The organism is Pseudomonas extremorientalis, from assembly GCF_001870465.1.
GTDB classification, from domain to species: Bacteria; Pseudomonadota; Gammaproteobacteria; order Pseudomonadales; family Pseudomonadaceae; genus Aquipseudomonas; species Aquipseudomonas extremorientalis.
On record NZ_MDGK01000056.1, the window covers coordinates 114,550 to 172,220 of the forward strand.

The following is a 57,671-nucleotide window of genomic DNA, read 5'->3' on the forward strand; positions in this document are numbered from 1 at the left end:
GTTGCCATCACCGCGCCGGCGGGAGCTGCAGATACCCTGCACGCGGTGCCCCGCCGGCAACACGATGGGTCGGCCCTGTCGATCCACCGGGCAGACGTGACTCAGGTCGAAACGCCCGGCTGGGTTTGCCTGGGGGGCGGTGGCGACGAAACGTTGGTCGTCACGCTGCAGGATCAGGCCGGTGTAACCGCTGTCGCGGCGACTGCCGATCTGCTCGTGGGCGTAGCGCGCCGCATCGTCTGCAAGCACGAAGGCCGGACCGAGGTTCAGCGTATGCCGCGCATAGGGCGCCCAGTCCGTGCCGACGCGTCCTGGCACATCCCACAGCGCACTGGTGCGCAACACCGTCAACTCACCGGCCGCGGCGACTTTGCGCACAAACTGCAGGGGCGTCAACGTGCCCGCTATCAGCGCAGCCTCAACGTTATGGTCGATTTTGTGCGCCGAGGTTGGCTTGGGGTTATAGAACTCTAATGACGCCTGAACGCTGGGGAACACCAGTCGCAACTGCGCACCGTCGAAGGTGCTGAAATAGAGTACAAAGGCGACGCCGTCGAGTTGCGCTCTGGATTCGCCGATGGCATGGGCCAGCGCTTGCGGTTTGATAAAGCGCTCGTACAGCCAGGGTTGCTTGACCTGTGGCGGCGCAGGCGAATCGGTGCACAACGTGAAGGCACCGAATAAGGCCCACGAGCGTGGCACGCTGAACGTGTCAGCACGCTCCGACGCAAATACAACGGCGGGCTTGAAGTCCATCCGGGCCACCGTCACCGGTTCGGTTGCCATGAACACTTGCCGCTTTTCATGCTTGAGCACAAAGCCCAACTGCTGCTCGGCAGGGCGACGTAGCAGTTGTTCATGAACACCCGCCATCACCTCAGTCGCATCCCCTTGGATTGGCCCCAGGTAGGGTTCGGGCGTGCGGGGAGCCGGGTTCACCAAGTAAGGGCGCCAGCCAGGCAAGAGGTCCCCGCGCCAACCGGCCCAGACCGGCGAGGTGACGATAACCGACACTCGACCGGCCGCCATCAGCTCCTGGATATATTCCCCGACTGGCTCATCGGCCAACGGTAACGCCGGCGTCGCCTGCCCTTGCATCCTGGCTTGCATGCGCTCGACAAAGCTTTTCTGCATGGCGCGAGTATCCGGCGCGAAACGCACCAGAGAACCTTGCGGTCCCACGCTGAAAAACGCGTTGAAGTGGTAGTAGGTTGCAAACACCGCCTCAGCGCATGGGACGCTCTGCGTCAAGGCAATACGCTGGGCGGACCAGCCGGGGCGCTGACGTTTGATTTCGGCGTGACGGTCGATATCACAGAAGTAATAGGCCTCGTAGAGATAGCCGTGGGGCAGTAACCGGTCGGCAGCCGACTCCATGCTCACCTCGTCGGGGAACAGAAAGTCGTGCAAAGCACCTTCCTGGGGGTAGCTGGCGTGGTAGTCGCCCTCGGCATCGGTAAAAATGTAGCCCCCATAGGACCGCCCCGTGGCCCTGTTGATCTGCGTTGCCGCGTAGCGTGCGGCAGCGTTCAACGTAGCGAACGGCGGGCTCTGCCGATGCAGCAACGCCTCGACAGTCAACGCCTGGGCAGAATTCGTCATGTGCTGATCACTCCTTTGAGAAGGGTGGACGGCCACCCTCACGGTTACACCATCCTGAAGAAGGCACATGCCCTGAGGCGTTAGATAATTAAGACATGCGCACCACAACAGCGCATGGATTGACGCCCCCATACCGAGACAGCACCAAGACAGCGCACAGCAGCGCATAGACTGACCGTTAGACGGTGCTCCTCCCCGGCACGTCCTTTGCTACACCAGAGGAAAAGCTGTCTAAAAACGACGTCAAGCACTCACCATGAACCTGCCCGCCTCCACCGCCCTGTTCACCCCCAGCTGGCATGCCGAGCTGGAACTCGGCTACGCCCGTGTCGGCGACACCACCCGCCCGGTGATGCGTCGCCACCATGGCCCGCTGCGGGTGCAAAAACACCTGTACGCCGAAGGCCCCGAAGTGTGCCAGCACATCATCGTGCACCCGCCCGGCGGGATTGCCGGCGGTGACCGCCTGGACATCCGCGCGCATGTCGCCGAAGGCGCCTGGGCGCAATTGACCAGCCCCGGCGCGGCCAAGTGGTATCGCGCCAGCGGCCCTGCCTATCAGCAACTGGAACTCACCGTGCAAGCCGGCGCCACCCTGGAGTGGCTGCCCCAGGAAACCATTGTGTTCAGCGCGGCCCAGGCCGAGCTCACCACGCGCATCGACCTGCAGGGCGATGCTCGTCTGTTTTACTGGGACGTGGTCGCCCTGGGTCGCCCGGCCAGTGGCGAGCGCTTCGATCTGGGGCATTTCCAGTCTCATCTGGATATCCGCCGCGACGGCCGGTTGCTCTGGCATGAACGCCAGCGCATTGTGGGCGCCGACGGCTTGCTGGAGTCGCCCATCGGGCTGGACGGCCAGCCGGTGTTGGCGACGCTGCTGCTTACCGGTGAAATCGACACAGACTTACTGGAACACTGCCGCACCCTGCCCCATGCAGTACGCGGCGACCTGACTCAATTGCCCGGCTTGCTGGTCGCCCGTTGCCTGGCCAGTGAAGCACTGCTGGCGCGGGCATGGCTGATCGATTTATGGCGCTTGTTGCGCCCGGCGGTGCTCGGCCGGGAAGCCGTTTCACCACGAATCTGGAGTACCTGAACCATGGACCTGACCCCACGGGAAAAAGACAAACTGCTGATCTTCACCGCAGGCCTGGTGGCCGAGCGCCGGCTGGCGCGCGGAGTGAAGCTCAACTACCCGGAAACCATCGCCTACATCTCCGCCGCGCTGATGGAAGGCGCCCGCGACGGCCGCACCGTGGCCGACCTGATGCACTACGGCACCACCTTGCTCAGCCGCGAACAGGTGATGGAAGGCATCCCGGAAATGATTCCGGACATCCAGGTGGAAGCCACCTTTCCCGACGGCACCAAACTGGTCACCGTCCACCAACCCATCGCGTGAGGCCTGGTCATGATTCGTGATGCGACCCAAGACGACTTGCCGGCGATCCGCGATATCTACAACGATGCGGTACTCAACACCACAGCGATCTGGAACGAACAGCCGGTGGACCTGGGTAATCGCCAGGCCTGGTTCAGTGCGCGGCATGCCCAGGGATATCCGATCCTGGTCTCGGTGGAAAACGGTGAGGTCACCGGTTATGCCTCGTTCGGCGACTGGCGCCCTTTCGAAGGCTTCCGCTACAGCGTCGAGCACTCGGTGTATGTGCGTCACGACCAGCGCGGCAAAGGCCTCGGCCCACGCCTGATGCAAGCGCTTATCGAACGTGCGCGGGAAGGCGGCAAATACGTGATGGTCGCCGCCATCGAAAGCGGCAACCTGGCTTCCGTGCGCCTGCATGAACGATTGGGCTTCGTGTCCACCGGGAAAATGCCGCAGGTGGGCATCAAGTTCGGCCGCTGGCTGGACCTGACCTTCATGCAACTGGCCTTGAACCCGGGCGCCGAACCGCCCCAGGAGTGAAAACGATGAACGCCACGCACCTGCGTCGAGTCAATGCAGAAAGTTTTGCCCATTACCGCCCGGGCTTGATCGAGCTATTGCTGGATGCCGTCAGACACGGCGCATCGGTCGGCTTCATGGCGGACTTCGATGAGGCCCAGGCGCGTGCTTACCTGAGCACTGTGCAGGCGAGTATTGAAGACGCCAGCCTGTTGCTCTGGGTCGTGGTACGCGACGAACAGGTGATCGCCAGTGTGCAATTGGCCTTGTGCCAAAAAGCCAACGGCCTCAACCGCGCCGAAGTGCAAAAGTTGCTGGTACACAGCAGCGCGCGGCGTCATGGCCTGGGCCAGCAACTGATGCACACCCTGGAGCTCGCCGCACGCCAGCACCAGCGCGGCCTGCTGTACCTGGACACCGAAGCCGGTTCACCGGCCGAAGCTTTCTACCAGTCGCTGCGCTACACCAGGCTCGGTGAACTGCCCGACTACTGCCAAAGCCCGGACGGGCGCTACAGCCCGACCGCCATTTACTTCAAGAAACTGGGGCAACCTGCATGATTCCTGGCGAATACCGGATCCAGCCTGGCGACATCGAACTCAACGTGGGCCGGCGTACCGTCACCCTAAGCGTGGCCAACAGTGGCGACCGGCCGATTCAGGTGGGCTCGCACTACCATTTCTTCGAGACCAATGACGCACTGACGTTTGACCGGGCGGCGAGTCGTGGCATGCGCCTGAATATTCCGGCAGGCACGGCGGTGCGGTTCGAGCCGGGACAGAGTCGCGAGGTCGAGTTGGTGGATTTGAGTGGTGGCAGGCGGGTATTCGGCTTTGCAGGTCGGATCATGGGTGATCTTTAGGGCCTTATCGGGGGCAAGCCCCCTCCCACATTTTGACCGTGTTCACACATCAAGGTGGGAGGGGGCTTGCCCCCGATAGCGATCTCACATTCAACACATATCTTCAGGGCAACCACATGAAAATCAGCCGCCAAGCCTACGCCGACATGTACGGCCCCACCGTCGGTGACAAGGTCCGCCTGGCCGACACCGAGCTGTTCGTCGAGGTCGAACAGGACTTCACCGTCTACGGCGAAGAAGTGAAATTCGGTGGCGGTAAAGTGATCCGCGATGGCCAGGGCCAAAGCCAGTTGCTCGCCCATGAAGTGGTCGACACCCTGATCACCAATGCGTTGATCATCGATCACTGGGGCATCGTCAAGGCTGACGTCGGCTTGAAAAATGGCCGCATCCACGCCATCGGCAAGGCCGGCAACCCGGATATCCAGCCCGGCGTGACCATGGCCATCGGCGCCAGTACCGAAGTGATCGCCGGTGAAGGCATGATCCTCACCGCCGGCGGCATCGACAGCCATGTGCATTTCATCTGCCCGCAGCAGATCGAAGAGGCCCTGAACAGCGGCGTCACCACCCTGATCGGCGGCGGCACAGGCCCCGCCACCGGTACCAATGCCACTACCTGCACCTCTGGCCCGTGGCACCTGGCGCGCATGCTCCAGGCCAGCGACTCATTCCCGATGAATATCGGCTTCACCGGCAAAGGCAACGCCAGCCTGCCCGAGCCATTGATCGAGCAGGTCAAGGCCGGCGCTATCGGCTTGAAGCTGCACGAAGACTGGGGCACCACCCCCGCCAGCATCGACAACTGCCTGAGCGTGGCCGACGAGTACGACGTACAAGTGGCGATCCACAGCGACACCCTCAACGAGTCCGGCTTTGTCGAAACCACCCTCGCCGCGCTCAAGGGCCGCACCATCCACACCTACCACACCGAAGGCGCCGGCGGCGGCCACGCGCCGGACATCATCAAGGCCTGTGGCTTTGCGAATGTGCTGCCCAGCTCCACCAACCCGACGCGGCCCTTCACCCGCAACACCATCGACGAACACCTGGACATGCTGATGGTCTGCCATCACCTCGACCCGAGCATCGCGGAAGACGTCGCCTTCGCCGAAAGCCGTATCCGCCGCGAGACCATCGCCGCCGAAGATATCCTGCATGACCTTGGCGCATTTTCCATGATCAGCTCCGACAGCCAGGCCATGGGCCGCGTCGGCGAAGTCATCACACGCACCTGGCAGACCGCCGACAAAATGAAAAGACAGCGCGGCCCGCTGCCGGGCGACGGTGCAGGCAACGACAACTTCCGGATCAAGCGCTACATCGCCAAGTACACCATCAACCCGGCGATTACCCACGGCGTCAGCCATATCGTCGGCTCCATCGAAGTGGGCAAGTGGGCCGACCTGGTGCTGTGGCGCCCGGCGTTCTTCGGGGTCAAGCCGACGCTGATCCTCAAGGGCGGCGCGATTGCCGCCAGCCTCATGGGCGACGCCAACGCCTCGATCCCCACGCCGCAACCGGTGCACTACCGGCCGATGTTCGCCAGCTTTGGCAGCGCCCTGCACGCCACCAGCCTGACCTTCATCAGCCAGGCGGCCCGGGACGCCGGGCTGCCCGAGGCCCTGGGCCTGAAAAAGCAGATCGCCGTGGTCAAGGGTTGTCGCGACGTGCAGAAAACCGACTTGATCCACAACGATTACCTGCCCGACATCGACGTCGATCCCCAGACCTACCAGGTCAAGGCCGACGGCGTGTTGTTATGGTGCGAACCGGCGGATGTGCTGCCGATGGCCCAGCGTTACTTCCTGTTCTGAGGTGTACGGCCTGCGTCCGGTTACAAGTCCTGGTACAAGTCTTCGATGCTGTCCAGCTTGGCGCGCTGTAACGCTTCGTCGGTGAGCTTTTCCACCTGGGCCCGGTCTTGCGCCGCCAGTTTCTCCATTTCGGCGTCGAGCTGCGCCTGGGTCATCACTGCCCCCGGCGGCACCTCGGCGGCCGGCTTGCCCAGGTGTTCCGCCAGCCGCAGTACCTCGCTGCGCCAACGGTCCTTTTGCACCGGATCAGCGGCGTCGAGCCAGGCTTGCTGGGCATCGCGCAGATCCAGCCAGGCCTCTGCCTTGCCTTGCAGCGTCTTGAAGGGCTCTGTGTGTGCCTGCCGGAGATAATCCAGCCAGAACGGCTGCTCACTGATCGATTGCCGCAACAGGTTGCCTTCCTCAAGGGCGAGCACTCGCTTGCGGGCCTGTTCGATCATGTCCGCGGTCACGTCCGGTTCCGAGAACATCATCCGAGCGGATTGCCAGGGCAAGTGCAATTTGTCCGGGGGCGCCAATTCGGTCGCGTAGATCAGGTAGACCTCTACCTCGTCGATGTCGCGCATCGCATTGCCCTGCGCATCGCGATGGGTGATGCGTTCGCCATCGGCGTCGCGCTCGGGGTATTTGCGCCCTTCGGCCACCAGCGCATCGACCCGGGCACGCGCAATCCGACCCAGTTCATCCAGGCGTGACTTGCCGCGCGCCACAGCCAGCAAGTCGCGCTCCACCGTGTCCGGGAGAAGCGAGTCGTACGCCCGCGCCACCAGCACTTCAACGCCCATGGCATTGAACAGTTGGGCACCGGCATCCACGCAGGTGGTGGGCGCCGCGGCCATGGCAAACAGTTTTTCACGCAAGGCTGTGTTGGCCGCCGCCGACTCGACCATTTTCCACACTTTGCGTGTGAGATCGATCTTGGCCGCACTCTCTTGTTCGAGTGCATCTGCAGATTCGGACAGTTTGCGCAACTCATTGAAAAACGGTTCGGAGCCGTGCTCATTTTCCAGGGCGTCCCAGGTGTCCTGTTTGGCCCGCCACTGCTCATCGCTCAGGCCACTGCGCCAATGGATGCTGTCCATCACCCCTCGCAGCGGATAGGTACGGTCCGGCTCCAGCCCGACGGACAGCCGGTAGCCCCTGACGATCTCCAGATTCTGCGCGGAAATGAACGCCGGTTCCACGCTGATACGGGTGCGTGCCACGGTGTTTGCGTGGCTTGACCCAGGTTCGACCTGGGGAACGCTGTCCAACCGATTGGCGCTCAGGTCCAGCACGAACGAACGCGCCCGTGGTTGCTCAAACAAGCCGGTAGGCCACGTGGTCTGCCCGCTGTCGCCGAGCAGCAGCATGCTCAATTCCGGCATGCGGCCGATGTCGGGCGCGCGGCCAAGCGGATTGCTTTCCAGCCCCAGGTAGTTCAGCTTCGTAAGCCCACTCAGGTGGTTGAAGGCGTTCGTGTCCAGGACAATCTGATTATCGGACAGCTCCAGCTCGGTCAATCGCTGCATTTGACCTATCGGCTCGGGCAGCACGCTCAGTTCGTTGTTACTCAGGTCCAACCGCCGCAGCCGCTTGAAATAGCGCAGGAAGGGGCTGGGGTCTGTCGAGATTCCCGCATCCGATAGGTCAAGGGCCGAAACATGGTCGAAGTTGGCGGTCAACGGCGGCAGTTGCTCAAGCTGGTCATGCAGGTCCTCGTCGGACAGGTCGAGGACTTGCCCATGGGAGTACCCGCTGACATCCGCATCCTCGGGCCCAGCGCGGCGCCAGGCGTCGCGCAAGGCCTTGACGATTCGCAGGCGGGCAAACCGTTGTTGCTGGAATGCCCCTGAGCGGCGCTGCTCCTCGGTGACCTGGTTATAGTGTTCGCGTTGCCAGTTCTGCAACGTGTTGTCGAATGTCTTGTATTCCATCTCCAGGGCCTTGAGCCGGGATTGATACTCCAACCCCATGTCGTCGATGAACGTGTTCACTTGCTCGAAGGTAAACCCAGGGAAAAGGGTGCGCACGCGCTCCTCGATGATATGCCCCCAGGCCGTATGCTGACCGTGGTTGCTGGCCAGGTACCCCAACTTCCCGCTCGCCAGGCGCGGTGACGGTCGGTGTGAAAAGAGGTACCGGCGCTGCTGGAGTTTAAGCACCGTGCGCAACTGGTCACGGGGCAGCGCCGCGGCAATGATCCTGGCCTTCAGTTCCTGCCCTTGCTTGATGTTCGGCAAGCCGATGGCCTGGCGGTGCTCGTCGGGCAAGGCGTGCTGGATAGCTGAGTAGAGGTCGTCGGGCTCATGCAGGGTTTCATCGCGGACATTGCGTGCCTGGTAAAGGCCCTCTCCAACCCGCACCAACACCTTGCGTTCAGTCGCCTGCTGCGGGCCGAAACTGGCCCGTAGCTCACCGTCCAGCTCTGCCTCACGCACTTCCAGGCGCAGGTTGTCCTTCCATCCCGCCAACCTCGGCACTGAATTGACGACCAGGGCTTCGGTGTCCTTATCCGCCAGCGCCTCCAGGTACAGGCCCTCGTAGGCGTGGGTCAGGCGCATGTTCTGCTGCAGGTCGCGCGCCTGCTCGGCCAATCGCAGCGGCACACGCTGCCGGGTGTTGAGCGTTTTTCTCTCCTCGGCAGTAGCGCTCCCCAGCAACTCCTGGACCATGAGCGTCGGGACCCGAGCAAACTGGCGCTTGATCAATTGGGTGGCGGCGTCCGTGGGCGGCTGCTGTCCGGCGTAGAGGCTGCGCATCAAGCGCGCGCGCTGGGTGACCGCGAAGGTTTGCAGACGTGCCTTCAGGGCAGCGACGCGCAGTTCCGGCGTTCTGGGGGTGTAGCCAGGCAACAGGGCATGGATCTGGGCTTCGTCGAGAAAACCGATCACCCGCGCGGGCAACTGGCCCTTCATCAATTCTGTAAGGCTGATCCGCAGGGTGTCGCGGGTGGAGGCGCCGGGGTCGCCGTACTTCACTGACCGGCCGCTTGGCTCGATGTCCCAAAACGCTTCGATCGCCAACTGTTGCGGCCAACCCTTGAGGTACACAACCAGGGACGCTGGATAGCCGCACAAATTGATGGAATGCTTGCCCGCGCCGATCTCCTCGGCCACCGTCCCGGCGTCGCGATAGGCACGGAACCTGCGCACGGTATCCAGCAGGATCGCCGGCACCGGTTCACCTTCGACATGCACCCGACGCAATCGGTCTTGCGTCACGCCACTGGTGTGGCGGATCTGCTCCAGCTCGGTGTCACTGAAACCGTCCATCACCGGCCCCAGGCGGCGCATCAGGGTTGCGCCTTGCCACTTCAAGGGTTGCTCAAGTTCATGGTTCCAGGCGCCCTCGCCATTGGCGGTCAGGCGCGGCAAATAGGCATCGTCCCGTGACGGGTGCTCGATATGAAAACGCTCGGTCTGCGGGTCTTGCCGTACCGCATAGCGCTTGCCCTCCAATTCCAGCAGCTGTTTGCCGTCGACCTGATGCAGTCCCTGTGCGTCGGCGACGGAATCGGCGGGCAACGGCGAAGGATGCTCGTAGATGGACAGATCGGGCTTCCACAGCCGGGTCTTGCCGCTGGGCAACTGCACCGCCTTGAGCTGCTCGATGAAGGGCGACAGGGTCAAGTGAGCCACGCCCGCACCGGCCGCCAGCAGGGCCAGGTTTTCCAGCACATCGGTGATATGCGCCCAACCGGCTTCGCGGTCCCCCTGTGCCCACTCGATAACACCGTCCAGCACTTCGTATAGCAACTGCCCCGCCGTGACCAGGGACATCGCCACCCCCAGCGGCGGAACCACCATGCCCAACAGGTTCACGGCAAACAGGCCGGTATTCAGATAATGCTCAAGACGCCGCGAACGTTCAGCATCGTCCGCGTCGGCAGTGCTCACGGCCTGGGCCCGCGCATCGGCATACAGGCGCTTGCGCAAGCTTTCGTAGCGATGGGGCCACAGGTCCACTTCCTCCCACAGCCCCTTGATCGCATTCGCGCCGATATTGAATTCCGGCGCGCTGATCGGCACCCGTGTCTGCGGCCGAGGCTCACCGAAAATCGATGGAATACTCTGCAGGTACGACGGCGTCACCAGTGACGTGAGGTACTGGCCCCATTCGGACTGCAACCAATCCTCGATGAACGATCCTGGCGGTGCATCCACCACCAGCTCGGTGAGCCGGCGAAAGTAGTAGGGGCGATGCCGGTAATCAATGAACCGGCTGTAGAACCGCTGGTATTCGGTAACCGGTAACTCTACGGAGCGGTCGCCATGGGCCTGCGTGCCGGCAGTAAGACGGGCTGTCACGGCGTTGCTGAAGTCGGCGAATGACGCGTACCGCTTGATCGGATGCTCGGGGTCGTCCGGGACGTAGATGATCACCCATTGGGAATAGCGATATTTGACGCAGGGGTCGATGACCAGGCAATCGCGCAGGCGCAGGTTCATCATGCACGGCACGCGGTACCACACCTGCTTGTCGCCCAGCATGATCGGTTGTTCACCGGCCAGCACGCGCATCAGCAAGGCATGATCGCTCGCGTCGATATCACCCTTGACCAGGGCCAGGTAGGCCGCCGCCTTGAACGCGGCTTTCTGGTGGGTCAGGTAGCGCTCGCGCAGCAAGCCCTCGGCGACCGCATCCTGGGGTTCCAGGAAGGTCTTGAGGTAGGCCTGGTACTGCGCGCCCAGGTCCAGGTCACGGCACAACTGCACAAAGGTTTCGATCTGCAACGAGGTGGCATGGCGTTCGAACTGGCCGCGCGCATCGGGTGGGGTGATAAAGCCTGAGGATTGGTTGAAAAATCCCTTCTCGGCCTCCCGCGCTTCGAAGTTGTTCAACGCCGCCTGCAACAACGAAAAGGACTTGCTCTTGAACCCGCCCGTTGGCCGGCCGAAGGCATCTTCCACCGGTGAATAAAGCCGCAGCCAGGTTTGATGGACGTCCAGTTCGAAGCCCGCCTTTTTCAAGGCAGCCTCCAGTAACGGCTGGGCGAATGCGGTCACTGACTGCAATTTTCCCATGGACTTTTCCAACTGGTTGAGCGCGTCGCAGCGTGCATCCATCAGGGTTTTGAGCTGATCTTTCTGGTGCTGGGCGGCGGCGGCGTACCAGTCGGGAATCTGTGGAGCAGTCTCTTTGAGGGCCTGGCGACGCTCGGGCGAGGCCCGGACAAGGCATGGCGCGATGGCCTGTTTGATCAGCGTGTAATGCTGGCCTTGATCGATGGGTACGGGCAATGCTGAGTGTTCGACTGCAACGGACTTGGACATGGGATGGCTACTGTGTGATCTGAAGACCACGGGATCCTAGGTCCCCCGCAGAAGGGTGCGGGCCTAACTATTTATCCGACGTTCGCTGTGATCAGGTAAACGTCAATCGAGCCCACGCTTGGGCTGTTCGGACACCGCGAACCGCCCGTTCCTGCGTACGCTTGCAAGGTAGCCTAAGCGTACTTATCTACCGCGTCACTTCCCTGCGCGAGTGATGTGCTGTCACCTCCTAAACCCAAGGAGTGACTCATGTCAGTTCTACGCCCAACAGACGAGACTCGACCGACCGTTTCAGAGAGCGTGCACAGCACTTTCCTCGAAAGCGCCATCCCCGACTGGTTGATTCAAGCCACACCACAACAACGCAAAACCCTCAAGGCCGCCGGCACGGTGCTGCCGGACTGGTACGTGCAGGCCTCGGCGACGCAACGCAACGCGCTGCAAGCCAGCATCGCCACCCATTTCGCCGCACAGACCCGGTTGGACAACACCATGTCCAGTCTGGAAGACATCGACACCTTCGCCCGCCCCCTGCTGGTCAACGCCTTGAAAGAGCGGTTCAACGTCACGCTGGATGTCGACAAGACCTTCATCCGGCTGAGAAAAACCGTGTCCCTCACCGAGTTCTATATTCCTGTCGGTTGGTTCGAAGCGCTCAAGTTGCCGCTGCTGCAAGCGGCACTGCACAACTTCGAGGCCTCGGAATGCGAAGCCGGCGCGTTTCATTCCTCCTCGGGGTTCGTGGTCCAGTCGGCGAACGCAGACGGCTCCACCGCCGTCACCACCCCCTTGACGGTGGAGCAGTTCACCAGCCTGTGCCGTTCGCTGGATATCGGCGCGAAATACCAGGCTTACCTCAAGGATTTCCTGGAGCCCAATAACGCGGTGGCGCAGGCCGTCCTGCAGGAGCGATTCACCGTCGCGCATAAATCAGCGTTGCGCTCGGCGGCTGAACAGGCCTTGTTGAAAAATGACATCACCGACGCCGATTACCGCATGGTGTTGTCGGTAATCGACGGCGAAAAAAAGCCGGTGCTGAACGGCAAGCGCATCTGGTTGCGCGACCTGAGCCTGACGCAACACCGACTCACCGGTGTGGTGGTGTTCGTGGTCAGCGGCGAACTTCACAACGGGAGCGAGTTGCTGCTGTACATTCCCGACGATCCCCAGGCACCGCTCAAGCGCTACACCCTGGGTCAGCTCAAGCCGCTGTTCAAGCAACGACTCACTGCCGCTGATGCCACGCCGGCTCCGCAGGAAGGTCCCACGACCTACCAGCGGTTCTTCAGCCAGTTCATCCATTATGGAGAGCGGGCGGAGTATTTCAGCCAGTTCACCCAAGACACCTCGGACACCTCCCTCGCCCAGAAGCTCTTGCCCTATAAACCGCTGATTGATCAAATACGACAGGGGATCGACCCGTTCTATTTCTTCAGCACCACCCACCCCTCGCCACCACCTGCTCCACCCAAACAAGTGCCCAATCCTGATCCGCGCCTGGAGCCGGTCATCACGCCGCCGGCCCACGGGGGATGGTTCTGGGGCGAGGACCTCGACCTGTGGACCTATCTCTACGCACAGCATCGCGCCAAACTCTACGCCGACGCACGCGCTCATGCGGTGCCCACGGCAGATGTGGATGCCAGCGTACGCTCACGCAAACTGGCGCAGTTGCTCAACATCGGCATGCTGGTGTTCACGGGTATCTCGATGTTCATACCGGCGTTGGGTGAGGCCATGATGGCGGTGATGGGCACCCAACTTCTGCTGGAAACCTTTGACGGCGTGAAGGAGTGGTCGGAGGGCGATCGCAAGGCGGCCAAGGCCCACCTGATCGACGTCGCGCAAAACCTGGTGCAGTTGGCGGCGATGGCCGCCGTGGGGAGAGGTTTTGCCAAACTGACAGCGGTGCCGGCTGAACCGGTCGTCGAGGCGACTCAGCCAATAACGTCGAGCGATGGCAAGAGCCGCCTGTGGAAACCCGACCTGAGCCCCTATCGTACCTCGATCCAGCTGGCGCCCGATGCCCAGCCTGATGCGCAAGGGCTGTACAGCCATGAGGGGCAGACGATCTTGCCGCTTGAAGGCTACACCTACCGCGTCACGCAAGATCCGAACACCGCCGAATACCGCATTCAGCATCCTACCCGTCCCGAGGCCTACTCACCGAAACTGGCCCAAAACAACCAAGGGGCCTGGCGCCACGAAGGCGAAACCCCACTGGACTGGGACGACACCACTGCACTCAGGCGCCTGGGCCATACCACCGAGCCGCTGGACACTGACCAGTTGCTCAAGGCCCAGGAGGCCAGCGGTGTCACAGCCGACGCCCTGCGCGAAGCGCATGTGAATGGCGAAGTCACACCGCTGTTGCTGGCCGATTCGCTGCAACGCTTCAAACTCCACCAGCAGGTCAACGAATTCATCCAGCGGCTCAAGAGCTCCGACCCTTTCGTCTTTCCCAAGGCCGACCTGGGCACGCAACTGGACCTGATGAAGCGCCGTGGACTGTTGTCCAGCTCCCCGCCATTGCGGGTGATGGACAGCCAGAGGCGCGTACTCTGGGATGACGTACCCTCCCTGTCACCCCAGCCCAGGCGCACGGTAGTACTCAACGAACAGCATCTGGCTCGAGGCGAGGGACTGCATCAGGTGCTGTACACCCTGCAAGGCGCCGACCCTGACCTGGTCGACATTCCCGGTTCGCCCCTGGACACGCTGCCCATGCGGGCCGCCAAACTGCGTCGGCAACTGGGCGAGTTTGTCGAGTCGATCAAGCCTTCGTATGTCGAGGAACGTTATCAGCAACTGACCGCCAGCAACGACCCCGATGTACAACGTGTACAGGACGCGTACCCTAAACTGCCGACACGCATCGCCGAGCCGTTGCTTAAAGAACTCAGCGCTGCAGAATTGGCAGCCTTTCGCCGCAGCGGGCGCCTGCCGGACGCGCTCGCCGAACGGGCGCAATGGGCCGAGCAGGAAACCCGGGTGTCGCGCGCCTATGAAAACCTGCACTTGAACACACCGTCCGACCTCGACAGCCAGCGCCTGGCCCTGCGTACCCTGGAGACCTTGCCCGGCTGGCCTAGGGGAACGCGCGTGGAATTGCGCCAGCGTATGCCCAACGATGCTCAGGACGTCTTACTCGATGCCATCGGCGAGGCGGGCGGAACACCGAGTAAAATCCTTGTACAGCTCGACGATGGGCGGTTCGAAGGCAACCACACCACGGATTTGTACGATGCCATTCTGAATACGTTGTCACCGGGTGAACGTATCGACATGCGGGTGACCGACACCGACCACCTGCGGGCTGCCATCCAGTCCACTCCCTTGCCCCGCGAACAACTGCGTGCTGTGTTGCTCGAAAACCCAGTGCGAAAACCTGCCTACGACGCCACGATGCGGTTGCTCGGTGGCGGGCGTGGCTACGAGAAACTCAAAGCGCAGCTCAGCACTGCGCAACAACGGGTGCGCAAGCTTTACCCCTCATTCAGCGATGAGCAAGTCAGGGACTTTATCGAATCGCTTGGCAGCGAAGTGCGTTCATCCTTGACACGACGGGAAGCCGAGTACCGAAAGCTTGAGGACGATTTGAACGTGTGGGTCGAGGCCAACAACCCGCGAGTCGGCGCGTACGCCAGTACGGTCGCTAATGACATCAAGCGCTGCTGGCGTCGTGAATCGGGCAGTACGCTCAAACTCATCAGCTATGTACCGCTGGACCTGCCCGCGCTCACGGCAGACTTCAGCCATGTCACCGAATTGGAACTGCGTACCCGCCTGTGGGGTGGCAACACGCAGACGTTCCTGGATAATTTCAACCAGCTTAAAAAGCTGAGCCTGGCCAACTGCGAACTCACCGCCGTCCCTGAAGGGCTCGACAGAATGCCTCAGCTGACTCAGTTGAGGCTGAACCAGAACAAGATCGTGCTCACCCCACAAAGCGCCGCACGGCTCAGCGCACTGCACAAGCTGGAAACCCTGGAGCTTTCGGGCAATCGCTTGGGCCTCACCCCGGACTTCAGCGCCATGCGGGAGTTGAAGAGGCTGGACCTGTCGGGTTCCGGAATCGAACACTGGCCCACCGGCCTGCTGGACAAAACCAACCTGGAGTTTCTGAACCTGCGCGATAACCGCCTGAGTGAGGTTCCCGAGGCAAATCTCGACCCGCAGCCCGAACAGCTGGAAACCATCGCCAGGATCAACGATGTCACGTTCCTGAAAGGCAACCCGTTTCCTGAAGCCTATCGGCAACGCTTCGACACTTACTGGCAACGCTTGGCCGCGGAACGTCCGGACCTGATCAAAACCCATGACGCGTTCGACATGAACAACCCGCACCTTGAACGCGCACGCGCGCTGTACCCCAATCGCAACACGCTGGAGATCCGGCAATTCATCTGGGATTTGGGGGAGGGTCTGGAAGCGGAGTTGTCGCGCCTGGAACAAGAATTCCAAGTGCTCAATACACAGCTCAACACGTGGGCCTCTGCCGGTGGCAACATCAACAGCCGGACCGGGACCGGCTACGTGCGCACCCGCCAGCGCATGCTCAATTTCGCGGGGCGGGATGATCGCTACCTGGCAAGGGACCGGATAATCAGTTGCTGGCGCAAGGAAGGGCCTCAACAAAAGGCTTTCGACCTTACCCCCATAGGTTGGGAATTGGACCTCAGCAATCTCACCCTGCCAAGCCTGCCGGAGCTGGACGCAGATTTCAGCCACGTCGGCTCGCTCAAACTCAATAACATGAGTCTGAGCACCAGCCCCGAGCAATTCCTGCTACGCCATCGCGGTGTCCGTTGGCTGGATATGTCGAACAACCAGTTACGCGAGTTGCCCCAGGCCCTCAATCAAATGAACGGGCTGACCCGCTTGCTTTTGCATGGCAACCAGATCCAGCTCACTCCCGTAACCGCGCAAGTGCTGGCCCAGCGTACAACGCTCAGGGCGTTGAGCATGGCGATCAACCCCTTGCGCATCGCTCCGGATTTCAGCGCTATTACCGACTTACGTACGCTGAGCCTGCAGAACTGCGAGCTTGAAACCTACCCGACCGGAATCGGCGCGCAACCGCTTCTGGAGTACGTTGCCTTGCTGAACAACCGCATCACCGAGCTTCCCGACTCACTCATCAATCCGCCTGCCGAGCAACTGGCGCAGTCGGCCCGCATCACTAACACCATCAGGCTCCAAGGCAACCCGCTGACCGAGGCGACGCGACAACAGCTGCGCCAATACCAGGCGCGCCTCGAGCAGGTAGGCCTGAGTTCGGCCGACCACCCTAACCAACTGGTTTCCTCGGCACTGCAGGTTACGTCGACGCCAAGAGTACACGCCATTGGTCAACAGCAGACCCGCTGGATGCGAGGCGTGCCCGACGCGCAAATCGCGCCCCGTACGGCCCAATGGCAGCAATTGCGAACACAACCGGGCAGTGACGGGTTCTTCGCCATGCTCGAAGGCATGAGAGAGGCGCCCGCCGGCCATGCAGACCTGCAGAACCGGGTCTGGACAGTGATCGACGCTATTACCCAGAACACTGCGGAATCCGCGGCACTGCGCGAACAAATATTCGAGTGGGCCGGCCGCGCAACCTGCTGTGACCGCGCCGGATTGTCGTTCAGCAACGTGGAGATCATGGTCATGGCGCACAACGCCAAGGCACTGGCCAGCGATGTGAACCAGGGCGCTACGCTGATCAAGCTGGCCAGGGGGTTGTTCCGCCTCGACGAGGTGGAAAAAGCCGCGTTGAACGATATCGCCCGGCGTACCCAGGCGATCAATGACAATCCCAGGTACTCGCCTACGGAAAAACTCCAGCAGATCGCACTGTTGGATGAGGTCGAGATCAGGCTGGCCTATCGCTTCGGACTCAAGGGCCCGGACCAACTGGACTTGCCTGGACAACCGCAGACGGCGGCCTACACCGCAGGCAGGGTGAGCGAAGACGTGCTGAAAAAAACCCGCCAGGAGATCCTCAAGCTGAACGATTCACCGGCCGAATTGCAGGCGCTGGTCGCCAGGGAGTTCTGGCAGGAATACCTGGCCCAGAAGTACAAGGGGCAATTCGAGGAGCAGGGCCAGCCCTTCCATGAACAACTGGCGGCCTTGCATGACGAACACGCCGAGGGTCGGTTGTCCGACAAGCTTTATGATCAGCAGGCCAAGAACTTGCAAGCCGGGCTTGCCATCCAGGAAGCCACGCTGATGGAGGCACTGACCCGCACAGAGCTGAAGACCCATCCGCTCAGCTGACCCCACGGCGCCAGGGGCGTCGCTCCCTGGCGCTGTTTTATCTACCCCGGCCTGCGCCTACTTACGTGATTTGCTGTCTGCTCCCAATACCCAAGGAAAGACCGCATGACTATTTCAACTTCGCCAAAAAGCGAAGCGACTCCCTCCGCGTCAAATAGCCTGCACGACGCGTTCTTCAAAAGCACCCTACCTGAGTGGCTGACAAAAGCCACGCCACAGCAACGCGAGGCGCTCAAGGCCGCTCCCGTAACATTGCCCGACGGCTACCTACGGGCCTCGGCGGCGCAACGCAAGCCCGTGCATGACAGCATTACGGCCAGCGCGACCGCTCAAGCCCGCCTGGCTGAGGCAATATCCACCTTCAAGGAAATCGATGCATTCGCCAAACCCTTGCTGGTCACGGCGCTCAAGGACCAGTTCAACGTAGAGCTTGAGGTCGACAGCACTTACATCCGTCTGCTTCAACCGCTGGAAATCGGCATCTTCGGTATCGATGTGAGTAGCTTCGAGGTGCTGAAGCTGCCGCTGCTCGACGCCGCCCTGCACAACTTCGAAGCGTCGGAATGCGAGGTCGGCGCCTTTCATGCCGCATCCGGCTTCATGGTCGAGCATGCAGGTGAACTCGTACCGCTTGCGACATCGCTGACCGTACCGCAATTTACCGGGCTGTGTCGCTCTTTGGATATCGGCGCGCAGTACCAGACGTACCTCAAAAACTTTTTCAAGCCCGCCGATGCCGTCGCCCTGGCGGCATTGCGCGAGCCCTTTATCGACGCACACAAAACGGCCCTGCGCGCCGCCGCCGAAATGGCCTTGCTGAACAAGGACATCCTGCCCCAGGATCATCGGATGATTCTCTCGGTCATCAATGGCGAGCTGACACCCTCTGTGGATGGCCGGCCTGTGTGGTTCCGCGACCTGACGCTAATGGGCCACCGCATGATCGGCTGCATAGTGTTCGTGATCAGCGACAAGTACCGCTACACCGATGACTCCATCATCTATATCCCCAACGACCCATACCATCCGCTCAAACGCTACACGGACGCCGAACGCATCGCATTGTTCAAGAAGCGCCTGGTCACACCCGATCCGACACCGTCCGCAGGCGACCTGCCCACCCAGGACCAACGCTTTTTCAGCCAGTTCGTGACCTACACCGAACGCCCGAATTACTTTGGGCGGTTCACAAAAGACGCGCCATCGGGCAGCTTCAGTGAGGCGCTCAAACCCTACGGGTCGATAATCAACGACCTGGTGCGCGGTGCATTCACCTTCGCAGGGTTCAAAAAATTGCCGCCCGCGGCACCCCGCCCCCAGGTGCCGTTGCGTGATATCGACCCCGCCCCAGGCGGCGTGGCGCGCAAAGGCCATGGAATGTGGGCGGCCAACGTCGACCTGTGGGCCTACCTGTTCGACCAGCACCGCGACAAGCTCCTCGACGATGCCCGCGCCCATGCCGTGCCCACCGCGCAGGTGGATGCCCAGGTACGCTCACGCAAATTCTCGGCATTGCTCAATATCGGCCTACTGCTGCTGACCGGCGTCTCGATGCTGGTGCCGGGGCTGGGCGAGGCCATGCTCGTATTGATGGGCGCCCAACTGTTATACACGGCGTTCGAAGGGGCCATAGAGTGGAGCGAGGGCGACCGCAAGGCGGCCAAGGCCCATCTGGTGGACGTGGCCGAAAACCTGGTGCTGATCGGCGTGATGGCCGGTGCCGGCAAAGGCTTCGGCAAACTGCTGGCCGTGCCGGCTGAACCGGTGGTCGAGTGCTTGCACCCGGTCGTGCTGCCCAACGGAGAAACCCGCCTGTGGAAACCCGACCTCAAAGGCTATGAAAGCGATGTCAGCCTGGCCGCCGATGCCCGCCCTGATCCTCTGGGGCGCTATGAAGTCGACGGCAAGACCTATATCCGTCAGGACGGCAAGGTTTATCAAATAAGCCAGGATACCGCGAGCAACGCCTGGCGCATCCAACACCCCAGCAATCCCGAGGCCTATCAACCGCTGCTGCGGCATAACGGACAAGGCGCATGGCGCCATACCCTGGAACGTCCCCTGACGTGGGACCGCCTGACCCTGCTGCGACGCCTGGGGCATGCCACCGAGCCGTATTCCGACGAGCAACTGCTCAAGATCGCGGATATCAGCGGTATCAGCGACAACACCCTGCGCAAAGTTCACTTGGATAACCAACCGCTCCCCGCCGACCTGGCGAATGCCATTCGCCTGTTCGATGCCGACCAGGGTGTCGACGCAGTAATCGTCCAGGTACAGAGCGGCCAAGCCATCGACTCGCGATACCTTTACTGCCTGCCGTTGATCACCGAGCTGCCACGCTGGCCAAGGGGTCGGGTGCTGGACGTGTTCGACGCACCGGACCTGACGGGAACCCCTGTACGCTACGGCGCCGAGCGGCTGGCGGCAGGCGATCCTGTCAAGGAGCCCATCCGCGTGAACCGCGAGGAGGTTCTGGCCGATGGCTTGCCGGCACGTATCCTTGATGCGCTGGATGAGGCCGAGGTTAACCGCCTGCTTGGCGGTGAAGGCGCTCGCGTCCGAGAGGCCCGGCCCGATGAATTCAGGAAACAGCTCAGCGACTTCGCCCAGACCCGCCGGTCGGCTATTTTTGAACGTCTCTATGAAGGCGCCCAAGCCCAGGACCCGCGTGTCGCGCAATTGCGCAAGGCCTCGCCGGGGCTGAGCCAGGCTGCGGCCAATGAGATCCTGGCCCATACGCCTGAGGAAACCCTCGCCCGCCTTGAAAGCACGGGCACCGTGCCCTTGGCCATGCGCGAAGAAGCCCACTGGTATGCGCGGCAGGAACGCCAGACCCGTGCCTTTGCCGGGCTGTACAGTGAACACGTTGCAACCACCGACACCAAGCGCCTGGCCTTGCACGCGTTGCAGCAATTACCCGGTTGGTCGGACACTGTGCGCCTGGAAATACGCAGGGACAGTATCGACGGGGCACTGATCGATGCCATCGGCGATGAAAGCAGCACTGTGCGTAAATACCTGGTCAAGGACGGCCCGACCTACCAGGCGTTCAATGAACGCGGTGAGCCCCTCAACAGTCGACCTCGGTATGGCGACAACTTCTATGCCTCAGTGCTTCACGCCTTGCCTGACGAATCCCGGCAGGCCCTGGGGATCCCTCACGTAGGCCAGCAGGCTCAATTGCGCGAGGCGATCATCCGCAGCGCCAAAGAACATGCGCGCCTGGCCCCCCAGTGGATCGAGCAGGCCCCACTGCGCCCCATGCCGCCTTCGCGCGCGAGAACCCACCAGATAGGGTACGCCTTCAGTGGGCGCGGGCGAGGCCTGGCGCCGTCCCTGGAATCCAGGGCGCGGGATGTGTACCACAGGCTGACCCCGAAAAAGGCCAAGGCGTTTATCCGGCGCTTGAAAGCCGCCGGAAAAACCGACAACCAGATTTACGACCTGTTGCAGCAACGCCGACGCGAGTGGGAAGACCTGGAAGCCACACTGGAGCGCTGGGTCAATGAAGGGTCAGTCGGCAGAAGAGCAACCGCCGATGCATTGAAGCGCTGCTGGCAAAACGGCCCCCTGGCCGAGAATAACAAGGCCTTTACCTACTTCTACCTCCCGGCCGACGGACCTCTGCCCTCCATCGCGATAGATTTCCCCCACGTGCGTAAGCTGAGTGCCTGGCATCTTACGGTCGAACAACTGTCCAACCTCTTCCCCAACCTGGAAAACCTCAAGATCTCGGTACGAGAGGAGCATGCCGGAGACCTGCTGCTGAAACTCAAACAAACGCCGAAGATCAACCACTTGGAGCTCAGCGTAAAACTCACGCCCCAGGTGTTGAACGGCTTGGGTGAGCTCACTCACTTGGTTGAGTTGAAAGTGAACGATGATGGGTACGGCTCACAAATGCAGCCAACCCTGGACGTCAGCCCCCTGAGCCAACTGCGCCGCCTGGAAATAAACTCGCCGCGGATGCTCTTCTGGCCGACAGGGGTATTCCAACTTCCGCGCCTGACCCGTCTGAACCTATACCGAACCGGCATCAGAACGGCGCCTTCGGAGTTGCTGACCAGCAGCAACCGGTTCGTGAAGGCACTGTCGCTGGACTGGAGGAAGTACCCGCTCGACCAATTCAGGCTGGCCTACAACAACTTCATAAGCCGACCGCACATCGTCGACCTGGAAAGCATGGTCCAGGACTTCTGCACCGGGGAATTGGATCGAATGTCCCACGAGACGGGTTATCACAACAGTAACGAAATCAGCAGAAACTTCGCCACGCAATGGTCAACGCATCAGGCACGCTTCCAAGCGATTGAGGCCCTCAGCGAACAGTACAACACACTCAGCACGTATCTGGAGGCGTGGTCCCAGGCCGACGCTGGCACCCCCGTCAGCATGAAGACACAAACAATGAACTCCCTGAAGGGCTTATGGGGCGCAGGGGCGCTTGAACGCTACTCACAAAATCAACTGCAGAGTACGCCCCGCGTGCGCCATTTGACGTTGAGAGACCTGCCGGCCACGGCGCTACCAGACTTGCCGGCCAACAACTTCAATCATGTGACCGATGTGCGCTTGAGTGGCCTGAATAACCTGCGCGCGCCCATAGAACAAGTCCGCGGTTTTATCGCCGCGTTCCCGCAGTTGAATATCTTGCAGCTGGACAATTGCAACCTTGCCGAAATGCCGTTTTCTGCCCAGCAGCAACGCGGGCTTCAGCATCTTTCGCTGAAAAACAATCCGCTGACAACCGCAGACGTTACAGGCCTGTCGGACCTGCGCAGCCTGAACCTGGGAGGCACCCATTTGGAACAGGTACCTACCGGCGTCGAGACACTGGAGCAGCTCCACTCATTGGACCTGCGCAACACCCGGATCACCACGTTGCCGCAAGCCTTGCTGGACCGCGAGGCATTACTCTTTGATATCAAGGTTGAAGGTGCACCATTGAGCTCGACCAGCGAAGCCGCTCTGGACGCTGCCAGGGCGCAGGTTGAACAGAACCGGAGTTTGCCTGCCAACAGTCTCAAGCGCCTGGCCGATGGCGTGCAAGACCACTTTCCTCCCTCCGAAAGCATCGCTTCAGTGGTCGGCCGGTCGCTATTGAAGCTGCCAATCCCCGAGACGGCCCCGGGCTCTGCGCCCCTGACTCAACGCCTGCAACGCCTGCTGCCGCCGCTGGAGACACCGTCAGTGGATCAGTGGCTGGAGCGAATGCGCGGCGAAGGCCTCAGTGATCTGCAGATCCATGCCCGCATCGATGGCTGGAACCTCACGCAGGAAACGCTGATCCATCAGCTCAATGCTTGGTTCATGGCACGCCTCCCCTCGGCAGATATCGATCTTCTCCCCGCAGCCTTCAATCACAGTCGCGTCATTGAGAATATTCTGCAGTGCTGGCGCCGCGGATTGATGGCGGACAGCGCAGGCCAGACCCTCACCTTAACTGGCCTGCGCGTAGGAGACCTGCCGACCCTGACCGGGGATTTCTCGCATGTGCGCAACCTCGACCTGTCCGGAGTTATGATCACCGCGTCAGGAGCCAACGGGTTCCTGGACAGTTTCAGTGGACTGCATTCGCTGTTGCTGGTCGACAATGGGCTTCAACGCTTGCCCATGGCACTGGAACGCATGCGCGACCTGCGCGACCTGGACTTGGCGTACAACCTGTTCCACGACGAGCAGACACTGCACAGCACCCTCAGCGAGCTCCGGCATCTACAACAGTTGAACCTGAACAATAACGCCCTGACCAGCTACGGCATCGACAGTACCTCGCCACTTCGGATTTTGAACCTACGCAGCAATCGCCTGACCGATTGGCCCCAGGGCACTCTGGAGTCGAGCCGCCTGCGCCAACTCGACATCGGCTCGAACCTCATCACATCGATCCCGCTCGAGGCGCTGGACGGTAGCCACGATAACCTGATGGCGGGGACCGATATCTCAAACACCCCCACTCTGTCCGAACAAAGCTTGAGCGCACTGCTCGCTTACGGCGACCGCACGGGAAGCGCCCGCGCCCTTGGCATGACCCGTCACGAAATCGCCGTGGCGCTGCGCCTTGAATTGCCGCACATCGCAGGCGTCGATCAAGTCGCACCAGTGCCCTCGACGGACAGTCGCCTACTTGCCCCCTGGATCAGTGAGCTGGGAGCGCTCCAACAGGATCGCTTCCGGGAGATGTGGGCTCAATTATTGGCTGAACCCGACAACGCAGAATTCTTCGACTTGCTCAAGAGCCTGCAAAACACCGATGAGTTCAGGTACGCACGCGTCGATCTGGCGCAGCAAGTACGCACGGTGCTGGAAGCCGCCGCCGGTAACACGGAATTGCGTCAGACCCTGTTCGGCCTGTCTGCCAGCCATGGCACCTGTGGGGATGGAAGGTTGCTCACGTTCAGCGGGCTGAGGGTCAAGGTCTACGAGCAACAGACACTGATGAGCATCGACCCCACCCGCCTGGATTTGAAAGGCGACGCCCTGTTGAAGCTATCCCGCCAGTTGTACCGCCTGGATAAAACCGAAGAGCTGGCGATGGCGTTCATCAAGCAAGCCAGTGGCATGGTGGACCAGGCCGAAGTCCGGTTGCGCTACCGCATCGGCCTGCGCGCTGGCTGGAAAGACAAACTGCTGCTACCTGGGCAACCCACACGCATGATGTACGACCGTCCGATCAGTGGCGAGACACTGGTCAAGGCGCGCCAGTGGATTCTGGAACAGGAACATAGCGATGTCTTTTATGAAAACCTGATCACCCGGGATTACTGGCTGGACTACCTAGGGCAAAAATACCCCGTAGAACTCGAAACCCTGGAGAGTGAGGCCGACCGCAAACACCAGGCCCTGGAAGACGCCCATGAAACAATGGACGAGGACTACCAAAAGGCCGTGAATATGCTGGAGATTGATCGCCAGACGGAACGCAACCTCAAACTGCTGGAACTGTCACGTCGGGAGGTCGCCGAGTTGACGCCGCCTGGCGACGACAGCCCGCAACCCGGCCCCTCCAGAAACATGACAGGCGACCGTGCGCCATAACGGTCGCCCTGGCGTTCAACCCCTTAGAAGTTCTCGCGGGGGTTGAACGCCGCTTTTTGCGCCAGCTCCTGCCACAAAGCCTTGACCGCCTCATCGTCCGACTTGGGCATCACGGCCTTGAGCTGCACGAACAGATAGCCACGTTGCCCGGCCTTGTTCAGCAGGCCGTGGCCCTTGGCACGCATGCGCTGGCCGTTCTGGCTGTTGGCGGGGACCTTGAGGTTGATCTTGCCGGTCAGCGTCGGCACCGCCACTTCCGTGCCCAGCGCCAATTCCCACGGCGCCAGCGGCAGGTTGATGATCAGGTTTTCGCCATCCACTTCAAACCTGGGGTGTGGCGCGAACTTGATGATCAGGTACAGGTCGCCATTGGCCCCGCCGCCAATGCCCGGCGCGCCCTGGCCCTTGAGCCGGATGCGCTCGCCGTCGGTCACGCCGGCGGGAATCTTCACGTTCAGGCTCTTGGTGGTGTTGCTGACATGCCGGCCCGAGGCGTCGTACTGCGGCACCTGGAAGCTGATCTGCTTGGATTCGGTGGACAGCGTCTCCTCGAGGAACACCGACAGCTGCATCTCCACGTCCTGGCCTTTACGCCCGGCAGGACGGCGTTGGCCGCCACCAAAGGCGTCGCCACGGGAGCCGAAGATCGAGCTGAAGAAGTCCGAGAAATCCTCGCCGCCACCACCACCGCCAAAGCCGCCACGGCTCTGCCAGCCCGGTGGTCCCTGGAACGGTTGGCCATGCTGGCCGTATTTGCGCAGCTCGTCGTATTCGGCGCGCTTGTCGGCACTCTTGAGCGCCTCATAGGCTTCGGACGCGTCCTTGAACTTGGCTTCGGCGTCTTTTTCCTTGCTCACGTCGGGGTGATATTTGCGTGCGAGCTTGCGATAGGCCGCCTTGATTTCCTTATCGTCGGCCGTCGGCTCTACGCCCAATATCTTGTAATAGTCTTTGAAATCCATCGGCGGTTCACCATCCTTAATCGAGATCGCACAGCCCGGGGCACAACGTGCGCTGCATTGCACTTGTTGAGTGATGTGGCCTGGGGATGCGTCAAAGTGTTATCGGCACTTGCCGTATGCAGCAGATGTGGGGGCGAATACCCAACTTTCAAGCACGATTTAGCGGATAGTCGGCCTACGCATCCGCCTTCGACTGGCATACACTGCGCGGCCGTTTTTCAACCGGAACCCGATAGACATGAAAAACCCATCCCCAGCCCGTGCCTGCGGCATCGACTTTGGCACGTCCAACTCCACCGTCGGCTGGATCCGCCCCGGCGAGGAGACGCTCATCGCGCTGGAGGACGACAAGATCACGTTGCCGTCGGTGGTGTTCTTCAACTTCGAGGAGCGCCGCCCCGTGTACGGTCGCCTGGCCCTGCACGAATACCTGGAAAACTACGAAGGCCGGCTGATGCGCTCGCTCAAGAGCCTGCTGGGTTCCAAGCTGATCAAGCACGATACCAGCGTGCTCGGCACCGCAATGCCGTTCACCGACCTGCTGGCGCTGTTTATCGGCCAACTCAAGAGCCGTGCCGAAGCCAACGCCGGGCGCGAGTTCGAAGAAGTGGTGCTGGGTCGCCCGGTGTTTTTCGTCGATGACGACCCGATGGCCGACCAGGAAGCCGAGAACACCCTGGTCGACGTGGCGCGCAAGATCGGCTTCAAGGACATCTCGTTCCAGTACGAGCCGATTGCGGCGGCGTTTGACTACGAGTCCACCATCGAGAAAGAAGAATTGGTGCTGATCGTCGACATCGGCGGCGGTACGTCCGACTTCTCCCTGGTGCGCCTGTCGCCGGACCGCCGCCACAACGACAACCGCCAGAGCGACATCCTCGCCACCGGCGGTGTACACATCGGCGGCACCGACTTCGACAAACAGCTCTCGCTGAACGGCATGATGCCGTTGTTCGGCTACGGCAGCCGCATGAAAAGCGGCGCCTACATGCCCACCAGCCACCACATGAACCTGGCCACCTGGCACACCATCAACTCGGTGTACTCGCAAAAATCCCAGCTGGCCCTGGGCAGCATGCGCTACGACATCGAAGACACCGGTGGCATCGACCGCCTGTTCAAGCTGATCGAACAGCGCGCCGGGCACTGGCTGGCCATGGAAGTGGAAGAAACCAAGATCCAGTTGACCCACGAAGACAGCCGTCATGTGGCGCTGGACCGCATCGAAGCCGGTCTGAGTGTGGACCTGAGCCGGGCACTGTTCGAGTCGTCCATCGACACGTTACTTGAGCGCGTGCGCAACAGCGTCACGCAGTTGCTCAACGATGCATCGGTCAGCGTGGCCCAGGTGGACACCGTGTTCTTTACCGGTGGTTCCAGCGGGATTCCGGCACTGCGCCACAGCATTTCGGCGATGCTGCCGAATGCGCGGCATGTGGAAGGCAATATCTTCGGCAGTATTGGCAGTGGCCTGGCGATTGAGGCCAGCAAGCGCTACGGCAGCTGAGTTTTATCTGAAACGCTGCGTCGCGCCCATCGGGGGCAAGCCCCCTCCCACCTTTGAATGTGTTCACAGATCAAAATGTGGGAGGGGGCTTGCCCCCGATGGGCCAGACCGGCCAATACAAGGCCTAAACCATCCCACCGAGCTTCAGCTCACTCTTCAAATACGCGTAGTAAATCGGCCCTGCGACCACCCCCGGCAAGCCAAACGCGGCCTCAAACACCAGCATCGCCAACAGCAACTCCCACGACTTGGCACTGATCTGCCCGCCCACGATCCGCGCGTTGAGGAAGTACTCGACCTTGTGGATCACGATCAGGTAACCCAACGCCGCCACCGCCACCCAGATCGACAGCGACAGCGCGACGATGGTGATCAGGGTGTTGGACATCAGGTTGCCGATCACCGGCAGCAGGCCGAGCAGGAAGGTCAGCACGATCAGGGTCTTGGTCAGCGGCAGGTGGATACCACACAGCGGCAGTACCACGGCGAGGAACACGGCGGTGAAGGCGGTGTTGAGCGCGGCGATCTTGATCTGGGCGAAGACAATGTTGCGAAACGCCTGGACCAGCAAGTGCAGGCGGTCGAACAGCGCGGCGGCCAGGGGTTTGCGTTTGGTCAGGTCGGGCACGCGCTGCAGGGCGATGATCGCGCCGAGCACCATGCCGATCAGCAAGGTGACGAACATGTGGGCGGCGTCTTTGCCCACCAGTTGCAGTTCACTGAGGTGCTTGCTCAGCCAGTCACCGATGGCCACGCGGAACTCGGCAGCGCTGGCGGGCAGGTAGGCGTCGAGGAACGGCGGCAACTGGCCGCGCGCGCGGTCGACCACACCCATGAATTTATCGAGGGACGCCCCGGGGTTTTCCGCTTCGTGGAGCAGGAAGCTGATGGCGCCGGCAAAGATCAGCGCCAGCACGCTGACGATCAGGGTGCCCAGCAACGCCACCGCCAGCCAGCGCGCACGCCGGCCTTCGATCAGCCGTTGCAGTTGAGGGGTGAGCATGTTGACCAGTTCATAGACCAACAGGCCGGCCAGCAGGCTGGGCAGCAATTTGAGCGGCAGCACCAGCAGCAACCCGCCAAAAATGATGATGTAGCTGGCCAGCAATAGCACGTGACGCTGAGAAAACGTTGGCATACAGCCTCAAAACGAACGGCGTTAAAGGATGGGCAGTCTGCCAGCCTTGAGGGAATCAAGCGAGTGGGTCGGTTATGAATGCGATCAAGTGTGGGAGCCGGGCTTGCCCGCGATGGCCTCGCCGCGGTGTAGCAGACAGAGCAAGGCGCCTGTATCGCGGGCAAGCCCGGCTCCCACCGTTGATCTGCGGCGTTCGCGAAAGAGTGATCAGCCTTTGAGACAGGTGCTCATAAAGGTTTTACGCGCATCGCCGGCCAGCGCCTTGGTTTTCGCCGACGCATTGCAATCCTTCATCTTCTGCTGCTGCGGTGTCAGGGTCTTGGCATCATTGGCCGCCGGGGCGGACAGGCAGGTCTTCATGAACGCCTTGCGCTCGTCGCCCTTGAGCGTCTTGGTGGTGGCTTCGGCGTTGCAGGTGGTCATTTTGTTTTGCTGGGCGGTGGCGGCAAAGCCTTGGGAACACAACAGCAAGCCCATCATCAACAGCGGAATACGCAGCATCTTCATGGAGTTTTCTCCCTGTTACCGCGCCGACGGGCACGGCCTACCGAGCAGTGTAGTCAAAGCCTGTTACATCTTCACCGACTACGAATATGGGCACGCCGGTACTGCTCGGGGGTACATCCCGCCTGGCGCTGGAACATGGCGATAAACGCCGAGGCGGTGCTGTAGCCCAGGTCAAACGCCACATGTTGCACGCTGCGCTCGCTGTCGAGAGCCTCGATGGCGGCCAGGTAACGCAGGCGCTGGCGCCATTCGCCGAAGCTCATGCCCAGCTCCCGTATGAACTGACGTGCCAGGGTGCGCTCGCTCACGTGCACCTGTTCGGCCCAGTGCGCCAGCGGCCGGTTGTCGCCGGGATCAGCCTGCATGCCTTCCAGTACGCCGAGCAGCCCTGGGTGACGGGCGTAGGGCAGGAAGCACTCGTGGATCGGCGCCTGCTTGAGTTGGTCCACCAGCACCTGGGCCAGGCGGACGTCGGACTCGGTCTGCGGCATGTTCACGTCGCGCTGGGCGAAGTCATTGAGGATGGCCTTGAGGATATCGCTGATGGCCAGGGTGCACGGCTGCCGGGGCAATTGCTCGCAGAGTTCCGGGGCCAGCCCCACCGAGTGGTAGACAATTGCCTCGGCGTTATAGGAACTGTGCTCGGTATGCGGCGGCACCCACACGGCGTACTGCGGCGGTGACATGAAGCGGCTGCCGGCCACTTCCATGCGCATCACGCCACTGGCGGAGTAATCCAGCGAACCCCAGAAATGCTGGTGCGGCGTGCACTCGGTGTCGGGGGCGAAATCCGAATAGCGGAAATACACCGGACTCGGCAGTTGGGGGAAATCCTGGAGGCGTACGTTGTGCTTGGCCATGTTGTCTGGATACAGCGGTGGGTTGTCTGGATCGCAGTATAGGCTTCGATCCAGACAATGGATAATCCTGCCTCACCTATACACCGAGCTCCTTTCGATGCAATACGCTTATCCCTTGCTGGCCATTTTTATCTGGGCCGGCAACACCGTCGTCAACAAACTGGCCGTGGGTTCGATCTTCCCGGCGGAGATTGGCTTCTATCGCTGGCTGCTGGCGGCACTGCTGTTTACGCCATTCATGCTCAAGCCGGTGATTGCCCACTGGGCGCAGATCCGCCCGAACCTGGGCAAAGTGTTCATCCTTGGTGTGCTGGGCATGGCGGTGTACCAGAGCCTGGCCTACTACGCCGCGTCGCTCACCACGGCGACCAACATGGGCATCATCCTGTCCCTGATGCCGTTGATGGCGCTGGCGGCGGCGATCATCAGCCTCGGCCAACGCCTGACCTACGGCGCGCTGACCGGTGCGGTGCTGTCATTCGCCGGCGTGGTCGTGGTGGTCTCCGCCGGCAGCCTCGGCGCACTGCTGCAACATGGGGTCAACCTGGGTGACGGCATGATGCTGGTCGCCACCCTGGCCTATGCGGTCTACAGCACCCTGCTGAAGAAATGGCAACTGCGCCTGCCCCCGCTGGTGCTGCTGTATCTTCAGGTGCTGGTGGCGGTGGTGGTGCTGTTTCCGCTGTTCCTGTTCTCGGCCAAGGCCGGCCTGGGCTGGGCCAACATTCCGCTGGTGTTGTATGCATGCCTGTTGGCTTCGATGCTGGCACCGCTGGCCTGGATGCACTCGGTGAAAACCCTGGGCCCGAGCCGCACCACGTTGTTTTTCAACCTGCTGCCGTTGATCACCGCGCTGATCGCCGCCGTGGTGTTGAAAGAAGAACTGGCGCCGTACCACCTGGTGGGCGGCCTGCTGACCTTGGGCGGGGTGATCTTGTCGGAGCGCTGGACCACCCCAGTGCGTTAAACCCCGGCCGCCTTCAAGCGCCGGGCATGCTCGACAAATAGCCGGATCGGCTCCGCGCCCTTGCCCACCAGGCCCAGGGACTGGTTGACGATATCGAAGTGGTCCAGAGCGTAGTCATCACCGATCACCAACCCCAGGTGTGAGCTATAGCGCCCGACCATGCCGTCGCACTGGCCTTTTTCCCGCACGAAGCTGCGGGCGAACAAACGGCAACTGCGGTTCGTGCCGTCGAACAGGTTGCGGCCACGGTCAGTGATGCCCGGCTGCAAGGTGCCGGACCACGAGTAATAGCGCACGCCGTTGACCTCTTCGGCACCCTGCCCGCCCCAGGTCTGCGGCAACCCCTGCGGGTATTGCTGGTTGAACAACGCCACGCCGGCACTGGTCAGTGAGTGATGGGACGCCTGCAAATCTGCCTTGAAGCGTGGCCCGCGATAGCCGGTTTCCAGCACGCCCATCACCCAGGCGGCCAGGTGAAACAGCGCGCTCATGATTCGGCCCTTCACGCCGTCAGCGGGGTAATGCAGGTGGATATGGTCCGCCAGCTCCGAGCCATGATTGGGGCCTGCCACGGAGGTCACCGAGGCGACCCACTCAGGGCGCTTGGCCGCCGCATACCGCGCAGTGAGCGAGCCCTGGCTGTGGCCGATCAGGTTGACCTTGTCGGCACCGGTTTCGCGGCGAATGCGTTCGATCTGCAGCAACAGTTGCTCGCCACGCACCTCACTGGAATCCAGCGGCGCCACCTGCACGGGAAACACCTGCGCCCCGCCCGCCCGCAATGCCGGGACGATGCCGTACCAGTAAGGGAACCAGCCCAGGCGCACGAAACCGAGCATGCCGGGTACCAACACCAGGGGGTAACGCGTGGCCAACGACTGCGGCATGAACCGGGCATCCTCTCAATCCGATCCATCCAGCCTAGCCCAGCCTCAAGTCGGGCTTGTGACGTTGCCGGTAAATCCAATAAAACTTTTTGCTCCTCCCAGGACTCACAACTTGGAGCGATCACGCCGGCAGAGCGTGGCGCAAAACCGGATTAGCCCCAGGAGATAGAGATGACCGAAGCAAACTTGACTGACGTTGCGACCCTGCGCAGCCGCGCCCGCCAGAACGTCGAAAACGGTGCCGTGACCGAGGGCTATGACGCCGACCGCGAAGAAATCATCCGCCTGCTCAACGCGTCGCTGGCCACCGAGCTGGTCTGCGTGTTGCGCTACAAGCGTCATTACTTCATGGCCAGCGGCATCAAGGCCGCCGTCGCTGCGCAGGAATTCCTCGAACACGCCACCCAGGAAGCCGAACACGCCGACAAACTCGCCGAACGCATCGTGCAGTTGGGCGGCGAGCCGGAGTTCAACCCGGACCTGCTGTCGAAGAACTCCCATGCGCAATACGTGGCCGGCAAGGACCTCAAGGAGATGGTCTACGAAGACCTGGTCGCCGAACGGATTGCCGTGGACAGCTACCGCGAAATCATCCAGTACATCGGTGATAAGGACCCAACCACCCGCCGCCTGTTCGAAGAGATCCTCGCGCAGGAAGAAGAGCATGCCGACGACATGGCGGATATTCTCGAAAGCCTGTAACCCGGCAGAACGCAATACCCATGTGGGAGGGGGCTTGCCCCCGATAGCGGTGGATCAGTCAATTGAGATATCGACTGATATGCCGCCATCGGGGGCAAGCCCCCTCCCACATTTGCAGTTAGCCTTTCACGGTTTTTGGCGCCTTGCCTTCTTTCATCTGTTGCAGCAGCGGCGCGCACTCGTTCGGTTCCCCGCCACTCGGGGCAACCAGCGCCAGCAACCCGGCAGCCGGTCCGGCGATGACCCCCAGCGCCACCATGCCTGCGCCACGCAGTGCCAACGGAATGGCCTTCACACCCGCATTCGGCTTGATGAACGGCCCATTCACATACAGCGGTGAACGCAGGGAGAACAGGCGGAAGCCTTTCGATTCCGGCGTAATGGTGAGATCCAATTGCTCCGTGGCCATGTTCGCCGTGCCATCGATGTAGACGATAGCGTTCTCGGTATCGAACACGAACAGACGTGTGGTCGCCAGGCCGGTCTTGATGCCGAAGTCCGCCGCGGCACAGTTGATCTTCACTTCTTTATCGCCGAACAGGCGGCCGACCACGTAGTTGCCCACATTGAGCCCGGCGATTTCCATCAGGCCACGGCTGATCGCGCCGTCGTTGATGAGCATCTTCAGGTCACCGTTGGAAGTGCCCAGCAATGCCGCCACCGAGTTGCCGCGCCCGGAAATATCGGCATCGCCATTGAGTTCACCGAAGCTGGTCTTCATCGGTTCGAAGGTCGGGAACAGTTGTTTGAGCTTGAAGTTGCGCGCAGTGAGTTTGGCGCGGCCTTCCATCGGCGTGGTGCGGCCATTCAGGCGAATCTGCGCATCCAGCTTGCCGCCGGCCACGCCGAAACGCAGGGGTTCGAGGCTCAGTTCGCCGTCATTCAGCACTAGGTGGGTGTAGAGATCGGTGAACGGCAGATCGGCACTGTGCACGATGCGTTTGCCGGTGAATTCCACATCGGCATCCATCACGCGCCAGCGCTCGGTGCGGAATTCTTCCACCGGCAACACTTTGGTCGCCGGTTGCTTGCTGTCGCCACCACGGGCTTTTTGCTTGGCGTTGGAGTCGGCGCCGATCAGGGGCGCGAGGTCGGTCATCAGCAGTTGGTTGGACACCAGCGTGCCACTGAGCTTGGGCCGTGGCTGGCTGGCGAAGTAGGCGAGGCTGCCGTGGATGTCGCTGTTGCCGATCTTGCCGTTGAAGTTTTCATAGCTGAACGAGGCACCGGTGGGCTCGTGCAGCTTGGCGATCAGGTGGCCATCGGTGGAATAGGCCGGTGAATCCGGCAGGGTCACGCCGGTCAGCGGGTACAGGTTGCCCAGGCTGGAACCGGCGAGTTTCAGGCGCAGGTCGAGGGCGCCCAGATTCAGTGGGTCCGTGAGGGTGCCGGCCAGGGCGATGCTGGTGTCGGCAATCTTGACCTGGGCTTGCAGAGGGAACGGCTTGGCCGCGTCCTGCAAGGCCAGCAGGCCGCCGATCTTGCCGCTGCCGTCGAGTTTCTGGCCGTGGTACTGGCCTTTGACCTTGAGGCCGAATGCATAGTCCTGAGGGGCCGAGCCTTTTTCCAGGGCTTTCTTGGCATCCGCGTCGCCGACGATTTCGCCGAAGGGAATGGGTTTGCCCAACGGATCGATGATCACATCCAGTTGAGACTTGAGGGTCTGGTCGTCGAGGGTCACGTGGCCTTTGTCGAAGCCGATGGCGCCGATATCCACCACCCAGTTGGAGGGCTCGGCGTTGGGGTCCTTGGGGTCGAACGTGAAGGTCCAGTTGGCGCGACCGTCGGCCAGGCGCTGCAATTGCGCGCTGGGCTCAGTGAGGTCGATGCGCGGGATCACTACACGCTGCACCAGCAACGCCAGGGGCGAAATGCGCAGTTCCACCTTCTTGAGGGTGACCATCTGCGGGTTTTTCGACCAGTCAGGGTTGCCCAGGGTCAGGTCTTCGGCAATCACATGGGGCCACGGCACCCAGGCGCGCCAGCCGCCTTCATCGGGCTCGCGCGCCCACACCACCGCCAGGTTGCCATTGATGGCAAACGGTCGATGCAATTCTTCGGAGACCTTGGCATTGAGGGGGGGCTTGATGCGGTTCCAATCAAAGAACACCAGGACCAATACCACTATGGCGATTAACAGAACGAAGCTGGCGCAGCTCCAAGCGGCGATTTTACGCGTGCGCGTCATTGCACAGGACTCCTGAATACGACTGGCCGGATGACAGCCTTTAAGGACAGCTTATAGGACTACGACTGGCAAACCGCAGCGGGGTTTAACCCAATCGCCGATTTGCCAGGAAAAAGCTCATTTCCTGACCGACTCGACAGATTCCACCTGCGCCGCCGCACCATTGTTACCCATGCGCGTGTCGAAAATACCCACACCGGTGCAAAACCGCGTGCTTGAGAGGCCCGTCCTAGAGCCTCCGACCAGAACAATCAATTCTGTTGATTATTACCATTGTGTTTATGAACTTTTATATCGACTTATCGAGAGTAGCATTAGCCCTGTACCCACTTTATCGCCCTCCCAAGGAGCAACCCATCATGAAACGTCAAGTACTCGCTACCGTCCTGTTATCCATCCTGGCTTCCAGTGCTTTTGCCCTGCCAGCCGCCGAACAGGCCACCCCACAAGTCAAAGCCGACGCCGCTCATTTCAGCCAGACCGTCGCTCGCAGCGGTTCGCAAGAAGAAGAGAACCGTGACTACGCCAAAGGCGCCGTTGCTGAGAATGGCTCGGAACAAGCCAACAAACGCGCCTACACCGAAGGCCTGACCGAAAACGGTCGCAACCGCCTGGAACAGAAAGGTCTGGTTGAAGGTGGCGCCGATCGTCTGCTGGAACGCAATGCTGTTGCCGAAGGTGGCCGTGATCGCCTTGAACAGAAAGGCCTGGTTGAAGGTGGTGCTGAACAAGCCAATGAACGTGCCTACACCCAGGGTATTGCCGAAGGCGGTGCTGACCGTCTGCAAGAACTGCATCAAGCACAGAGCTAACCCCGTGGTGGCCGAAAAAAAAGCCCGATCTGTCGATCGGGCTTTTGCTTTCCTGTAGATCGCGGCACGCCCTTCCCCTGCCAAGTTCGACGCCAACAGAACTGTTTTGCTAGAGTGCGTCGCTGTACTTGCCGACAAAGCCCGCTCGCCAATGCTGCCCCGCGCCGAACAGAAGCAACAGACACGCCTCGCCCTGATGGACGCAGCCCGCCATCTGATGGAGTGTGGCCGTGGGTTTGGCAGCCTGAGCCTGCGCGAAGTGGCGAAGACGGCCGGCATCGTGCCCACCGGTTTCTACCGTCATTTTGCCGATATGGACCAGCTTGGGCTCGTCCTGGTCAGCGAGGTGGGCCAGACCTTCCGCGCCACGATCCGCCTGGTGCGCCACAACGAGTTCGTGATGGGCGGCATTATCGATGCCTCCGTGCGGATCTTCCTGGATGTGGTCTCAGCCAACCGTTCGCAATTCCTGTTCCTGGCCCGTGAACAATACGGTGGCTGCCTGGCGGTGCGCCAAGCGATCGGCGCCTTGCGCGAAGACATCACCCGCGACCTGGCAGCCGACCTGACGCTGATGCCCAAGCTGCAGCATCTGGATGCCGAAGGTTTGCACGTGATGGCCGACCTGATCGTTAAAAGTGTATTCGCTACGCTGCCCGATATCATCGACCCGCCGGCCCAGGCCCTGCCTGACCACCTCACGCCCCAGGCAAAAATCACCCAGCAATTGCGCTTTATCTTTATCGGTTTGAAACACTGGCAAGGCCTGGGCAGCACCGAGTAACGCCGTCATCCCGCTGAGTGGAAGCGCTTGGCCGTGGTGTAGTTCCTGTTCCAGTAGTTGTTGCTCAATGAATCGATGCGGATGCTCTTGCCGGTACGCGGCGAATGAATAAATTTGCCCTCGCCGATATACAGGCCCACATGGCTGACCTGGCCGCGCCCGTTGCCCTTGAAAAACACCGCATCGCCGGGCTTGAGCGCATTGCGCTTGATGGTCGGGGCCGTGGAGCGGTGCATCGCGACCGTCGTACGGGGTAGCTGGATATTGGCTTGGGTCTTGAACAGATAGACCAGGAAACTGCTGCAATCGAAGCCCTGGTCCGCCGAGGTGCCGCCCCATTTGTACGGCGTGCCCAGCAGTTCGTGGGCGCGGTCGATCACGTCATCGATGGATGCTTCTTTCAGTGAAGCGGAGAAAGAGGCGTTAGGCTGCAGGTTGGCGGAGGCCGAGGACAGCATAAAAGTCAGGCTGACTATAAACAGGTAACAAAGTGACTTGAACATGATGAACGTCGCAGTGGATTAAACACGGCGCACAGACTAAAGATCTCGCAGGTAACTTGATGAACGCCAATTCCTTTGACCCTGTAGGGAAAATCTGAAAACACCCATCACAGTGCAACAGGCAACACTTCGCACCATTTTGGCGCAATTCAGCCGAGTCTTTTCGCCCTATTTAGTGGCGCCACCCACACACCTACAGGCATTTCCTACACCCCAGTGAGGTTGGCAAGCCCCTTGCTCTAGCTGTTGCATCGCTCATAGCTGGAAGCTTCCTGATGCTGGTGATCCACCGCCGAATCGCCCCCCAAGCCCTCTGGGCCGCCGAGTTGCTGCTGAACTTCGAAGCTCGCAGCAAAAGCCGCCTGCGCTGTTTCAGTGCCGACGGTGAAGACGTAGGCCTTTTTCTGGAGCGCGGCCAGCCTCCGTTGCACGATGGCGAATTCCTGCAGGCTGAAGACGGACGCGTCGTACGTGTGCGCGCCCGGCCTGAACACCTCTTACACGTGACCTGCAGCAGTGCATTCGAACTGACCCGTGCGGCCTATCACCTGGGCAATCGCCACGTCGCGTTACAAGTAGGTGACGGCTGGTTGCGCCTGCTCGACGACTACGTGCTCAAGGCCATGCTCGAACAGTTGGGTGCGCAAACGCAAACCATCGAAGCGCCGTTTCAACCGGAGCATGGTGCCTATGGCGGCGGCCATCATCATTCGCGCCATGGCGATGAAGACTTCAATTACCCGCCCAAGCTGCATCAGTTCGGCGTGCGTCTATGAACCCAGCCTGGGCGCTGCTGCGTCTGGCCAGTCCGCAATTGCCGATTGGCGGATACAGCTATTCACAGGGCCTGGAAATGGCTGTCGAGAACGGTCGCGTCAACGATGCGGCCAGTGCACGCCGCTGGATCAGCGACCAGTTGCTGCTCAACCTCGCGCGTTTCGAGGCGCCGTTGCTGCTCGCCCATTGCCAGGCCGCCCAGGCGGCGGATTGGTCGCGCCTGGCACAGTTGTGTGAGGAACACCGCGCCAGCCGTGAGACACGCGAGCTGTATCAGGAAAGCCGGCAGATGGGCTACTCCCTGCAACAACTGCTCAATGGCCTGCCCGAGTTGGACGACGCGGCCCGCACCTTTCTTCAACAGTGCACCGAACCTCACCTCGCCCTGGGCTGGGCCCTGGCCGCCCGCGCCTGGCACATCAGCCCCGCCGATGCCCTCGCCGCGTGGCTGTGGAGCTGGCTGGAAAACCAATTGGCGGTGCTGATGAAAACCCTGCCACTGGGCCAGCAAGCCGCCCAACGCCTGACCAGCGAACTGCTGCCGCTGTTGCAACAAGCCCAGCAGGACGCCAACCACATCGACCCTGATCATCTCGGCAGCGCCGCGTTTGGCCTGTCCCTGGCGTGCATGGCCCACGAGCGCCAGTACAGCCGCCTGTTCCGTTCCTAGGAGACAACACACATGAACGCACAACCTCTACGCGTCGGCATCGGCGGCCCGGTGGGCTCCGGCAAGACCGCCCTGACCCTGGCCCTGTGCCTGGCGCTGCGCGATCGCTACAACCTGGCGGTGGTCACCAACGACATCTACACCCGCGAAGACGCCGACTTCCTGGTGCGCAACCAGGCCCTGGCGCCGGAACGCATCATCGGCGTGGAAACCGGCGGCTGCCCGCATACGGCGATCCGCGAAGACGCCTCGATCAACCTGGAAGCCGTGGACCAGCTCAATCGCCGCTTCCCCGGCCTGGACCTGATCCTGGTGGAATCCGGCGGCGACAACCTGTCGGCTACGTTCAGCCCGGAACTGTCGGACCTGACCATCTACGTGATCGACGTGTCCGCCGGCGACAAGCTGCCACGCAAGGGTGGGCCGGGCATCTGCAAGTCCGACCTGCTGGTGATCAACAAGATCGACCTGGCCCCGCTGGTCGGTGCCTCGCTGGAGCTGATGAACAGCGACACCACCCGCATGCGCAACGGTAAACCCTTTGTGTTCAGCAACCAGAAAACCGGCGTCGGCCTGGATGACATCGTCGCCTTCATCGAACGCCAAGGCCTGCTGACCGCCGCCTGATCAACCCATAAGGAACCTGTCCATGAACCTCAAGAAACTGCTGACCGCCGCCGCCCTGCTGCTGGCCCCTGCGCTGGCCTTCGCCCACCCGGGCCACGGCGACAACGGCCTGGTGGCCGGCATCAGCCATCCCCTGAGCGGCATCGATCACTTATTGGCCATGGTCGCCGTCGGCTTGTGGGCCGCCCAACAAAAAGGCGCCGCGCGCTGGGCACTGCCGTGCACTTTCGTGGGCACCATGCTGATTGGCGGCGTGCTGGGTTTTGAAGGCCTGGAGTTGCCGGCGCTGGAAAGCGGGATTGCCGCGTCGGTGCTGGCCCTGGGTCTGGCGGTCGCGCTGGCGGTGCGTCCGCCGCTGTTCGTGGCGGTCGGCGCGACGGCGTTGTTCGCGCTGTTCCATGGCGTGGCCCATGGCTTGGAGCTGCCGGACATGTCCAGCCCTTGGGCGTATGCGGCTGGTTTTGTCGGTGCAACGGCGGTGCTGCATGCTGCCGGTTACGCGGTGGTGCGCTTGCTGCCGGCTGCGGCGGCGCCGCTGGTACGGGTTGCAGGGGCGGCTTCGGCGGCGACCGGGGTCTGGCTGTTGGCAGGCTGATTTGCGGCGTATTTGACGGCCTCATAGGGGCAAGCCCCCTCCCACCTTTGGGGAGGGGGCCTGCCCCGATAGCGCTAGACCAGACACCACAGAACCCAAGCCTGCTACCATGCGCGCCTACACCCCTGCCGTGACGACGCCAGCCAATGCCCAGCGCTTTCCAACCCTCCTTGAACACCGTGCTCACGCACTTCCACAGCCTGATCGTGCCGCTCTGGCAAGGCCCGGGCTGGAATGCCGAACTGGCATTGCCGTATGAGGCACTGGACGCCGACCACCGGCCATTACCCCCGCAACGCTACCGCGCCATGGCCTGCGCCCGGCAGTTGTACCTGTTCGCCAGCCTGATCGGCGAGCCCGGCGCGGCCTTTGCCGAAGAACGTGCGGCGGCGTTGTTCCGCTCGCTGCAACGGCACTTCCACGACGCCGAACACGGCGGCTGGTTCTACAGCATCGACCCCGCCGGCCGACCGCTGGACAAGCGCAAAGACCTGTACACCCACGCCTTCATCATCTTCGCCTGCGCCCATTACTGGGCCAAGGTGCGCGAGCCGCTGGTGGAATCGGTGCTCAATGCCGCCCTGGCCGTGGTCGCCGAACGGTTTTCCACAGGCGACGGCCTGTACGAAGCGGTGCTGGAGCGCAATTGGGCGTCCCTCAAGTCCGGCCCCCTGCAAAACCCGCTGATGCACCTCGCCGAAGGCTTCCTCGCCACGCTGGCCGTGCGCGAAGACGCCATCACCCAAGACGCGCTGCTGGACCTGGCCAACGCCCTGCAGCAGCGCTTCATCGACCGCCACCACGGCGTAATGATGGAAAAACCGCTGGGTGCTGTGGATAACTGGTTTGAGCCGGGGCACCAGTTCGAATGGTTTTTCTTGCTGGAGTCATCTGAGTTACTGCGCGGTACGCCGTTGCACGCCTCCCTGACACGGGCGTTTGCCTACGCCGAAGAAAAGGGTGTGGATAACGCGAGCGGCGCCGTCAGTGGCATGTTGGCGTTGGATGGCACGGTGCGCGACGGCACCCAACGCATCTGGGCCCAGGCCGAGTACCTGCGGGCACTGACCTTGCGACCGGACAGCGAAGCGCGGTTGCAGCGCCAGTTGCTGGCGCTGCAACAACACTTCCTGCATGCAAAAGGCTGGCATGAATGCCTGGATGCCCAGGGCGCGGTGAGCCGACGGGATATGCCGTCGACCACGCCGTACCACCTGGCCACCTGTTACCAGGGCCTCATGCAATCCACTTGCGATCTCCGGTAAAGCTGATCGTCAGCCAGCGCGCCGCATCCGGCGTGCCAAGCCCTGTGGATATCTCTTCGCGCAGCCCATCCAGGGTCGCGACGTTATCCACCGGGTAATCCGCCGGCAACACCACATGAATCTCGATAAACCGTGCGCGCCCATGCTTTTGCACGTAGGACACGTAGTCATCGAAACCATGTTTGGCCCGGGCCGCGTCCATGACCTCGCGCACCTTGTCGTCCAGGTGGTCCGGCGCAATCCCCAGCACCTCGCGCAACGCCGGGCGCAAAATCTTGAACGCCGGCGCCAGCATGCTCAGGGCCAGCAGGATCAGGATCAACGGGTCGACATACACCGCCCACTCGCCATAGCCCTGGGACTTGAGCAACAGGGCCGCCAGAAAGCTGATCAGCAGGCCCACCGAGAGCATCGCGTCCACCAGCCAACTGATGTTGTCGAACTGGATCAGCGATGATTTCAGCGTTCGATTGCGGTAGCGCACGTAGAAAAAATAGGCGAACTCGACGACGGTAAACACCGCCGCATAGATGATCACCAGCCCCAGCTCGATCTCACGCCCGCCATTGATAATGCCGAACACACCGTTGAGGAACGCGTAGATGGCGATCAGCAACAGGAAGCTGCCTTCGATCAGCAGCACCATGGGCTCCAGGTGCCAATAGCCGAACTGGAAACGCTCGTTGCTTTTCTTGGCGATCAGCTTGGCCGTGATCAGCATCAACACCTTGATGGCGGTGGCGATCAGCGAGAAAAAGCCGTCGAACAGAATGGACTGGGCGCCGGATACCACACCCGTGACAATCCCGGCGATCGCTACAGCGAACATCAGGATGGTCGATTGTTTGAGCAGTGCCTGCTCACCTCGGTTACTCACATTTCCTCCCGTCAAAACCTTGAATCCGCAGAGTGCGGAGGGGTTTTCAGGAGGTGAGTGTACCTTATGGCCTGTTTTGGCCGATCTGACGCTATCGGGGGCAAGTCGAATCGTTTTTAAGCCTTACTTGGCCCCACGCTCAATCGCAAACCCCGCCCAGGTCTGGCTCACCGGCATCAGCTCCAGGCGGTTGATGTTCACATGCGCCGGTGTGTTCATCACCCAGAAAATCGTGTCAGCAATGTCCTGCGGCTGGATCGGCTCGGCGCCCGCGTAGGTCGCGTCATACCGCGCCTGGTCGCCGCCAAAGCGCACCAGCGAGAACTCGCTCTCACATAGGCCCGGCTCGATGTTGGTCACGCGCACGCCGGTACCTTGCAGGTCGCAACGCAGGTTCAGCGAGAACTGCTTAACGAACGCCTTGGAGCCGCCGTACACATGGCTGCCCGGGTACGGGTAGCTGCCGGCGATGGAGCCGAGGTTGATGATGCCCGCACCACGGCCATGGGCGATCAGGCGCGGCAGCAGCAGGCTGGTGGTGGTGAGCAGGCCCTTGATGTTGGTGTCGACCATGGTTTCCCAATCGTCGAGATTGCACTTGGGCGCAGGGTCGGTGCCCACGGCCAGGCCAGCGTTGTTGATCAGCCCGCGCAGCGTGGCAAACGACGGCGGCAGGTTGGCGATGGCGTCTTCCATGCCCTTGCGGTCACGCACGTCCACGACCAGGCCATGCACTTCGGTCTGCTTGGAAAGCTCTTCGACCAACGCATTCAGGCGGTCGGCGCGACGGCCGGTGAGCACCAGTTTCCAGCCGGCTTCGGCAAAACGACGAGCACAGGCTTCGCCGAAACCTGAGGTTGCGCCAGTAATAAACAGCGTGTCGGACATGGTGTTCTCCTTGCGGGCATCGGGAAAAAAACAGCCAGCAGAATGCCCGTACGCCGCGATGGCGGCAACTACTGGGCACACAAGTTGACACATGCCTGATCACTTTTTAACCACTGAACGCAAAGCCTTACAGGCCGTGGCTTACAGCCATATGCGCGCAGGTTATCCACAACTGCGCCCACAGTCTTTGGGGGCAAGTGCAAAATGCCTCAGGCCTCTATACACAAGGGTTGCAGGCGGTTTTAGAAAGTTTTTTGCTTGACCTTCGCCGGTGCGTATGTAGGCCCTTTCACGAACGGCAAACCAGAACGATGGCTCCAGGCCAGTCATTCCGGCCTCTGCGGCGGTCTTTCCAGAGTTTAGTCACAGACTTATCCACAGGCTGCCGGGACATATTCCAGTCATATACCTGTGTCTTTAAACAGGTTGACAACGGGCTCGGGCGGTTCCTAAAAACCCGCTGATCAAAAAACAATCACCGCGCTACAAGCCGCGTGTTTGTTGGCTTTCAGCCAGCTACTCCCACGTTACCCACAGCCGGTTCCACAGCGGATGGGGACAAGTCAAAACTGTGACAAACCAGAGATTTGCGGCGGCTATATGTCGCGCTTTGGAGGGGGGCTGGATTTGTTTTCCACAATTTGGCTGCAACCCTGTTCATACCACAAAAACAAATGTGGGTCGGCTTGATGTGGGAGGGGCTTGCCCCCTCCCACAAGGGGCCTGCGTTATCCGTTGGATCAGTGACCGCCGAGGTAGGCGTTGCGCACTTCCTCGTTCACCAGCAATTCCTTGCCAGTGCCGGTCAGGCGGATCTCGCCGTTGACCATCACATACGCCCGGTCCGACAAGCGCAGTGCATGGTTGGCGTTCTGCTCCACCAGGAAGATGGTCATCCCGGTGGCCGCCAGCTCGCGCAGGGTCGAGAAGATCTGCTTTACCACGATCGGCGCCAGGCCCAGGCTCGGCTCGTCCAGCAGCAACAACTTCGGACGGCTCATCAGTGCCCGGGCAATGGCGAGCATCTGCTGCTCGCCACCGGACATGGTCATGGCACGCTGGGTACGCCGTTCCTTGAGCCGTGGGAACAGCTCGAACATGCGCTGCATGTCATCAAAGGCATACTTGTCGCCAATCGGGATGGTGCCCATCAGCAGGTTTTCCTCGACGGTCATGTCGGGGAACACCCGCCGCCCTTCCGGCGACTGCGCAATGCCGTTGGAGGCGATGTAGTGGGACGACTTGTGGGTAATGTCGACGCCGTTGTAGAGGATCTGTCCCGACTCGGCCCGTGGCTGGCCGAAGATCGACATCAGCAGCGTGGACTTGCCCGCACCGTTGGAGCCGATCAGGCTGACGGTTTCGCCTTCGTTGATGTGCAGCGAGACTTTCTTCAGGGCCTGGATCGGGCCGTAATACACGTCCAGGTCCTTCATTTCGAGGATAGGTGCACTCATACCAGCTCCTCTTCGTCAGCGCCCAGGTAGGCGGCAATCACTTTCGGGTCGTTGCGGATCGCGTCCGGCCCGCCCTCGGCGATCACGTTGCCGTGGTCCAGTACCACGATGTGGTCGGAAATACTCATCACCATGCCCATGTCGTGTTCGATCAGCACCACCGTGAGGTCGTGTTCGTCGCGCAACAGGCGAATCATCGCGCTGAGGGCTTCGGTTTCCTGGGGGTTGAGGCCCGCAGCGGGTTCGTCCAGGCAGATGATCTGCGGGCGGGTGCACATGGCGCGGGCGATTTCCAGGCGGCGCTGCTGGCCGTAGGAGAGTTCACCGGCCAGGCGGTTGGCGCAGTCCACCAGGTCCACCACTTCCAGCCAATAGAAGGCGTGGTCGAGGGCGTCGCTTTCAGCCTTGCGGTAGCCCTTGGTGTTGAGGATACCTGCCAGCATATTGCGGTTGACCCACATGTGCTGGGCCACCAGCAGGTTTTCCAGTACCGACATTTCCTTGAACAGGCGGATGTTCTGGAACGTCCGCGCCAGACCCGCACGGTTCACCAGATGCGTTCCGCCGAACATCTTGTAGTACAGGCGACTGAGGAAGCTTTTCGGTGACACGAAGTCGGTCGGCTGAAACCGCTCGCCGAGCAACTGGATCACATTGGTCTGCTTGCCACGTATGTTCAGTTCGATCTTGCCGCCGCTGGCCTTGTAGAAACCGGTGAGGCAGTTGAACACCGTGGTCTTGCCGGCGCCGTTGGGCCCGATCAGGGCGAAGATCGAGTTGCGTTCGACCTTGAGGCTCACATCGCTCAAGGCCTTGATGCCACCGAAGTGCATCATCAAATGCTCCACGCAGAGCACGACTTCCTTGCTCATGGCGCTACCCCCTTGCGTGGTGTCACACCGGTACGGCTGATGCGGATCAGGCCTCGCGGTCGCCAGATCATCATCACCACCATCAACACGCCAAACAGCAGCACGCGGTATTCGGAGAAGCTGCGCAGCAACTCAGGTGCAACGGTCAATACAAAGGCCGCGATCACCACGCCCACCGTCGACCCCATGCCGCCCAACACCACGATGGCCAGGATCAGCGCCGATTCGAAGAAGGTGAAAGACGACGGGTTGACGAAGCCCTGATAGCTGGCAAAGAACACCCCGGCCAAACCGGCCGTCGATGCACCGATAGTGAATGCCGAGAGCTTGACCAGCACATGGTTCAGGCCCATGGAACGGCAGGCGATTTCATCTTCGCGCAGGGCTTCCCAGGCGCGGCCGACCGGCATGCGGGTCAGGCGGTGCTTGATGTACAGCACGGCCAGCACTACCAGGAACAGCACGATGTAGATGAACAGGAATTTGATGTTGGGGTTGTAGTCGATGCCAAAGAACTCATGGAAGGGAACCCCGCCATCCTTCGCGCGCTTGCCGAACTCGAGGCCGAGGAAGGTCGGCGAAGGCACCGGCATGCCATTCGGGCCGCCGGTAAACGACAGCCAGTTATTGAGCACCAACCGGATGATTTCACCGAAGCCCAGGGTCACGATGGCCAAATAGTCACCGTGCATTCGCAACACCGGGAACCCGAGTATGCACCCCGCCAGCGCCGCGGCGATGGCCGCCAATGGCAGCACGGTCCAGAAGCCCAGGCCGAGGTATTGATAACCCAATGCCAGGCCATAGGCGCCGATGGCGTAGAACGCCACGTAACCCAGGTCGAGCAGGCCGGCCAGGCCCACCACGATATTGAGGCCGAGGCCCAGCAATACGTAGATCAGCCCGAGGATCACCACGGTCAACAGGTACTTGTTGGCGAAGATCGGGAACACGATGGCGATCACGATCAGCACCGGGATGATCCAGCGCAGCCGCGACTTGTAGTCCGGTGGCAGCACGTGCACCCCGGAACCACTGCTCTCGAAGCCCTGCAGGATCTTCAGGCCCTTGGGGGTTTGCAGGAACAGGCTCATGGCAAAGCGGCCGACCATCACGATGGCCACCAGCAGGCCCACGCGGGCCGGTTCCAGGTTGAAGCTGTAGCCGTCGAGTACGACGCCGACGATCGGACCGAACACGATCAGCGAAATCAGCCCGGCAAGGATCGTATCGACCACACTTTTCTTGATATCGATTGATTTGGCAGCAGACATGTTTACACCTTCGCCACGAGTGGGCGACCAAGCAGGCCCTGGGGACGGAAAATCAGAATCACCACCAGCAGGGAGAAACTGAACACGTCTTTGTAGTCAGAGTTGATCAACCCCGAGAACAGCGACTCGGAGATACCAAGGATGATCCCGCCCAGCATCGCCCCAGGCAGGGAGCCGATGCCGCCGAGTACCGCCGCGGTGAACGCCTTGATGCCGATGATGAAGCCGGCATAGAAGTCGAAGGTGCCGTAGTTGAGGGTGATGAGCACGCCGGCCAATGCCGCCATGGCGGCGCCGATGACGAACACGTAGGAGATCACCCGGTCGGTGTTGATGCCGAGGATCGACGCCATCTTGCGGTCTTGCTGGGTGGCGCGGCACATGCGGCCGAGCTTGGTGTACTTGATCACGTAGGTGAGCAACGCCATGCCGGCGAACGCCGCCACGAGGATGAAGACCTTGGTGTAGGTGAGCTGGACGAACCCTGTGCCGAAATCGACGCGCCAGGCGCCTGCCAGCAGGGTGGGAATGCCTTGTTGCTTGGCGCCCTGAGCGATCTGCGCATAGTTCTGCAGGATCAGGGAGATGCCGATGGCGCTGATCAGCGGTGCCAGTCGGGTGGAGTTGCGCAGCGGTTTGTAGGCGACACGCTCGATGACCCAACCGTACACGCCAGTGACGACCACGGTGAAGATCAAGGTGCCGAGAATGAGCAGCGGGAAGGATTCGATGCCGAAGTAAGCCAGCAGTGCCAGACTGATCGCCGCGAGGTAAGCGGAAATCATATAAACCTCGCCGTGGGCGAAGTTGATCATGCCAATGATGCCATAGACCATTGTGTAGCCGATGGCGATCAGGCCATAGACCGACCCGAGGGTCAGGCCGTTGACCAGTTGCTGCAGGAAAATACCATCCATAACGCAATCTCACGCGGTGAGCACCTGCACACCGGGAGGTGCGCGGCGCTTCTGGAGGAAAAGACAGATATTGATAACAACACGATCTCCTGTGGGAGGGGGCAAGCCCCCTCCCACATTGGAGCTGTGGTGTTCTGGATTACTTCTGTTTTTCCAGCTGGTGGTATTTGCCGTCTTTATCCCACTGGTAAACCACGTAGTCGGAGATTTTCAGGTCGCCCTTGGAGTCCCAGGCTTTTTCGCCCATGACGGTTTTCACCGGGTGAGCCTTGAGCCACTTGGCGGCGTCTTCGCCCTTGTTGGACTTGGCGCCGTTGAAGCCGGCGGCCAGGGCCTGGACCGACGCGTAGGCGTACAGGGTGTAGCCTTCGGGCTCGGTGCCGTTTTTGCGGAACTCTTCCACTACGGCCTTGCTGTCCGGCAGCAGGCGCGGGTCGGCGCCGAAGGTCATGTACACGCCGTCGACATATTGCTTACCGCCCGCGGTAGCAACCAGTTCGTCGGTGACCACGCCGTCATCGGACATGAACTTCACGTCTTTCAGACCCGCTTCACGGATCTGGCGAACCAGTGGGCCGGCTTCCGGGTGCAGGCCGCCGAAGTACACGACGTCGGCACCGGTGGAGCGGATCTTGGTGACCAGGGCGCTGAAGTCTTTCTCGCCACGGGTCAGGCCTTCTTCCAGCACCGGCTTGACGCCGCGCTTGGTCAACTGGGCAGCGGTGGCGTCGGCCAGGCCTTTGCCGTAGGTGTCCTTGTCGTTGATGACCGCGACCTTCTTGCCCTTGAGCACATCAACGATGTAGTCGCCGGCCACGATGCCTTGCTGGTCGTCACGCCCGCACATACGGAACATGGCGCCCAGGCCGCGTTCAGTCACCTGTGGGTTGGTGGAGCCAGGGGTGATTGCGATGATGCCCGCTTCGTCGTACACCTCGGACGCCGGGATGGTGTTGGAGGAACAGAAGTGGCCGACCACGCCGATCACTTTGTCCTGGTCCGCCAGGCGGTTGGCCACGGCCACGGCTTGCTTGGGTTCGCAAGCGTCGTCGCCAGCCACCAGCACGATTTTCTCGCCGTTGATGCCACCGGCCTTGTTGATCACATCGGCTGCCGCCTGGGCCCCCTTCATGTACTGCTCACCAAAAGCCGCGTTGGCACCCGTCATCGGGCCCGCCACGCCAATCTTCACATCAGCTTGAACAAACGTAGAAACACCCAGCGCCGCTGCAACGGCGAGGGCCAGAAAACCTTTCTTGTAAAACGTCTGGGACATGAGTGGTGCTCCGATATTTTTGATTTTTGGCACGACAACTTGCGTTCAAACTTTTCACTGAAAGCCCAGAGCAAAGCGCGTGCCATTAGGTTTTTATTCTTCAAAAAGACACGGTGTCATTGTTATTGCAGGCGTTTCGGCTCCGTTCGCCAGGACGTGCAACCCTCTAGCGCCCAGAGGTGCAACCGACAGGCCGAAAAAGTACAACCTCGACGGGTCGCACCTGCAACCAGAGCTATAAACGACAGTTCCTACAGCTGTAACAACCTGCGTAACGGAACTGCACATTTACAGTGCGTGATTGCTACGACTTGCACCAATACAGATTAGTAGCCTGCTAAGAAAATGCAGGCTTTTGAGCGGTATTTCGCTGATCAGATCACGATCCTGAGGCATTGGCCGGCGTGATACAGCGAAAATCCTGCTTCATACAGACAACTACGCAGCCCTACCCCGGACAGCGGTTGCATGGGCGCGAAGGGAATCGGTAAAGCCTGGGGATTCTGGTGACACAAGTAGTCGGCAAACGCCTTGCCGACCACGCTGCCGGTGGTCACGCCACGACCGTTATAGCCCGTTACGGCCACAAGGCCCGGAGCGGGCTCGAACAGGCGCATCAAGTGGTCCGGGGTGAAGGCGATGCAGCCGGTCCAGGTGTACTCCCACTGCACCGATTTGAGGTACGGGAAGTAATGCTGCTGCACCCGATCAGCCCACGCCTTGAGGAACCAGGTAGGTTTCTGGTTGCCGTTGCCCAGGCTGCCGAGTAGCAAGCGACCGTCAGCATCGCGGCGGATGCTGCTCAGCACCTGGCGCGTATCCCAGGAGCCTTGGCCGCCGGGCAAAATCTGCTGGGCGGCTTCGTCTGTCAGCGGGGCCGACGCGACCTGGTAGTAGTAACCGGGGAAAAAGTTGCGCCGCAGCTCGGTCCATTCGCCTTCTGTATAGGCGTTGGAGGCGATGACCACCTGTGCAGCCTGCACTGAGCCCTGGGCGGTCTGCACCGACCAGTGCGCACCTTGGCGCTCAAGTTGAGTAACCGGTGAATGATCGAAAAACTGCCCGCCCAGCCCGGCGGCAGCATTGGCGAGGCCGCTGGTGTAAGCCATCGGGTTCAGGGTGCCGGCACGCCGGTCCAGCAAGGCGGCGGCAATCTTTTTGGTACCGGTAGCCTGCTCGCAGGCCTGGCCGGTGAGCAGTTCCACCGGTGCGCCACGACGCTTCCATTGTTCTTCACGACTGCGCAGATCCGCCTCGCCACGGGCGTTGTGCGCCATGTGCAAGGTGCCTTCACGGCGCAATTGGCAATCGATGTTGTATTTGTCGATCAGGCTGAACACCAGCGAGGGGGCCGCGCCCAGCATGCGGTTGAGCTGGCTGCCCACCGCCTCGCCGAAACCGGCTTCGATCTCGTCCGGCGGGATCCACATCCCGGCGTTGACCAGCCCCACGTTGCGCCCCGAACCGCCATGGCCAGTGCGATGCGCCTCCAGCACGGCCACGCTTTTACCCTGTTCCAGCAAATGAATGGCCGCCGACAGACCGGTAATGCCGGCGCCGATCACGCACACATCCACCTTGACCTCGCCGTTGAGCCCAGCGCGATCCGGCCGGCTGGGGGTGAGGTGTTCCCACAAACATGTTTCGCGTAATGGCATTGCCAGACTCCGTGATGAAACCTAACAAACAGCTCGGTCAATGTGGGAGGGGGCTTGCCCCCTCCCACATGTTGATCCCATTCCGGCCAGCAGGATCAGTCAAACGTGATGCCCTGTGCCAGCGGCAACTCCAGCGAGTAGTTCACGGTATTGGTCTGGCGACGCATGTACCCGCGCCACGCGTCCGACCCCGACTCGCGCCCGCCGCCGGTCTCTTTCTCGCCACCGAACGCGCCGCCGATTTCCGCGCCGCTCGGGCCGATATTGACGTTGGCGATGCCGCAGTCGCTGCCCACCGCCGACATGAACTGCTCGGCTTCACGCACGTTAGTGGTGAAGATGCACGACGACAAGCCTTGCGGCACGGCGTTGTTCAGGCGCAGGGCCTCGGCGAAGTCGGTGTAGCCGACCACGTAAAGAATCGGCGCGAAGGTCTCGGTGCACACCACATCGCTTTGCTCGGGCATTTCCACAATCGCCGGTGACACGTAGTAGGCATTCGGGAACTTGTCTTCCAACTGGCGCTTGCCGCCAAACACCTTGCCGCCTTCGCTCAGGGCCTGCTCCAGCGCGTCCTGCATAGCGTCGAAGCCATGCTTGTCGATCAGCGGGCCGATCAGGTTGCCTTCCAGTGGGTGGCCGATGCGCACCTTGGAATAAGCCGCCTTGAGGCGAGTGACGATTTCTTCCTTGACCGATTCATGGGCGATCAGGCGGCGCAGTGTGGTGCAACGCTGACCGGCGGTACCAACGGCGCTGAACAGGATGGCGCGCACGGCCATGTCCAGGTCGGCGCTTGGGCCGAGGATCATCGCGTTGTTGCCGCCAAGTTCCAGGATGCTGCGGGCGAAGCGCGCGGCGACTTTCGGTGCCACTTCGCGGCCCATGCGCGTGCTGCCGGTGGCGCTGATCAGGGCGACACGCGGGTCGTCCACCAGCGCGGCACCGGCGTCACGGCCACCGATGATTACTTGGCTCAGGTACTGCGGGGCACCATCGAATTTTTTCAGCACGCGCTCGAACAGTGCCTGGCAGGCCAGGGCGGTGAGCGGGGTCTTTTCCGAGGGTTTCCAGATCACCGCGTTGCCGCACACCAGCGCCAGGGCGGTGTTCCACGCCCACACCGCCACCGGGAAGTTGAAGGCACTGATCACGCCGACCACACCCAGCGGGTGCCAGGTTTCACGCATGTGGTGGCCCGGACGCTCGGAGGCGATGGTCAAGCCGTACAACTGGCGCGACAGGCCGACGGCGAAGTCGCAAATGTCGATCATTTCCTGCACTTCGCCCAGCCCTTCCTGGGTGATCTTGCCGGCTTCCCAGGACACCAGCTCGCCCAGGTCGGCCTTGTATTCGCGCAACACATCACCGAACTGGCGCACCAATTCGCCACGGCGCGGTGCCGGCACTTTGCGCCAGGCCTCGAATGCATGCTCGGCGCGACTGACCTGCTGCTCCACCTCGGCGGCGCCCTCCCAGTGCACACTGCCGATACGGCTGCCATCGATCGGCGAATGCACAGGTTGTTTACCCGACTGGTACAACGCCGGGTTTACCCCGAGACGATCAAGCAATGCGGCAACCATGGGTCACTCCTTCAATTTCAAACAGAAAATTCGCACCGTCACACACACGGCGATCCAGGCCTTATTTGTAGCTGGCCCAAGACTTGCCAACAAACGACGATTAGGCGAGATATCATTCCGTTTATTCATGCAAAGAATAAAAAGAGGCGTGCCGTGCTGAACAAAAGACATTTGCCCTCGATCACTGCCCTGCAGTGCTTCGAAGCCGCCACCCGCCACCTGAGCTTTACCCGCGCCGCCGAGGAGCTGAACCTCACCCAGAGCGCCGTGAGCAAACAGGTGGCGCAGTTGGAAGAACTGTTGCAACACCTGCTGTTTCGCCGGGTGCGCCGCCGTTTGCAGATGACTCCGGCAGGCGACCTGTACCTGGTGGAAGTGCGCAAGATCCTCACCCAGGTGGAGATGTCCACCCACTACCTGCGGTCCTACGGCGGCGAGACCGAAGTATTGCGCGTGTCCACGCCCTACACCTTCGGCGCGCGCTGGCTGGTGCCGCGCCTCAAGGGCTGGCGCCTGCGTCACCCGCAGATCCACCTGGACCTGTGCAACGAGCAGGAGCCGGACGAACTGCTGCAAGGCAAGGCCGACATGGCCTTCTACTTCGGCCAGGGCTCACGCCCCGGTACCGAGAGCCTGAAATTGTTCAGCGAAGAGCTGGTACCGGTGTGTGCGCCGGAAAGCCTGCCGGCGCAGCCTTTGAGTGACCCCACGCAACTGAGCGGCCTGGTCCTGCTGCAAAACGCCTCGCGGCCCCAGGGCTGGCATGACTGGTTCGCCAGCCAGGGTTACCAGACCGAACACAGCTACCATGGGCCGCGCTTTGACACCTTCTATATGTGCATTCGGGCGGCGCAGGTGGGCTGCGGCGTGGCCTTGCTGCCGCGCTTCCTGGTGGAAGAGGAACTGGCCGACGGCAAGCTGGTGATCCCCTGGCAGCATGCGATGCCGAGCCAGGACGCGTATTACCTGGCCTACCCGGAGCATTCAGCGGAGGTGCCCAAGGTGCGTGATTTTGTGAAGTGGATGATGGAACAGGTCATTTAGTGCCTGGAATACCGCCATCGGGGGCAAGCCCCCGATGAGGTCAGTGGTCCCACTGAAAAAATCACTGGCAAAACCCCACAGGTCTATGCGCCACTAGCCCCCTTCCTTAATGTGCGTAAAGGTCGGCGCCCATCGCCGTCCCGTCTGGAGATTCCCGTTATGAGCGAGAGTGTGTTTGCCGATCGCATCGTGCAGAACTTGCTCGACACCGACTTCTACAAGCTGACCATGATGCAGGCGGTGCTGCACAACTACCCCAACGTGGAAGTTGAATGGGAGTTCCGTTGCCGTAACAGCGAAGACCTGCGCCCGTACCTGGCCGAGATCCGCTACCAGATCGAACGTCTTGCCGAGCTGAGCCTGAGCCCCGACCAACTGGGTTTCCTGGAGCGCATCAGCTTCATGAAGCCGGATTTTTTGCGCTTTCTCGGGCTGTTCCGCTTCAACCTGCGCTACGTGCAGACCGGCATCGAGAACGGTGAGCTGTTCATCCGTCTGCGCGGGCCGTGGCTGCATGTGATTCTGTTTGAAGTGCCGATGCTGGCCATCGTCAGCGAAGTGCGTAACCGCTACCGCTACCAGACGGTGATCCTCGAACAGGCCCGCGAGCAGTTGTACCGCAAGTTCGACTGGCTGACCGCCAACGCCAGCAGCGACGAGCTGTCCGAGCTGCAGGTGGCCGACTTCGGCACGCGCCGGCGCTTCTCGTACCGGGTGCAGGAAGAAGTGGTCAGTGTGCTCAAGCATGACTTCCCCGGGCGCTTTGTCGGCACCAGCAACGTGCACCTGGCCCGCGAATTCGATATGAAGCCGCTGGGCACCATGGCCCACGAATGGATCATGGCCCACCAGCAACTCGGCCCACGCCTGATCGACAGCCAGATCGCCGCGCTGGACTGCTGGGTCCGCGAATACCGTGGCCTGCTGGGCATCGCCCTGACCGACTGCATCACCACCGACGCGTTCCTCGGCGACTTCGACTTGTACTTCGCCAAGCTGTTCGACGGCCTGCGCCACGACTCCGGCGACCCGGTGCAGTGGGCGGAAAAAGCCATCGCCCACTACCACAAGCTCGGCATCGAGCCGATGAGCAAGACCCTGGTGTTCTCCGACAGTCTGTCGCTGCCCAAGGCTCTGGAAATATTCCGCGCACTGCGTGGTCGGATCAATGTGAGCTTTGGCATCGGCACCAACCTGACCTGTGACATTCCAGGTGTCGAGCCGATGAGCATCGTGCTTAAAATGACCGCCTGCAATGGCCAGCCCGTCGCGAAGATCTCCGATGAAGCGGGCAAGACCCACTGCACCGACCCGAATTTCGTCGCCTATTTGCGTCACGTTTTCAAAGTACCTGCCCTATCCAGCAAGGAGTGAATCATGCAAGCCGTACAGCGTGAGATTGCGCAGCAGCTCAAGGTCCAAGCGCCGTTCAACGACCAGGCCGCACTTGAGGCCGAGGTTGCCCGTCGCGTGGGGTTTATCCAGGATTGCCTGCGCAATGCCGGGCTCAAGGCGCTGGTGCTGGGCATCAGCGGTGGTGTCGACTCCCTGACCGCCGGCCTGTTGGCCCAACGCGCGGTGAAAGAGCTGCGTGAAAATACCGGTGATGAGGCCTACCGCTTTATCGCGGTGCGCCTGCCCTACGAAACCCAGTTCGACGAAATCGACGCCACGGCCTCGGTGGACTTTATCGAGCCGGACGAGCGCCACACTGTGAACATCGGCCCGGCGGTCAAAGCCCTGGCCAATGAAGTGGCGGCGTTCGAAGGCAAGGCGGCGGTGTCCCGCGATTTCGTGCTGGGCAACACCAAGGCGCGCATGCGCATGGTGGCGCAGTACACCATCGCGGGCGCGACCGGTGGCTTGGTGATCGGCACCGACCATGCGGCGGAAGCGGTGATGGGCTTTTTCACCAAGTTCGGTGATGGGGCCTGCGATTTGGCACCGTTGAGCGGGCTGGTGAAGAACCAGGTGCGTGCGATTGCGCGGTACTTCGGGGCGCCGGAGTCGTTGGTGGAAAAAGTACCGACTGCGGACCTGGAAGACCTGTCGCCGGGCAAGCCGGATGAAGCGTCACATGGCGTGACCTACGCGGAGATCGATGCGTTCCTGCACGGCGAGCCGGTGCGTGAGGAAGCGTTCAGGATTATCTGCGAGACGTATCGCAAGACGGAGCACAAGCGGGTCATGCCGTTTGCGCCGTGAGGTAGGACGCCATCGGGGGCAAGCCCCCTCCCACACTTTGATTTGTGAACACATCCAAATGTGGGAGGGGGCTTGCCCCCGATGAACGGTGATGCGGTGTTACTTGACGGTCACAGTGCCTTTCATCATCGAGATGTGGCCTGGGAACGAGCAGAAGAACGCGTAGTCAGTCCCGGCGGCCAGCTTCGACACATCGAAGGTCACCGAGTCTTTCTCGCCAGCACCGATGATCTTGGTGTGGGCGATGATGCGCGTGTCGCCGTCTTTCAGGTAGTTCTTGTCGATACCGGCGGCCATGCCGTCAGTGGCAACCGGCTGCATGTCGGCGGCGCTGGTCAGCACCCAGTTGTGGCCCATGACGTTTTTCGGCAGGTTGCCGGAGTGCGTCAGCTCGACGGTGAATGTCTTGCAGCTCTTATCGATTTCGATGGCTTTGGTGTTGAAGGACATTTGGTCGGTGGAGTCGACAGTGACCTTGCACTCTGCAGCAAGCAACTGGCCACTTGCCAGAGTCAGCAGGGAAACAGCAACGAGTTTGGCAAACATGTGAATCTCCAAGGCAGGGTTTAAAAAACGCGTAATGCGACAAGGGTGCCTGAAGCAGGCAGAAATTCTTATGACCTGAATCAACAGATTGTATACAACTTTAGGCTATCAGACTTATCGACACAATCAACCAGCCAAAGTGCCGCACGCTGATTATGATCGGCCCATCACCCACTGGAGTCCGAGCCATGCACCTCAATCAACTGTTCAACGGCCTGCTGGCCGCCTACGCCTGCGGTAAGTGAAGGCCAAGCGCACCTTGAAGCTGCTACCATGTCGTCCCAAGGCAGCTGCGCGCCGCCACCCTCACCTTCGACCTTAGAGGATCGCCCATGGCCAAACCTAATTACTCCTTCGCCAAACGTCAGAGAGACTTGGCCAAGGAACAGAAGAAAGAGGAAAAACTGCAACGCAAGAAAGCCGCTGCAGACGAAGAAGCTGGCGCACTGAACCCGGACGCCGATGCTGAAGTAACGAGCGACGAGAGCGAAACACCAAAAGATCCGGCTGAATAATTTTCTTTGTGCTGAGCCGGCTGTTCCGGCTCGGCACAATCAACCATCATTCCAGCGGCATCACCGTCACCCGCACCTCCGGGTCATGGCTCCCTCCCCCCAGAATCACCCCCCGCAACGGCGACACATCGGAAAAGTCCCGGCCCCAGGCCAGGGTGATGTGCTCCAGTGCCGGCTGCACATTGTTCGTCGGATCAAAATCCACCCAGCCTGAAACCGGGCAATACACCGAGACCCACGCATGGGACCCATCGGCGCCGATCAGCCGTGGCTGGCCGGGCGGTGGCTGGGTGAGCAGATAGCCACTGATGTAACGCGCCGCCAGGCCTCGGGAGCGCAGGCAGGCGAGCATCAGGTGGGCGAAGTCCTGGCACACGCCGCGGCGGCGCTCCAGCACTTCCACCAGCGGCGTGGCCACCTGGGTGGCTTCGGCATCGAAGGTGAATTCGCTGAAGATCTTCTCCATCAATGCCCGCACGCCCAGCAGCAACGGCTTGCCAGGCGGGAAACAGCTTTCGGAGAACTCGACGAAGGTTTTCTTCAAGTGCACGTAGGGCGATTCGAAACGATAGCGGCAGGCTTCGATCAGCTCACCGGACATCGGCTGGCTGCTGTAGGTCAGGCGGTCGCGGGTCTGGTCCCAGGCCGGCGATTGCTGGAAATCCAGCACCGGCCGCGCCAGCACTTCCACGGTCAGCCCGGCATTCACCAGCAGTTCGTCATGGGGCCGCTCGAACGCCAGGCGGGTGATGGGGTTGCCGAACACGTCCAGCTCATCGCGGCGCGACGACGGCTGCGGGCTGATATCCAGTTGCTGCGAGCTGCAACGCTGCCAGGCGCACGTTCGTGGCCACAGGTGCGCCAGCTGCTGGGCCAGGGACACCGGGCTGTCGTAGTGGTAATGGGTATCGTGGAATATCTGGTAGCGCGCACTCATCACACCGACACCGTTTGCTGGCTGACATCATCCACATGGGCAAAATGGCGCAAGGCCAGACGATCCGACACTTGCCCACTCTCATCGGCCACTGCTTGCAGCAGGTCGGCCAGGCCGTCCAGTGCGGCACGCACGCTGGACTCGCCGAACAATGGGTTCTCCAGGCAGCCCAGGTCGAAGCGCGCCAGGCGCTCCACCAACGGGCCGAGGCCGGTTTCACGCGGCACGCCAAAGTCGTCGTTGAGACGGCGCAGGGTGCGGCTCACCAGTTTGAGCTGGAACAGCACCGCATGGGGGTTCTGTTCATCCAGCAGCAACAGATCGAGCACCGGGATCAACTGCGGCACCGCCAGGTAGCGCGAGCGATAGGTGATGCTGCTGTTGCCCAACTCCAACAACCACTCCAAGCCAGCCTGGTCAAACACTGCCACACCGCGCAGGAATGCCGCCAGGCTGCTGCTCAGGAATTGCAGGCGCTCGATGCGCCGGCCCATCATCAAAAAGCGCCAGCCTTCGTCGCGGGTCATGTCGTCCAGGGCGAACCCGGACAGCGCCGCCAGGGACATCACCAGGCGGTTGAGAAAGTCCAGCAATTCGCCAAAATCCGGGGTCTCGCTTTCCAGCTCCAGGGCTTCGCGTTGCAGCTCCACCAGGGCCTGCCAGTTCTCCCGGGACAGCTTGCCGCGCACCTGGGACGCCGCCCACTGCAAGCGTTGCAGGTTGGCGCGCAGGCTCGATCGCCAGTCATCGCCCAAGAGTGCGGCCTGCAAGCGCTCCGGTAACTCGCCCTCTTCCGGCAACAGGCGCAGATTTTCGCCCAGCTCGACGGCGGCCTGCAAGGCCAGTGGATCGTCGCCGTCCACATAACGCGCCAGTACGATGCGCAGCCAGCGCGCACTGTCGTCACAGCGTTCGCAGTAACGGCCGAACCAGAACAGGTTTTCCACTACGCGGGACGGCAGATAAGGGTCGCGGCGTACCAGGTCATGGGCGCCGATTGCGCGTTGCGCGCGCCAATGTTCACCACCGGATGCGCGCTCACCGAGCACCCAGGTGTCCTTGCTGGCGCCGCCACGTTGCATCGACACCACTTCGGCATCGGCTTCAGCGGCGACCCGTGTCAG

At 61.4% G+C, this 57,671-nt stretch carries 43 protein-coding genes and 1 pseudogene (2 of these 44 only partly in view); 22 read left to right on the plus strand and 22 right to left on the minus strand.

Going from position 1 to position 57,671, the window contains the following annotated elements; all coding sequences use genetic code 11:
• Positions 1-1,602, minus strand: partial view of a hypothetical protein gene (locus BFN10_RS23110; protein WP_071491629.1) — the beginning only. Its footprint begins 2,970 nt before the window's first position; only the first 1,602 of its 4,572 coding nucleotides appear in the window; it begins with the start codon at positions 1,600-1,602; the stop codon falls past the left edge of the window.
• 256 nt (positions 1,603-1,858) lie between these two features.
• Between BFN10_RS23110 and BFN10_RS23115 the strand changes: the two genes are divergently transcribed.
• The 6 genes from BFN10_RS23115 (at position 1,859) to ureC (ending at position 6,184) form a co-directional block, all read left to right on the plus strand.
• Positions 1,859-2,698 carry an urease accessory protein UreD gene (locus BFN10_RS23115; protein ID WP_071491630.1) on the plus strand — a complete coding sequence of 280 codons (840 nt, stop codon included), beginning with the start codon at positions 1,859-1,861 and terminating at the stop codon, positions 2,696-2,698.
• Positions 2,699-2,701: 3 nt separating this feature from the next.
• Positions 2,702-3,004, plus strand: a complete 303-nt coding sequence (gene ureA / locus BFN10_RS23120; RefSeq protein WP_003171437.1) for an urease subunit gamma — start codon at positions 2,702-2,704, stop codon at positions 3,002-3,004.
• 9 nt (positions 3,005-3,013) lie between these two features.
• A complete protein-coding gene (locus tag BFN10_RS23125) occupies positions 3,014-3,526 on the plus strand; it encodes a GNAT family N-acetyltransferase (RefSeq protein WP_071491631.1) in 513 nt (170 codons plus the stop codon).
• Between the two features lie 5 nt (positions 3,527-3,531).
• The gene (locus BFN10_RS23130) at positions 3,532-4,065 is read left to right on the plus strand and encodes a GNAT family N-acetyltransferase (protein ID WP_071491632.1); all 534 of its coding nucleotides are present in this window, start codon (positions 3,532-3,534) and stop codon (positions 4,063-4,065) included.
• Positions 4,062-4,367, plus strand: coding sequence for an urease subunit beta (locus BFN10_RS23135; protein ID WP_058423547.1), 306 nt, complete (start codon positions 4,062-4,064; stop codon positions 4,365-4,367). Before BFN10_RS23130 ends, BFN10_RS23135 begins: the two co-directional genes overlap by 4 nt.
• A gap of 116 nt (positions 4,368-4,483) precedes the next feature.
• Positions 4,484-6,184 carry an urease subunit alpha gene (ureC, locus tag BFN10_RS23140; protein WP_071491633.1) on the plus strand — a complete coding sequence of 567 codons (1,701 nt, stop codon included), beginning with the start codon at positions 4,484-4,486 and terminating at the stop codon, positions 6,182-6,184.
• A gap of 20 nt (positions 6,185-6,204) precedes the next feature.
• Here ureC and BFN10_RS30225 read toward each other — a convergent pair whose 3' ends face one another.
• Together BFN10_RS30225 and BFN10_RS30230 are read right to left on the minus strand one after the other, a co-directional pair.
• The gene (locus tag BFN10_RS30225) at positions 6,205-7,695 is read right to left on the minus strand and encodes an NEL-type E3 ubiquitin ligase domain-containing protein (RefSeq protein ID WP_425273024.1); all 1,491 of its coding nucleotides are present in this window, start codon (positions 7,693-7,695) and stop codon (positions 6,205-6,207) included.
• Positions 7,696-10,467: 2,772 nt separating this feature from the next.
• Positions 10,468-11,439, minus strand: a pseudogene (locus BFN10_RS30230) (dermonecrotic toxin domain-containing protein); the annotation flags it as partial.
• A gap of 249 nt (positions 11,440-11,688) precedes the next feature.
• Between BFN10_RS30230 and BFN10_RS23150 the strand changes: the two are divergent.
• Together BFN10_RS23150 and BFN10_RS23155 are read left to right on the plus strand one after the other, a co-directional pair.
• Positions 11,689-17,703, plus strand: coding sequence for a dermonecrotic toxin domain-containing protein (locus BFN10_RS23150; RefSeq protein ID WP_083351530.1), 6,015 nt, complete (start codon positions 11,689-11,691; stop codon positions 17,701-17,703).
• A gap of 105 nt (positions 17,704-17,808) precedes the next feature.
• Positions 17,809-24,744 carry an NEL-type E3 ubiquitin ligase domain-containing protein gene (locus BFN10_RS23155; protein ID WP_071491636.1) on the plus strand — a complete coding sequence of 2,312 codons (6,936 nt, stop codon included), beginning with the start codon at positions 17,809-17,811 and terminating at the stop codon, positions 24,742-24,744.
• Between the two features lie 23 nt (positions 24,745-24,767).
• On the opposite strand, the gene BFN10_RS23160 is transcribed toward BFN10_RS23155, so the two are convergent.
• On the minus strand, positions 24,768-25,706 hold the full coding sequence (locus BFN10_RS23160; protein ID WP_071491637.1) for a DnaJ C-terminal domain-containing protein: 939 nt from the start codon (positions 25,704-25,706) through the stop codon (positions 24,768-24,770).
• A 238-nt stretch (positions 25,707-25,944) separates the two neighbouring features.
• On the opposite strand from BFN10_RS23160, the gene BFN10_RS23165 reads away from it, so the two are divergent.
• Positions 25,945-27,213: an Hsp70 family protein gene (locus tag BFN10_RS23165; protein WP_071491638.1), complete on the plus strand. Its 1,269-nt coding sequence runs from the start codon at positions 25,945-25,947 to the stop codon at positions 27,211-27,213.
• 124 nt (positions 27,214-27,337) lie between these two features.
• Here BFN10_RS23165 and BFN10_RS23170 read toward each other — a convergent pair whose 3' ends face one another.
• From BFN10_RS23170 to BFN10_RS23180, 3 genes are all read right to left on the minus strand, one after another.
• Positions 27,338-28,351, minus strand: coding sequence for an AI-2E family transporter (locus BFN10_RS23170; protein ID WP_027607720.1), 1,014 nt, complete (start codon positions 28,349-28,351; stop codon positions 27,338-27,340).
• Positions 28,352-28,558: 207 nt separating this feature from the next.
• Positions 28,559-28,858: a PsiF family protein gene (locus tag BFN10_RS23175; protein WP_003171425.1), complete on the minus strand. Its 300-nt coding sequence runs from the start codon at positions 28,856-28,858 to the stop codon at positions 28,559-28,561.
• A gap of 71 nt (positions 28,859-28,929) precedes the next feature.
• Positions 28,930-29,718 (minus strand): AraC family transcriptional regulator, encoded by a 789-nt coding sequence (locus tag BFN10_RS23180; RefSeq protein ID WP_071491639.1) that lies wholly within the window; start codon positions 29,716-29,718, stop codon positions 28,930-28,932.
• 97 nt (positions 29,719-29,815) lie between these two features.
• Between BFN10_RS23180 and BFN10_RS23185 the strand changes: the two genes are divergently transcribed.
• Positions 29,816-30,685, plus strand: coding sequence for a DMT family transporter (locus tag BFN10_RS23185; RefSeq protein WP_071491640.1), 870 nt, complete (start codon positions 29,816-29,818; stop codon positions 30,683-30,685).
• On the opposite strand, the gene BFN10_RS23190 is transcribed toward BFN10_RS23185, so the two are convergent.
• Positions 30,682-31,572: an esterase/lipase family protein gene (locus tag BFN10_RS23190; protein ID WP_071491641.1), complete on the minus strand. Its 891-nt coding sequence runs from the start codon at positions 31,570-31,572 to the stop codon at positions 30,682-30,684. The two genes, BFN10_RS23185 and BFN10_RS23190, sit on opposite strands and share 4 nt — an antisense overlap.
• A 171-nt stretch (positions 31,573-31,743) precedes the next feature.
• Between BFN10_RS23190 and BFN10_RS23195 the strand changes: the two genes are divergently transcribed.
• Positions 31,744-32,274 (plus strand): ferritin-like domain-containing protein, encoded by a 531-nt coding sequence (locus BFN10_RS23195; protein WP_010213553.1) that lies wholly within the window; start codon positions 31,744-31,746, stop codon positions 32,272-32,274.
• Positions 32,275-32,392: 118 nt separating this feature from the next.
• Here the strand turns inward: BFN10_RS23195 and BFN10_RS23200 are convergent, their stop codons facing one another.
• Positions 32,393-34,462, minus strand: coding sequence for an AsmA family protein (locus BFN10_RS23200; RefSeq protein ID WP_071491642.1), 2,070 nt, complete (start codon positions 34,460-34,462; stop codon positions 32,393-32,395).
• Positions 34,463-34,821: 359 nt separating this feature from the next.
• Between BFN10_RS23200 and BFN10_RS23205 the strand changes: the two genes are divergently transcribed.
• On the plus strand, positions 34,822-35,274 hold the full coding sequence (locus BFN10_RS23205) for a hypothetical protein (protein ID WP_071491643.1): 453 nt from the start codon (positions 34,822-34,824) through the stop codon (positions 35,272-35,274).
• 151 nt (positions 35,275-35,425) lie between these two features.
• Positions 35,426-36,058, plus strand: a complete 633-nt coding sequence (locus tag BFN10_RS23210) for a TetR family transcriptional regulator (protein WP_058423535.1) — start codon at positions 35,426-35,428, stop codon at positions 36,056-36,058.
• 5 nt (positions 36,059-36,063) lie between these two features.
• Here the strand turns inward: BFN10_RS23210 and BFN10_RS23215 are convergent, their stop codons facing one another.
• Complete coding sequence (locus BFN10_RS23215; RefSeq protein ID WP_071491644.1) at positions 36,064-36,561, minus strand: C40 family peptidase; 498 nt, start codon at positions 36,559-36,561, stop codon at positions 36,064-36,066.
• Positions 36,562-36,836: 275 nt separating this feature from the next.
• Between BFN10_RS23215 and ureE the strand changes: the two genes are divergently transcribed.
• The 5 genes from ureE to BFN10_RS23240 all read left to right on the plus strand — a co-directional run bounded on the left by ureE (position 36,837) and on the right by BFN10_RS23240 (position 40,495).
• Positions 36,837-37,337 (plus strand): urease accessory protein UreE, encoded by a 501-nt coding sequence (ureE, locus tag BFN10_RS23220; RefSeq protein ID WP_071491645.1) that lies wholly within the window; start codon positions 36,837-36,839, stop codon positions 37,335-37,337.
• Positions 37,334-38,008 carry an urease accessory protein UreF gene (locus tag BFN10_RS23225; protein ID WP_071491646.1) on the plus strand — a complete coding sequence of 225 codons (675 nt, stop codon included), beginning with the start codon at positions 37,334-37,336 and terminating at the stop codon, positions 38,006-38,008. The genes ureE and BFN10_RS23225 overlap by 4 nt, the downstream gene beginning before the upstream one ends.
• 12 nt (positions 38,009-38,020) lie before the next feature.
• The gene (gene ureG / locus BFN10_RS23230; protein WP_071491647.1) at positions 38,021-38,635 is read left to right on the plus strand and encodes an urease accessory protein UreG; all 615 of its coding nucleotides are present in this window, start codon (positions 38,021-38,023) and stop codon (positions 38,633-38,635) included.
• 22 nt (positions 38,636-38,657) lie between these two features.
• Positions 38,658-39,230 (plus strand): HupE/UreJ family protein, encoded by a 573-nt coding sequence (locus BFN10_RS23235; protein ID WP_071491648.1) that lies wholly within the window; start codon positions 38,658-38,660, stop codon positions 39,228-39,230.
• A 146-nt stretch (positions 39,231-39,376) separates the two neighbouring features.
• Positions 39,377-40,495 carry an AGE family epimerase/isomerase gene (locus BFN10_RS23240; protein ID WP_071491649.1) on the plus strand — a complete coding sequence of 373 codons (1,119 nt, stop codon included), beginning with the start codon at positions 39,377-39,379 and terminating at the stop codon, positions 40,493-40,495.
• Here the strand turns inward: BFN10_RS23240 and BFN10_RS23245 are convergent.
• The 9 genes from BFN10_RS23245 to amaB form a co-directional block, all read right to left on the minus strand.
• A complete protein-coding gene (locus tag BFN10_RS23245; protein ID WP_071491650.1) occupies positions 40,467-41,372 on the minus strand; it encodes a cation diffusion facilitator family transporter in 906 nt (301 codons plus the stop codon). The two genes, BFN10_RS23240 and BFN10_RS23245, sit on opposite strands and share 29 nt — an antisense overlap.
• 123 nt (positions 41,373-41,495) lie before the next feature.
• A complete protein-coding gene (locus BFN10_RS23250) occupies positions 41,496-42,260 on the minus strand; it encodes an SDR family oxidoreductase (RefSeq protein ID WP_058423435.1) in 765 nt (254 codons plus the stop codon).
• A 740-nt stretch (positions 42,261-43,000) separates the two neighbouring features.
• Positions 43,001-43,717: an ABC transporter ATP-binding protein gene (locus BFN10_RS23255; protein WP_071491651.1), complete on the minus strand. Its 717-nt coding sequence runs from the start codon at positions 43,715-43,717 to the stop codon at positions 43,001-43,003.
• The gene (locus BFN10_RS23260) at positions 43,714-44,589 is read right to left on the minus strand and encodes an ABC transporter ATP-binding protein (protein WP_071491652.1); all 876 of its coding nucleotides are present in this window, start codon (positions 44,587-44,589) and stop codon (positions 43,714-43,716) included. Before BFN10_RS23260 ends, BFN10_RS23255 begins: the two co-directional genes overlap by 4 nt.
• Positions 44,586-45,863, minus strand: coding sequence for a high-affinity branched-chain amino acid ABC transporter permease LivM (gene livM, locus BFN10_RS23265; protein ID WP_071491653.1), 1,278 nt, complete (start codon positions 45,861-45,863; stop codon positions 44,586-44,588). The genes BFN10_RS23260 and livM overlap by 4 nt, the downstream gene beginning before the upstream one ends.
• 2 nt (positions 45,864-45,865) lie before the next feature.
• Positions 45,866-46,780 carry an ABC transporter permease subunit gene (locus BFN10_RS23270; protein WP_058423439.1) on the minus strand — a complete coding sequence of 305 codons (915 nt, stop codon included), beginning with the start codon at positions 46,778-46,780 and terminating at the stop codon, positions 45,866-45,868.
• 139 nt (positions 46,781-46,919) lie between these two features.
• Positions 46,920-48,056, minus strand: a complete 1,137-nt coding sequence (locus BFN10_RS23275) for a branched-chain amino acid ABC transporter substrate-binding protein (RefSeq protein WP_025999776.1) — start codon at positions 48,054-48,056, stop codon at positions 46,920-46,922.
• 374 nt (positions 48,057-48,430) lie between these two features.
• On the minus strand, positions 48,431-49,714 hold the full coding sequence (amaA, locus tag BFN10_RS23280) for an L-pipecolate oxidase (RefSeq protein ID WP_071491654.1): 1,284 nt from the start codon (positions 49,712-49,714) through the stop codon (positions 48,431-48,433).
• Between the two features lie 95 nt (positions 49,715-49,809).
• Positions 49,810-51,300, minus strand: coding sequence for an L-piperidine-6-carboxylate dehydrogenase (gene amaB, locus BFN10_RS23285; RefSeq protein ID WP_071491655.1), 1,491 nt, complete (start codon positions 51,298-51,300; stop codon positions 49,810-49,812).
• Positions 51,301-51,453: 153 nt separating this feature from the next.
• Here amaB and BFN10_RS23290 point away from each other — a divergent pair, with 153 nt between their 5' ends.
• The 3 genes from BFN10_RS23290 to nadE all read left to right on the plus strand — a co-directional run bounded on the left by BFN10_RS23290 (position 51,454) and on the right by nadE (position 54,549).
• On the plus strand, positions 51,454-52,344 hold the full coding sequence (locus BFN10_RS23290; RefSeq protein WP_071491656.1) for a LysR family transcriptional regulator: 891 nt from the start codon (positions 51,454-51,456) through the stop codon (positions 52,342-52,344).
• A 159-nt stretch (positions 52,345-52,503) separates the two neighbouring features.
• Positions 52,504-53,718, plus strand: a complete 1,215-nt coding sequence (gene pncB / locus BFN10_RS23295) for a nicotinate phosphoribosyltransferase (RefSeq protein WP_065900159.1) — start codon at positions 52,504-52,506, stop codon at positions 53,716-53,718.
• A 3-nt stretch (positions 53,719-53,721) separates the two neighbouring features.
• On the plus strand, positions 53,722-54,549 hold the full coding sequence (gene nadE / locus BFN10_RS23300; protein WP_071491657.1) for an ammonia-dependent NAD(+) synthetase: 828 nt from the start codon (positions 53,722-53,724) through the stop codon (positions 54,547-54,549).
• Positions 54,550-54,648: 99 nt separating this feature from the next.
• Here nadE and azu read toward each other — a convergent pair whose 3' ends face one another.
• Positions 54,649-55,095, minus strand: coding sequence for an azurin (gene azu / locus BFN10_RS23305; RefSeq protein WP_071491658.1), 447 nt, complete (start codon positions 55,093-55,095; stop codon positions 54,649-54,651).
• A gap of 332 nt (positions 55,096-55,427) precedes the next feature.
• On the opposite strand from azu, the gene BFN10_RS23310 reads away from it, so the two are divergent.
• On the plus strand, positions 55,428-55,610 hold the full coding sequence (locus BFN10_RS23310; RefSeq protein WP_071491659.1) for a hypothetical protein: 183 nt from the start codon (positions 55,428-55,430) through the stop codon (positions 55,608-55,610).
• 46 nt (positions 55,611-55,656) lie between these two features.
• Here BFN10_RS23310 and BFN10_RS23315 read toward each other — a convergent pair whose 3' ends face one another.
• Both BFN10_RS23315 and BFN10_RS23320 read right to left on the minus strand, forming a co-directional pair.
• Complete coding sequence (locus tag BFN10_RS23315) at positions 55,657-56,547, minus strand: transglutaminase family protein (protein WP_071491660.1); 891 nt, start codon at positions 56,545-56,547, stop codon at positions 55,657-55,659.
• A protein-coding gene (locus BFN10_RS23320; RefSeq protein WP_071491661.1) for a circularly permuted type 2 ATP-grasp protein crosses the window boundary here: on the minus strand, positions 56,547-57,671 show its end. 1,362 nt of this gene lie beyond the right edge of the window; only the last 1,125 of its 2,487 coding nucleotides appear in the window; its start codon lies beyond the right edge, outside the window; it ends in the stop codon at positions 56,547-56,549. Before BFN10_RS23320 ends, BFN10_RS23315 begins: the two co-directional genes overlap by 1 nt.

What these genes read in the sequence shown, in the direction of transcription:
- BFN10_RS23190 (WP_071491641.1), bottom strand. Translation starts at nt 31,572, where the DNA reads ATGCCGCAGTCGTTGGCCACGCGTTACCCCCTGGTGTTGGTACCCGGC.
- BFN10_RS23195 (WP_010213553.1), top strand. Translation starts at nt 31,744, where the DNA reads ATGACCGAAGCAAACTTGACTGACGTTGCGACCCTGCGCAGCCGCGCC.
- ureA (WP_003171437.1), top strand. Translation starts at nt 2,702, where the DNA reads ATGGACCTGACCCCACGGGAAAAAGACAAACTGCTGATCTTCACCGCA.
- nadE (WP_071491657.1), top strand. Translation starts at nt 53,722, where the DNA reads ATGCAAGCCGTACAGCGTGAGATTGCGCAGCAGCTCAAGGTCCAAGCG.
- BFN10_RS23165 (WP_071491638.1), top strand. Translation starts at nt 25,945, where the DNA reads ATGAAAAACCCATCCCCAGCCCGTGCCTGCGGCATCGACTTTGGCACG.
- BFN10_RS23260 (WP_071491652.1), bottom strand. Translation starts at nt 44,589, where the DNA reads ATGAGCAAGGAAGTCGTGCTCTGCGTGGAGCATTTGATGATGCACTTC.
- BFN10_RS23225 (WP_071491646.1), top strand. Translation starts at nt 37,334, where the DNA reads ATGAACCCAGCCTGGGCGCTGCTGCGTCTGGCCAGTCCGCAATTGCCG.
- amaB (WP_071491655.1), bottom strand. Translation starts at nt 51,300, where the DNA reads ATGGTTGCCGCATTGCTTGATCGTCTCGGGGTAAACCCGGCGTTGTAC.
- pncB (WP_065900159.1), top strand. Translation starts at nt 52,504, where the DNA reads ATGAGCGAGAGTGTGTTTGCCGATCGCATCGTGCAGAACTTGCTCGAC.
- BFN10_RS23160 (WP_071491637.1), bottom strand. Translation starts at nt 25,706, where the DNA reads ATGGATTTCAAAGACTATTACAAGATATTGGGCGTAGAGCCGACGGCC.
- BFN10_RS23250 (WP_058423435.1), bottom strand. Translation starts at nt 42,260, where the DNA reads ATGTCCGACACGCTGTTTATTACTGGCGCAACCTCAGGTTTCGGCGAA.
- BFN10_RS23200 (WP_071491642.1), bottom strand. Translation starts at nt 34,462, where the DNA reads ATGACGCGCACGCGTAAAATCGCCGCTTGGAGCTGCGCCAGCTTCGTT.
- ureE (WP_071491645.1), top strand. Translation starts at nt 36,837, where the DNA reads ATGCTGGTGATCCACCGCCGAATCGCCCCCCAAGCCCTCTGGGCCGCC.
- BFN10_RS23180 (WP_071491639.1), bottom strand. Translation starts at nt 29,718, where the DNA reads ATGGCCAAGCACAACGTACGCCTCCAGGATTTCCCCCAACTGCCGAGT.
- BFN10_RS23235 (WP_071491648.1), top strand. Translation starts at nt 38,658, where the DNA reads ATGAACCTCAAGAAACTGCTGACCGCCGCCGCCCTGCTGCTGGCCCCT.
- BFN10_RS23130 (WP_071491632.1), top strand. Translation starts at nt 3,532, where the DNA reads ATGAACGCCACGCACCTGCGTCGAGTCAATGCAGAAAGTTTTGCCCAT.
- BFN10_RS23185 (WP_071491640.1), top strand. Translation starts at nt 29,816, where the DNA reads ATGCAATACGCTTATCCCTTGCTGGCCATTTTTATCTGGGCCGGCAAC.
- BFN10_RS30225 (WP_425273024.1), bottom strand. Translation starts at nt 7,695, where the DNA reads ATGCAGCGATTGACCGAGCTGGAGCTGTCCGATAATCAGATTGTCCTG.
- BFN10_RS23135 (WP_058423547.1), top strand. Translation starts at nt 4,062, where the DNA reads ATGATTCCTGGCGAATACCGGATCCAGCCTGGCGACATCGAACTCAAC.
- ureG (WP_071491647.1), top strand. Translation starts at nt 38,021, where the DNA reads ATGAACGCACAACCTCTACGCGTCGGCATCGGCGGCCCGGTGGGCTCC.
- BFN10_RS23115 (WP_071491630.1), top strand. Translation starts at nt 1,859, where the DNA reads ATGAACCTGCCCGCCTCCACCGCCCTGTTCACCCCCAGCTGGCATGCC.
- BFN10_RS23215 (WP_071491644.1), bottom strand. Translation starts at nt 36,561, where the DNA reads ATGTTCAAGTCACTTTGTTACCTGTTTATAGTCAGCCTGACTTTTATG.
- BFN10_RS23170 (WP_027607720.1), bottom strand. Translation starts at nt 28,351, where the DNA reads ATGCCAACGTTTTCTCAGCGTCACGTGCTATTGCTGGCCAGCTACATC.
- amaA (WP_071491654.1), bottom strand. Translation starts at nt 49,714, where the DNA reads ATGCCATTACGCGAAACATGTTTGTGGGAACACCTCACCCCCAGCCGG.
- BFN10_RS23150 (WP_083351530.1), top strand. Translation starts at nt 11,689, where the DNA reads ATGTCAGTTCTACGCCCAACAGACGAGACTCGACCGACCGTTTCAGAG.
- BFN10_RS23255 (WP_071491651.1), bottom strand. Translation starts at nt 43,717, where the DNA reads ATGAGTGCACCTATCCTCGAAATGAAGGACCTGGACGTGTATTACGGC.
- BFN10_RS23275 (WP_025999776.1), bottom strand. Translation starts at nt 48,056, where the DNA reads ATGTCCCAGACGTTTTACAAGAAAGGTTTTCTGGCCCTCGCCGTTGCA.
- BFN10_RS23310 (WP_071491659.1), top strand. Translation starts at nt 55,428, where the DNA reads ATGGCCAAACCTAATTACTCCTTCGCCAAACGTCAGAGAGACTTGGCC.
- ureC (WP_071491633.1), top strand. Translation starts at nt 4,484, where the DNA reads ATGAAAATCAGCCGCCAAGCCTACGCCGACATGTACGGCCCCACCGTC.
- BFN10_RS23270 (WP_058423439.1), bottom strand. Translation starts at nt 46,780, where the DNA reads ATGGATGGTATTTTCCTGCAGCAACTGGTCAACGGCCTGACCCTCGGG.
- BFN10_RS23175 (WP_003171425.1), bottom strand. Translation starts at nt 28,858, where the DNA reads ATGAAGATGCTGCGTATTCCGCTGTTGATGATGGGCTTGCTGTTGTGT.
- livM (WP_071491653.1), bottom strand. Translation starts at nt 45,863, where the DNA reads ATGTCTGCTGCCAAATCAATCGATATCAAGAAAAGTGTGGTCGATACG.
- BFN10_RS23155 (WP_071491636.1), top strand. Translation starts at nt 17,809, where the DNA reads ATGACTATTTCAACTTCGCCAAAAAGCGAAGCGACTCCCTCCGCGTCA.
- BFN10_RS23125 (WP_071491631.1), top strand. Translation starts at nt 3,014, where the DNA reads ATGATTCGTGATGCGACCCAAGACGACTTGCCGGCGATCCGCGATATC.
- azu (WP_071491658.1), bottom strand. Translation starts at nt 55,095, where the DNA reads ATGTTTGCCAAACTCGTTGCTGTTTCCCTGCTGACTCTGGCAAGTGGC.
- BFN10_RS23205 (WP_071491643.1), top strand. Translation starts at nt 34,822, where the DNA reads ATGAAACGTCAAGTACTCGCTACCGTCCTGTTATCCATCCTGGCTTCC.
- BFN10_RS23210 (WP_058423535.1), top strand. Translation starts at nt 35,426, where the DNA reads ATGCTGCCCCGCGCCGAACAGAAGCAACAGACACGCCTCGCCCTGATG.
- BFN10_RS23315 (WP_071491660.1), bottom strand. Translation starts at nt 56,547, where the DNA reads ATGAGTGCGCGCTACCAGATATTCCACGATACCCATTACCACTACGAC.
- BFN10_RS23240 (WP_071491649.1), top strand. Translation starts at nt 39,377, where the DNA reads ATGCCCAGCGCTTTCCAACCCTCCTTGAACACCGTGCTCACGCACTTC.